The sequence below is a fragment of the Streptomyces sp. CNS606 genome (assembly GCF_000426325.1).
The window spans coordinates 1-57,671 of record NZ_AUFD01000025.1; the positions used below are offsets into that span (position 1 = coordinate 1).

The window sequence follows — 57,671 nt, forward strand, 5'->3', positions numbered from 1 at the left end:
GCCTCACACGCGGCCACCGACCCAGCGAACACCGGCGAAGACTCCAGCAGATCGGCACCCATACCGACCCACTGCGCACCCTGACCCGGGAACACGAACGCCGTCCGACCCACCGGACCCGACACACCCGCAACCACACCGTCCGCAGGCTCACCCTCCGCCAGAGCGGCAAGCCCCGCAGCGAAATCACCCGTCACCACCGCACGGTGCTCCAGCACCGCACGCGTCGACACCAACGACCACCCCACCGCGGCACCATCCACAGCACCACCCGCCACCGGCGCCAACGCCGCCGCCTGACCCCGCAGACCCGCCGCACTACGCGCCGACACCAGCCACGGCACCGTCTCCGGCCCGGACTCCGCCGCCTCCGCGGCGGGTTCCTCGTCGGCTTCCTCCAGGATCACGTGCACGTTCGTGCCGCTGACGCCGAAGGACGAGACCCCGGCGCGGCGCGGACGGTCGTCCTCACGCGTCCAGGCACGCTCCTTTGCCAGCAGCTCCACGGCGCCCGCCGACCAGTCGATGTGCGAGGAGGGCTCCTCGACGTGCAGCGACTTGGGCATCACGCCGTGCCGCATCGCGGCCACCATCTTGATCAGCGACGGCACGCCGGCCGCGACCTGGGTGTGGCCGATGTTGGACTTGATCGACCCGAGCCACAGCGGCCGCCCCTCCGGCCGGTCCTGGCCGTAGGTCGCCAGCAGGGCGTGCGCCTCGATCGGGTCGCCCAGGGACGTGCCGGTGCCGTGCGCCTCGACCACGTCCACGTCTGCACCGGTGAGGCCCGCGTCGGCCAGCGCCTGGCGGATGACGCGCTGCTGCGACGGACCGTTCGGCGCCGTCAGGCCGTTGGACGCGCCGTCCTGGTTGACGGCCGTGCCCCGGATGACGGCCAGGACCCGGTGGCCGTTCTTCTTGGCGTCGGAGAGGCGTTCCAGGAGCAGCATGCCCGCGCCCTCGGCGAAGCCCATGCCGTCGGCGTCGTCGGAGAACGCCTTGCAGCGGCCGTCCTCGGCCAGTCCGCGCTGGCGGCTGAAGCCGACGAAGCCGATGGGCGAGGCGATGACGGCGGCGGCGCCGGCCAGGGCCATCGAGCAGTCGCCGGACCGCAGCGCCTGGACGGCGAGGTGCAGCGAGACGAGGGCGGAGGAGCAGCCGGTGTCGAGGCTGACGGCCGGGCCCTCCAGTCCGAGGGTGTAGGAGATGCGGCCGGAGGCGATGCTGGTCACGGTGCCGGTGAGCAGGTGGCCCTCGACGCCTTCGGGGACGTGGCGCAGGTTGCTGCCGTAGCCGCTGTGGGCGGAGCCGACGAAGACACCGCAGTCGCTGCCGCGCAGCGACGCGGGTGAGATGCGGCCGTGCTCGATGGCCTCCCACGCGGTCTCCAGGAGGAGGCGCTGCTGCGGGTCCATCGCCAGGGCCTCGCGCGGGGAGATCCCGAAGAAGGCGGCGTCGAAGTGCCCGGCGTCGGAGACGAATCCGCCGGTGCGGACGTAGGTGGTGCCCTCCTCGTCGGGGTCCGGGTGGTAGAGGTCGTCGAGGTGCCAGCCGCGGTCCGCCGGGAACGCGCCGACTGCTTCCCCTCCTTGGCTGACGAGTCGCCAGAGCTCGTCCGGGCCGTTGACGCCGCCGGGCAGCCGGCAGCCCATGCCCACGATGGCGATGGGGTCGTCGGCGGCGGCCTCGCGCACCTGCACCGGTGCCGTCGTCGCGGCTCCGGCGGGGGCGAGGTCGCCGAACAGGGTGGTGTGCAGGTGCTGGGCCAGCTTGCTGACGCTGGGGTAGTCGAAGACCAGCGTGGCGGTGAGGCGCAGTCCGGTGGCCGCGTTGAGGGAGTTGCGCAGGGTGACGGCGAGCAGCGAGTCGAAGCCGAGGTCGCGGAAGGGGCGTTCGTTGTCGACGGCGTCCGCGCTGTGGTGGCCGAGGACGGCGGCGACCTGGCCGCGGACCAGTTCGCGGAGCGCTTCCCTGCGGTCGTCGGACGGCAGTGGGGTGAGGCGCTCGCGGAGGGCGTCGGCGTCGTTCTCGGGCCCGTCGTCCGCGGGCTTCGCACCGACGTCGAGCGCGGAGCGGACCTCGGGGATGTCGTCGAGCAGGGGGCGCTGACGTGCTGCGGCGAAGACGGGGGCGAAGTGCTCCCAGTCGACGTCGATCACGGCGAGGAAGGTCGCGTCCTCGTCGAGCGCCTGCTGCAGCCCGGTGACGGCCGTCTCCGGGTCCATGAACGGCATGCTGCGCCACTTGAGGGCCGTGCTGTCGACGCCGCCGGCCATGCCGCGGCCGTCGGCGTCCGCGTGCCAGATGCCCCAGGCGATGGTGGTGGCGGCGAGTCCGCGGGCACGGCGGTTGCGGGCGACGGCTTCGAGGTAGGCGTTGCCGGCGGCGTAGGAGGCGTGGTCCCCGGCGCCCCAGACCGCCGCCGCCGACGAGTGGAGCACGAAGGCGTCCAGGTCGTCGCGGTCGAACAGGCGGTCCAGGTTGTCGGTGGCGGCGAGCTTGAGTCGTGCGCCGTCGAGGAACTCCGGGAGGTTCCACTCCGTGAGCGGGTTCAGCAGTCCGACGCCCGCGCTGTGCACGACGGTGCGGATGGGCGGCCCGGCGGCCTGGAGGTCCGCGACGAGTCCGGCCAGCGCCTCGTAGTCGTTCACGTCGCAGGCCGCGACGGTGACGCGGGGGCCCAGCGCGGTGAGTTCCTCGACCAGTTCCCGGGCTGCCGGCGAGTCGGCTCCGCGACGGCTCAGCAGGACCAGGTGCTCGGCTCCGGACCGGGCCAGGAACCGGGCGGTCTGTGCGCCGAGCCCGCCGGTGCCGCCGGTGATGAGCGCAGTGCCGCTGGTGCGCCAGGGCCGGTCGCCGTCCCCCGCCGGAGGGGCGGGGGCGCGCCGCAGGCGGCGCAGCAGTACGGCACCCTGGCGGATCGCCGCCTGGTCCTCGCCGCCTCGCGCGGCGAGCAGCGAGCACAGTGCGGCACGGTCGTCCTCGTCGACCACGAGGGGCAGGTCGATCAGGCCGCCCCAGAGCTGCGGCGCCTCCAGACCGGCCACCAGGCCCATGCCCCAGGTGGTGGTCTGCTGGGGGTGGGTGACGCGGTCGCCGTCCCACGCCTCGACGGTGTCCTGGGTGCACAGCCAGAGCGGCGTGGCGTGCTCCCGGTCCGTGAGGGCCTGCGCGAGCTGGACGTTGAGTGCGAGGCCCGTGGTCATCCCGGCCACGTGCGGGTGGGGCGCCTCGTCGAGGGCGAGCAGGGAGGCGATGCCGGACGCCCGGGGGTGGTCCGCGAGGAGGCCGGCGATGCCCTCCCGCTCGGTGTCCGGGCCGAGCACGAGGTCCGTGACGTCCGCGCCGCCGTCGGAGAGCGCCTGCCGCACCGCGAGGGTGGTGTCGTCGTCCTCGCGGCCCGCGACCACCGCGAGCAGCCAGCTTCCGGCCAGCCGTCCGGGGGCGGCTCCCGGCCTGCGCGGCACCCAGTCGACGCGGTAGCGCCAGCTGTCGAGGACGGAGTGGGCGCGGTGGCGGGCGCGCCAGTCGCCGAGGGCGGGGAGGACCGCGCTGAGCGGCGCGTCCTCGGCGATGCGCAGCGACTCGGCGAACGCGGCGGGATCGCCGTCGGCGACGGCGGACCAGAACGCGGCGTCCACCGGGTCGGCCTCGGCCGGGCCGTCGGGGGAGGCGTCGAGCATCCAGTAGTGGCGGCGCTGGAAGGCGTAGGTGGGCAGGTCGGTGACACGCGCGCCGGTGGGGGCGAGGAACGCGCCCCAGTCGACGTCCACGCCCGAGGTGAACGCCTCGGCGAGCGAGGTCAGGAAGCGGCGCAGCCCGCCCTCGTCACGGCGCAGCGAGCCGCCGACGAAGACCGGTCCGGCCTCCGCCCCGGCGTCCTCCAGCGTTTCCTGCACGGGCACGGTGAGGACGGGGTGCGGGCTCATCTCCAGGAACGTGCGGTGGCCGTTCCGGGCGAGTTCCCGGACTGCGGGGTCGAGGAGCACCGGTTGGCGCAGGTTGCGGAACCAGTAGTCCGCGTCCGTCTCCGCGTCGCCGATCCAGGTGCCGGTGACGGTGGAGAACATCGGCGTCTCGGGGCGGCGGGCCTCGGTGGGGGTCAGCGCGGCCCGCAGTTCCTCGCGGATCGGGTCGACGTCGGCGGAGTGCGAGGCGTAGTCGACGGGGATGCGCCGTGCCCGGATCTCGCGCTGCTCGCAGACCTCCAGCAGTGCGTCGAGGGCGCGGGCCTCGCCCGAGACGACGACGGAGGCCGGGCCGTTGACGGCGGCGATGCCGAGACGTCCGTCGTACGGCGACAGCAACTCGCGGACCGCGTCCTCGGGGATCATCAGCGACGCCATGCCGCCGCCACCGGTCAGCGCGGTGAGGGCCCGGCTGCGCAGGCAGACGACGCGTGCGGCGTCGCGCAGCGACAGCGCACCGGCGACGCAGGCGGCGGCGATCTCGCCCTGCGAGTGGCCGACCACCGCGTCGGGCTTCGCGCCGAGGGAGGTCCACAGTTCCGCCAGGGAGACCATGACCGCGAACAGGGCGGGCTGGACGACGTCCACCCGCTCCAGCGTCGGGGCGCCCTCGGCGCCGCGCAGGACGTCGGACAGCGACCAGTCGGTGAACTCCGCCAGCGCCGCCTCGCACTCCGCGAGGCGGGCGGCGAACACCGGGGAGGCTTCGGCGAGTTCGGTGGCCATGCCGACCCACTGGGCGCCCTGGCCGGGGAAGACGAAGACGGTCCGGCCGACGTCGGCGGCGAGGCCGCTGACCAGGGTGCCCTGTGCGGCGCCCTCCGGGCCGGGGAGTGCACCGGGGGTGGCCCGGCCTTCGGCCAACGCCCCCAGACCGGCGCGCAGTTCGGCGGCGTCCGCGCCGAGCGCCACGGCCCGGTGCTCCAGCACGGTGCGGGTGGTGGCCAGGGAGAGGCCGACGTCGGCGGGCGCACGGTCGTCGCCCGTCGCCGTCAGCAGCCGTTCCGCCTGGGCAGGCAGGGCGGCGGCGGTGCGGGCGGACACCACCCACGGCACCACGGGGGGCGTGACCGCCGGGGCGGCCGGTTCCGCCGGGGCCGTCTCCTCGTCGGGGGCGGGCGGGGCGGGTGCCTCCTCGACGATGACGTGGGCGTTGGTGCCGCTGGCGCCGAAGGAGGAGACGCCCGCGCGCCGGGCGCGTTCGCCCTGGGGCCAGGGCCGGGCCTCGTCGAGGACCCTGACCTGGCCGGCGGTCCAGTCCACGTGGGTGGAGGGGGTGCCGGCGTGCAGCGACTCGGGCAGCGTGCCGTTCTGGAGAGCGAGGACCATCTTCATGACGCCGGCGACGCCGGAGGCGGCCTGCGTGTGGCCGATGTTGGTCTTCACCGACCCGAGCCAGAGCGGTGCGTCGCCCGCGCGGGCCTGGCCGTAGGTGGCCAGCAGGGCCTGCGCCTCGATCGGGTCCCCCAGTTTGGTGCCCGTGCCGTGTGCCTCCACCGCGTCCACGTCGGCGGCGGTGAGGCCCGCGTCGGCCAGCGCCTGCCGGATGACGCGCTGCTGGGAGGCGCCGTTGGGCGCCGTCAGGCCGTTGGACGCGCCGTCCTGGTTGATCGCGGAGCCGCGGATGACGGCGAGCACCGGGTGCCCGTTGCGCTGGGCGTCCGACAGGCGCTCCAGCAGGAGCACGCCGACGCCCTCGCCCCAGCCGGTTCCGTCCGCGTCGTCGGAGAACGCCTTGCACCGGCCGTCGACCGCGAGCCCGGACTGGCGGCTGAACTCGGTGAAGTTGAGGAAGGAGCTCATCACCGTCGCGCCGCACGCCAGGGCGAGGGAGCAGCCGTCGGAGCGCAGCGACTGGACCGCCTGGTGCAGCGCCACCAGCGACGAGGAGCAGTTGGTGTCGATGGTGAGCGCGGGACCCTCGAGGCCGAGGGTGTAGGCGACGCGGCCCGAGAGCACGGCCGTGGAGCCGCCGGTGAGCAGGTGTCCCTCGACGCCGTCCGGCGCGGTGTGCACGGCCGAGCCGTAGCCCTGGTTGCTGGACCCGACGAACACGCCGGCGCGGGCGCCGCGCACGGTCTCCACGTCGATGCCGGCCCGTTCGAAGACCTCCCAGGAGGTCTCCAGGAGGAGCCGCTGCTGCGGGTCCATGGCCAGGGCCTCGCGCGGCGAGATGCCGAAGAAGTCGGCGTCGAACTCGGCGGCGTCGGAGAGGAACGCGCCGCGCCGGGTGTAGCTGGTGCCGGGGTGGTCCGGGTCCGGGTGGTAGAGGCTCTCGACGTCCCAGCCGCGGTCGGTGGGCAGGTCGCCGACGAGGTCGACGCCGTCGGCGAGGTGCCGCCAGTACTCCTCGGGGGTGCCGATGCCGCCGGGGTAGCGGCAGCTCATCGCGACGATCGCGACGGGTTCGGACTGCCGGGCCTCGATGTCGCGGAGCCGCTTGCGGGTCGTCCGGAGATCCGCGGTGACCCTGTTCAGGTAGTCACGAAGCCGCTGCTCGTTCGTGGCGCCGCTCATCAGATGCCCAACTCCCGGTCGATCAGGTCGAAGATCTCGTCGTTGCTGGCGATCGCGAGGTCGTCGTCCGGCGCGTCCGCCGCGTCGCCTCCGGTCGTGCCCGCGTCCGCTTCGACGCGGCGCACCAGGGCCCGCAGCCGGTCGAGGACGTCGAGTTGTGCCCACTCCTCGGGGCCCGAGGACGCCAGGGACGCCTCGAGACGGTCGAGGTCGGCGGGCACGGTGGTGGTGCCGTCGGTGAGCTCCCGGCGCAGGTGCGCGGCGAGCTTCGACGGGCTGGGGTGGTCGAAGACGAGCGTCGCGGGCAGCTTCAGCCCGGTCGCCATGTTCATCCGGTTGCGGAACTCCAGGGCCGTCAGGGAGTCGAAGCCGAGTTCCTTGAAGGCGCGGCGGGGCGGGATCTCCTCGGGCCGGTCGGCCTTGAGCACGGCGGAGATCTCCCGCCGCACCAGGTCCACCAGGATGTCCTCCTGCTGCTGTTCGCCCTGTCCGGCCAGCTTCGCGGCCAGCGCGCCGCCGGGACGGTCGGCGTCCGGGCCGCCTTCCGGGCCGGACGGGCCGGACGGGGACGGCTGCTCGGCGGCGGACAGGGCCGCGACCAGGCGCCGGTCGCGGGACATGGTGTAGAGCGGCAGGAAGCGCGCCAGGTCGAAGGAGGCGAGGGCGAGCCGGGTGTCGCCGTTGCCGACGGCGGTGGCGAGGGCCCGTACGGCGGTCCCGGGCTTCATCAGGCGCATGCCGCGCCGGGTGAGGAGGTCGGCGACCTCGCCCTCGACCATGCCGCCGCCGCCCCAGGCGCCCCAGGCCACCGAGGTCGCGGTGACGCCGCGGGCGCGGCGCTGCTGGGCCAGGGCGTCCAGGTGGGCGTTGGCCGCGGCGTAGCCGCCCTTGCCGGCGTCGCCCCAGGTGGCGGCGCCGGAGGAGAACAGCACGAACGCGTCCAGGTCGCGGTCGGCGGTCAGCTCGTCCAGGTGACGGGCGCCTTCGACCTTGACCCGGGAGGTGCGGGCGAGTTCGGCGACGGTGAGGTCGGCGACGGGGATCTCGGGCTGGGTGAGGCCGGCGGCGTGCACCACGGCGCGCAGCGGGCGGTCCTCGGGGATGCCGTCGAGGACGGCGGCGAGCGCGTCGCGGTCGGCGACGTCGCAGGCGGTGATCGTGACCTCGGCGCCCAGCGCGGTGAGTTCGTCGTGCAGGTCTCCGGCGCCGGGGGCGTCCGTGCCGCGGCGGGAGGTGAGCACGAGGTGCGCGGCACCGTTCGCGGCGGCCCAGCGGGCGACGTGCGCGCCGAGGGCGCCGGTGCCGCCGGTGATCAGGACGGTGTCGCGGGGACGCCACGGCTCGGCGTCCCCGGCGGGCGCGGGCACGAGGCGCCGGGCGTAGGTGCCGGTGGCGCGGACGGCGAGTTCGTTCTCGCCGCCGAGGCCGGTGAGCGCCTCCGCGAGCCGTTCGACGGCGCGCGCGTCCAGGACGGGCGGCAGGTCGACGCGGCCGCACCAGCGGTGCGGTTCGTCCAGGCCGAGGACGGTGCCCAGGCCCCAGACCTGGGCCTGGAGCGGGTGGTCGACGCGGTCGCCGTCGACGGCGCCGACGGCACCGCGGGTGACGGTCCACAGCGGGGCGTCCGGAAGCATCGCGGCGAGGGCCCGTACGGCGGCGACGGTGTCGGCGAGGCCGGTGGGGACGGCCGGTTCGCCGGAGTGCGGGCGCTCGTCGAGGGCGGTGAGGCAGAGGACGCCGTCGACGTGGGCGGGCAGGGCGGAGCCCGCGTCGGCCAGTGCGGCGGCGGTGTGGCGGTGCACGGTGGCGCCGTGCTCGGTGAGTCCGGCGGCCACGGCGTCCACGGTGCCCGCGCCGTCCGGGTCCGGGACCTGCGGGACGACGAGGAGCCAGTCCCCGCCCAGTTCGGTGGCGCCGGTCTCCGGCACCTCGGTCCAGTCGATGCCGTACCGCCAGCCGTCGGCCGCGGCCTGTTCGGCGCGGGCGGCGGCCGCGGCGGGCGGCTCGATCCAGTGGCGGCGGCGCTGGAACGGGTAGGTCGGCAGCACCACGTCGCCGGATGCGGGGCGGGCGGGGAGCGCGGGCGTCCAGTCGACGGCGGCGCCGCGGGTCCACGCCTGGCCCACGGAGAGCAGGAAGCGGTGCAGGCCGCCGTCGTCGCGGCGCAGCGAGCCGACGGCGTACGCGTCGTCGCGGTCCTCGACGGCCTCCTCCAGGGCCGTGAGCAGCACCGGGTGCGGGCTGTTCTCCACGAAGAACCCGTAGCCCTGCTCGGTCAGCGCGTGCACGGCCTCGCCGAAGCGGACCGGCTGCCGCAGGTTGGTGCACCAGTAGGCGGCGTCGAAGGCGGCGTCGGTCACCCAGTCGCCGGTGACGGTGGAGAAGAAGGGCACCTCGGGGCGGCGGGGCTCGACTGGAGCGAGGATCTCCGCGAGTTCGCCGAGGATCGGCTCGACGTGCGCGGAGTGCGAGGCGTAGTCGACGGGGATGGCCTTGGCCCGCACGTGCCGGGTCTTGCATGCGGCGACGAGGTCCTCGATCGCGTCCCGGTCGCCCGCGACGACGGCAGAGCGGGGGCCGTTGACGGCGGCGAGCGAGAGCCGTCCCCCGTATTCGGCGAGCAACTTCTCCGCCTCGTCGGCGGGTACGGCGACGGTGGCCATGCCGCCGCTGCCGGCGACGGCGGTGATGAGGCGGCTGCGCAGGCACACCACGCGCGCGGCGTCGCGCAGCGACAGGGCACCGGCGACGCAGGCGGCGGCGATCTCGCCCTGCGAGTGGCCGACCACCGCTGCGGGCTCGACGCCGTAGGACCGCCACAGCGCCGCCAGGGACACCATCACGGCGAACGACGCGGGCTGCACGACGTCGACGCGGTCCAGCGACGGGGCTCCGTCGGCGCCGCGCAGCACCTCGGTCAGCGACCAGTCGGCGAACTCGCGGATCGCCGCCTCGCACTCGGCCATGCGCGCGGCGAACACCGGTGACTGCTCGGTCAGTTCGACGGCCATACCGGCCCACTGGGCGCCCTGTCCGGGGAAGACGAAAACGGTGCGTCCCAGCGGGCCGGCGCTCTCGGTGACGGTGTCGTGCCCGGGTTCGCCGTCGGCCAGGGCGGTCAGGGCGGCGGCGAGGCCGTCACCGGTGTGCGGGCCGACGACGACGGCGCGCTGCTCGAAGCGGGCCCGCGTGGTGGCCAGCGCGTGGCCGACGGCCGCGACGTCCCCGTCCCGGGCCGGGTCGGCGAGGGCGGTCGCCTGTGCCCGCAGCGCGGCCGGGGTGCGGGCGGAGAGCAGCCACGGCACGACCGCGGGTGCGGGCACGTCCGCCTCGGGTGCCGGTCCGGGCTGTTCGGGGGCGGATTCCAGGATGACGTGGGCGTTGGTGCCGCTGATGCCGAAGGCGGAGACGCCGGCGCGGCGCGGCCGTTCGCCCGCGGGCCACGGCTGCTCCTCGGCGAGCAGGCGGACGCCACCGGACTCCCAGTCGACCCGGGTGGTGGGCCGCTCGGCGTGCAGGGTGCGCGGCAGGGTGCCGTGGCGCAGGGAGAGCACCGTCTTGATGACACCGACGACGCCCGCCGCCGCCTGCGTGTGGCCGAGGTTGGACTTGGCGGAGCCCAGCCACAACGGCCGGTCGGCGTCCCGGTCCTGGCCGTAGGTGGCGAGCAGGGCCTGCGCCTCGATGGGGTCGCCCAGCTTCGTGCCGGTGCCGTGCGCCTCGACGGCGTCGACCTCGGAGGGCTGCAGCCCGGCGCGGTGCAGCGCCTGCCGGATGACGCGCTGCTGGGACGGGCCGTTCGGGGCGGTCAGACCGTTGGACGCACCGTCCTGGTTGATCGCCGAGCCGCGGACGACGGCCAGCACCCGGTGGCCGTTCCGCCGTGCCTCGGAGAGCCGTTCGACCAGCAGCACGCCCACGCCCTCGGCCATGCCGAAGCCGTCGGCGTCCTCGGCGAAGGAACGGCAGCGGCCGTCGCCGGACAGGGCGCGCTGGCGGCTGAAGCTGACCATGGGGGTGGGTGTGGACATCACGGAGGCACCGGCGACGACGGCGAGCGAGCACTCGCCGGAGTGCAGCGACTGCGCGGCCATGTGCAGGGCGACCAGCGAGGACGAGCAGGCGGTGTCGACGGTGATCGCGGGGCCGGTGAGACCGAAGGTGTAGGCGAGGCGGCCGGAGGCGACGCTCGGAGCGCTGCCCGTGACGTGGTAGCCCTCCAGCTCGCCGGGCATGCCGTGCGGCTGGCCGTAGTCGGGAGTGAGCGCGCCCGCGAACACGCCGGCCTCGCTGCCCCTGACGTCGGCGGGCACGATGCCGGCGTTCTCGAACGCCTCCCAGGTGGTCTCCATCAGCAGGCGCTGCTGCGGGTCCATCGCCAGCGCCTCGCGGCCCGAGACGCCGAAGAAGTCGTGGTCGAAGTCCCCGGCGCGCGGCAGGAATCCGCCGTTGCGGACGTAGCTGGTGCCGTGCCGGTCGGGGTCGGGGTCGTAGAGGGCGTCGACGTCCCAGCCGCGGTCGCCGGGCAGCCCGCCGACGCCTTCACGGCCGTCGCTGAGCAGCCGCCACAGGTCGTCCGGGCCGGTGATGCCGCCGGGCAGGCGGCAGGCCATGCCGACGATCGCGAGGGGTTCGCCGGAGACGGACGCCGGGGCGCCGCCGGCCTGCGGGTCCGCTGCGGGGGTGTTGCACGTCTGCCGCCACAGGTGGTCGGCGAGCAGCGCGGGGTTGGGGTGGTCGAAGACCAGGGTGGTGGGCAGGCGCAGTTCGGTGGCCTCGGCGAGCCGGTTGCGCAGTTCGACGGCGGTGAGCGAGTCGAAGCCGGCGTCCTTGAAGGCGCGGTTCACGTCGATCGCGGCGGCGTCGCGGTGACCGAGAACGGCGGCGGTGTGCTCGCCCACCAGGCGCAGTACGGTCGCGCGCTGCTCGTCCTCGTCGAGACCGTCGAGCCGGGTGCGCAGCGCGGTGGCGGTCTCGTCGGCCGTGGCCGGGTCCGGCTCCGGGGCGGTGACGAGTTCGCGCAGCAGCGGGCTGGGGCGGGAGGTGGTGAAGACCGGCCCGAAGCGGCCCCAGTCGACGTCGGCGACGGCCAGGGCCGTCTCGTCGTGGTCGAGGACGAGTTGCAGGGCGTCCAGGGCCGGTCCGGGGTCGAGGACGGGCAGGCCGGTGGCGGCGAGGCCGGAGAACAGGCTCTCGTCGATCATGCCGCCGCCGCCCCACGGGCCCCAGGCGATCGAGGTGGCGGCCTCGCCGCGGGCGCGGCGGCGTACGGCGAGGGCGTCCAGGCAGGCGTTGGCGGCGCCGTAGGTGCCGTGGTCGGCGACGCCCCAGGTGCCGGAGATGGAGGAGAACAGCACGAACGCGTCGAGCGGCGTGCCGGTGAGGAGTTCGTCGAGGAGCAGCGCGCCGTCCACCTTGGCGCTCAGGACGGTGGCCCGTTCGTCGGGCCCGGCCTCACGCAGCGGGCCGAGTGCGACGGCGCCGGCGGCGTGGAAGACGGCGGTCAGCGGCCGGTCGTCGCCGATGCCGTCCAGCAGGGCGGCCAGGGCGTCGCGGTCGGTGGTGTCGCAGGCGACGGCGGTGATCTCGGTGCCGGTACCGCGGAGTTCGTCGGCCAGTGCGGCGGACTCCTCCGTCGCGCCGCGGCGGCTGGTCAGCAGGACGCGTGCGGCGCCGCGTTCGGCCAGCCACCGGGCGAGGCGGAGGCCGAGCGAGCCGGTGCCGCCGGTGACCAGCACCGTGCCGCGTGCGGTCCAGGTGCCGTCGGCCGGGCGGCGCGCGGCGCGGACGAGGCGGCGGGCGACGACGCCGGCGGGGCGGATCGCGGCCTGGTCCTCGCCGCGGGCGCCGGACAGTACGGCGGTGAGCCGTTCGGCGGTGCGGCCGTCCCGCGCGGCGGGCAGGTCGATCAGGCCGCCCCACGTGCGGGGGTGTTCCAGTGCGGCGGCGCGTCCCGCGCCCCAGACGGCGGCCTGCGCGGTGTCGGGCGCGGGGTCGGACGGGCCGGTGGCGACGGCGCCGCGGGTGGCGCACCACAGCGGGGCGGTGACGCCCGCGTCGTCCAGGGCGCGCAGCAGTCCGGCGACGGCGGCGACCTGGGCGGACGGGCCGTCGGCGTCGAGGGCGAGCAGGGAGAGCACGCCGCCGGTGACCTCGCCTCCGGCCAGTGCGGTGCGCAGCCCTTCGCCGTCCGGGCCGGCCCCCGCCTCGGGGGCGTGCTGCACGAGGTCGGCGCCGGCATCGCGGAGGGCCGCGCACACGGCGTCGCGGGTGGCGGTGTCCGTCGTGCCGCCGACGACCAGCCAGGTGCCGGAGAGGACCTGCGGGCCGGCGTCGGGCACGGGCCGCCAGGCGACGTCGTAGCGCCAGGCGGCCACGCCGGACGGCTGCGCCTCCGGGGCGCGTTCGGCGGAGGGCGCGGGCGGCGCCCACCAGTAGCGGCGCCGCTCGAAGGGATAGGTGGGCAGGTCGACGCGGGCGGGCGTGAGTCCGGCGAAGACGGCGGACCAGTCGGGTGCGAGCCCGTGGCAGTGGGCCGCGGCCAGGGCGGTGAGGAAACGGTCGAGGCCGCCCTCGTCGCGGCGCAGCGAGCCGAAGGTGGCGCCGTCGGTGACGTCGGCGGCCTCCAGCGTCTGCTGCACGGCGATGCCCAGCGTCGGGTGCGGGCCGGTCTCGACGAAGACGCGGTGCCCGTGCTCCGCGAGCAGCCGGGTGGTCTCCTCGAAGCGGACGGTGCCGCGCAGGTTGCGGTACCAGTAGGCGCCGGTCAGCTCGGTGCCGTCCAGGACGCTCGCGGTGACGGTGGAGTAGAACGGCACGCGGGTCGTACGGGGTTCGACGGGGGCGAGCAGGCCGGCCAGTTCGTCGCGGATCGACGCGACGTGGGCGGAGTGCGAGGCGTAGTCGACGGGGATGCCGCGGGCGTGGATCTCCTGGCGTTCGCACGCGGCGAGCAGTTCGGCGACGGCGTCGGACTCGCCGGAGACCACGACGGTGGACGGGCCGTTGTGGGCGGCGACGGAGATGCTCTCGCCCCAGGGCGCGATCATCTCCTCGACGCGTGCGGCGGGCAGGGAGACCGACGCCATGGTGCCCCGTCCGGCCAGGCGGAGGATGGCGCGGCTGCGCAGACACACCACGCGCGCGGCGTCGCGCAGCGACAGGGCGCCCGCGACACAGGCGGCGGCGATCTCGCCCTGCGAGTGGCCGACCACGGCCGCCGGCTCGACGCCGTAGGACCGCCACAGCTCGGAGACGGACACCATGACCGCGAAGAGCGCGGGCTGCACGACGTCGACGCGGTCCAGCGACGGGGCTCCGTCGGCGCCGCGCAGCACCTCGGTCAGCGACCAGTCGGCGAACTCACGGATCGCCGCCTCGCACTCGGCCATGCGGGCGGCGAACACCGGCGAGGTGTCGAGGAGTTCGGTGGCCATGCCTTCCCACTGACCGCCCTGGCCGGGGAAGACGAACACCGGGCGGTCGTCGCCCGCGGGGACGCCGCGCACCGGGCCGGCGGCCTCGCCGGGGGCGGCGAGGGCGGCCAGGGCTTCGTCCAGAGCGGGACGGCCGTCGGCGACGACCGCCGCGCGGTGCGGGAGGTGGGCCCGGGTGGTGGCCAGCGCATGGGCGACGTCGGCCGGGCGGAGGTCCGCGTCGCGGTGGAGCGCGGCGCGCAGGCGGCGGGCCTGCTCGCGCAGCGCGGCGGGGGTGCGGGCGGAGAGCACGTACGGCAGCGGCGCGCCGTGCTCCTCGGGCGCGGCGGCGGGTGCGTCCTCGCGCGCCGGTGCGGGTGCGTCCTCGCGGGGCGCCTCGGTGACGACGACGTGCGCGTTGGTGCCGCTGACGCCGAACGCGGACACTCCGGCGCGGCGCGGCGCGCCGTTCCGGGCCCACGGCACGGCTTCGCCGAGCAGCCGCACGCCGCCGCCCGACCAGTCGACGTGGCCGGTCGGGGTGTCGGCGTGCAGGGTGCGCGGCAGCAGGCCGTGCTGGAGGGCCAGCACGGTCTTCATCACGCCGGCCAGCCCGGCGGCGGCCTGGGTGTGGCCGATGTTGGACTTCAACGAGCCGAGCCACAGCGGGCGTTCGGCGTCCCGGCCCTCTCCGTACACCTCGATCAGCGAGGTCGCCTCGATCGGGTCGCCGAGGGTGGTGCCGGTGCCGTGGGCCTCGACGGCGTCGACGTCGGCGGGCCGCACGCCGGCGTCGGCGAGCGCCTGCCGGATCACGAGCTGCTGGGACGGGCCGTTGGGCGCGGTCAGGCCGTTGGACGCGCCGTCGGAGTTGACGGCGGTGCCGGAGAGGACGGCCAGCACCCGGTGGCCGTTGCGGCGGGCGTCGGAGAGACGTTCCAGCACCAGGCTTCCGGCGCCCTCGGCCCAGCCGGTGCCGTCCGCGTCGTCGGAGAAGGCCTTGCAGCGGCCGTCGGGGGCGAGGCCGCGCTGCCTGCTGAACTCGACGAAGATGCCGGGCCGGGCCATCACGGTGGCCGCGCCGGCCAGCGCCAGCGAGCACTCGCCGCTGCGCAGCGACCGCACTGCGAGGTGCAGGGCGACCAGCGAGGCGGAGCAGGCCGTGTCGACGGTCAGGGCGGGCCCCTGGAGGCCGAGCACGTAGGCGATGCGGCCGGACAGCGCGCTGTTGGTGGTGCCGGTCAGGGCGTAGCCCTCGACGCCGTCGGACGCCTCGTGCAGCCGCGGGCCGTACTCCTGCGCCATGGCGCCGACGAACACGCCGGTGCGGGTGCCGACCAGGGCGGTCGGGTCGATGCCGGCGCGTTCCAGCGCCTCCCAGGAGGTCTCCAGCAGCAGGCGCTGCTGCGGGTCCATGGCCAGCGCCTCGCGGGGGCTGATGCCGAAGAACTCGGCGTCGAAGTCACCCGCGTCGTGGAGGAACCCGCCCTGGGCGACGGTGGAGCCGCCGGGCCGGTCCGGGTCGCCGAGCAGCCGCTCCAGGTCCCAGCCCCGGTCGGTGGGGAACGCCGAGACCGCGTCGGTGCCGGCCAGCAGCAGCTCCCACAGGTCCTCGGGGCTGCGCACGCCTCCGGGGAGGCGGCATCCCATGCCGACGACGGCGACCGGGTCGTCCTGCGGGGAGCCCCCGGCCACGGGAGCCGGGGCGGCCGGGGCGAGGCTGCGCGGCGCAGCGATGCGGTCCGGCAGCAGCGCGGTCAGCCGGTCGGCGAGCCGGACGGGCGTGGGGTGGTCGAACAGCACGGTGCTCGGGAGCGTGAGGCCGAGGGCGTCGCAGAGCCGGTTGCGCAGGCGCACGGAGGACTGCGAGTCGAACCCGGCGTCGCGGAAGGTCGTGCGCGGGGCGACGGCGGACGGATCGCCGTGGCCGAGGACGGCGGCGGCGTGCGCGCGCACCAGGTCCAGCAGCAGGCGCGGACGTTCGCCCGGCTCGGCCTCGGCGAGGGACGCCAGGGCGGCGCTCAGCGCCTGGTCGTCGCCCTCGGAGGCGACGGTGTCGAACCAGTGGCGGCGGCGCTGGAAGGCGTAGCCGGGCAGGTCCACGACCCGGGTGCGGGCGCCGGTGAACGCGGCGGTCCAGTCGGCCTCGACGCCCCGCACCCACAGCTCGGCGAGCCCTTCGGTGAAGCGGTCGGCGCCGCCGTCGTCGCGGCGCAGCGACCCGGTCACGACGTCCGGGGCGTCGCCGGACGCCTCCAGGGTGGCCTCCACGGCGGCGGCCAGCACCGGGTGCGGGGACGACTCGACGAACACGCCGTAGCCGTCCGCGGCGAGGCGGCGTACGGCGTCGGCGAACCGCACCCGCTCGCGCAGGTTGGTGAACCAGTAGCCGGCATCCATGGCCGCCGGGTCGGCCCAGTCACCGGTGACGGACGACATCAGCGGGATGTCGCCGGCCTGCGGGGTGATGCCGTGCAGGGCCTCGGCCAGCCGTTCGCGCAGCACGTCCATCGCCGGGGAGTGCGAGGCGTAGTCCACGGCGATGCGGCGGGCCCGCACCTCGCGCTCCTCACAGCGGGCGACGATCTGCTCCACGGCCTGCGGCTCGCCGGAGACGACCACCTGGGAGGGGCCGTTGACCACGGCGACCGACACGCGGCCGGACCAGGGCTCGATCAGCGTTTCGGCCTCGTCGGCGGGCAGCGCGAGGGAGGCCATCGCCCCGTGTCCGGCGGCGAGTTCGGCGATGGCCCTGCTGCGCAGGCACACCACGCGGGCCGCGTCCCCAAGGGACAGCACCCCGGCGACGCAGGCGGCGGCGATCTCGCCCTGCGAGTGGCCGACCACGGCCGCCGGCTCGACGCCGTGGGACCGCCACAGGGCGGCGAGGGACACCATCATCACGAACGAGGCGGGCTGGACGACGTCCACACGGTCCAGCGACGGGGCGCCGGGGTCGCCGCGCAGCACCTCGGTGACGGACCAGTCGACCAGGCCGGCCATCGCACGCTCGCAGTCGGCGACGCGGCGGGCGAACGCCGGGGAGGAGGCCAGCAGTTCGCGGCCCATGCCGGTCCACTGGGCGCCCTGCCCGGGGAAGACGAACGCCGTCCTGCGGACGGGGCCCGCGACGCCGGAGACGACGTTCGCGGCCGGGCCGCCGCCGGTCAGGGCGGCCAGTCCGGCGGCATGGTCGCCGGTCACCACGGCGCGGTGGCCGAACGCGGTGCGGGTGGTGGCCAGCGACCAGCCCGCCTCCACCGGGTCCGTGCCGCCCGCGGCGAGCGGGCGCAGCGCGGCGGCCTGGCCGCGCAACGCGGCGGCGCCGCGCCCGGACAGCACCCACGGCACCACGGCGGGCACGACGGCCGGTGCACCGCTCGGCGGGGCGTCGGGAACGGTCTCGGGGGCCTCGGACAGCACCAGGTGGCAGTTGGTGCCACCCATGCCGAAGGCGCTGACGCCCGCGATCCGGGGCCGGTCCGTCTCCGGCCAGGCGGTCCCGCGGTCCACGACCCGCAGGTGCAGCGCGTCCAGCGGCACGTCGGGGTGGGGGGCCTCGAAGTGGAGGCTGGCGGGAAGACGTCCGTGGCGCATGGCCAGCAGCACCTTGAGCAGGCCCGTGACGCCGGCGGCGCTCTCCAGGTGGCCGAGGTTGGTCTTCACGGAGCCGACCAGCAGGGGGTGCGCGGCGTCGCGGGCGTCGCCCAGCACCTCGCCGAGCGCGGCGGCCTCGATCGGGTCGCCGACGGGCGTGCCGGTGCCGTGCAGTTCGACGTACTGGGCGGCGGCGGGTGGCAGCCCGGCGGAGGCGTACGCCTCCCGCAGCACGTCCGCCTGCGCGTGCCGGCTGGGGACGGTGAGGCCGTCGGTGGCGCCGTCGTTGTTGACCGCGCCGCCGCGGATCACACCGTGGACACGGTCGCCTGCGGCGACCGCGTCGGACAGCGGCTTCAGCACCAGCGCGACGCCGCCCTCACCGCGGACGAAGCCGTTGGCGCGGGCGTCGAAGGTGTGGCAGCGGCCGTCCGGGGACAGTCCGCCGAACTCCTCGGCGACGGAGGCGGTCTCGGCGGCCAGGTTGAGGTTGACGCCGCCCGCGACGGCCAGCCGGCTTTCGCCGCGCTGGATGCTGCGCACCGCGCTGTGCACGGCGACCAGCGAGGACGCCTGCCCGGCGTCGACGACCATGCTGGGCCCGCGCAGGCCGAGGAAGTGGGAGACGCGGTTGGCGATCAGGCCGCGGCTGACACCCGTCATGGCGTGGTGGTTGGCCGCGCCCGCTCCGGCACGGCCGAGCAGCGTCGCGTAGTCGTCGCGCATGGCACCGACGAACACGCCGGTGGCGCTGTCGCGCAGGGTGGCGGGGAGGGTGCGGGCGTCCTCCAGCGCGGTCCAGGCGAGTTCCAGCATCAGCCGCTGCTGCGGGTCGAGCACGGCCGCTTCGCGCGGGGTGATGCCGAAGAACGCGGCGTCGAAGGTGTCGACGTCGTCGAGGAACGCGCCCCAGCGCCCACCGGCCCCTTCGCGTCCGGCGGGCACCTCGGTGACGGCGCACTCTCCGTCGCTCAGCAGCCGCCAGAAGGCGTCGGCGTCAGGCGCTCCGGGGAGCCGGCAGGACAGTCCGACGATCGCGACGGGCTCGTCCCGGCTGCCGTTCGCCGACGGGGACGGGGTGTGGGAGTGCGCGACTCTCGTTTCGTCCATGGATCGTACTGCTCCCGCCTACTGAAGCGATCTTGTGTGTCCGAACCGCTCGGAAAGGGGCGCCCGCGGCGAGGGCCGCTCGGAACGCCCCTCGCCGCCCGTCCGGGGGCCGGGTCAGCCGGCGACGGCCCGCAGGCACGCGACGAGGCTCCGGGCCTGCACGTTGAGGTAGTGCCGGTGCTGGAGCAGCCAGCTGAGCTGGGGAACGGTCACCCACCGGAATCCGGGCGGCTCCTGGTCGGGGTAGTCCGCACCGACCTCGACGATCGTGTACCGGCTGCGCGAGTGGTAGAACCGCCCGCCCTCCTCGGACATCTCGGCGTCGAACAGCACCGTGTCCTGCGCCAGGTGCCGCTCCACGTCCGCGAACGGCTGCCGCTCCTCGTCCGGGAGGCCGGCGTAGTTCTCCGGGGTGCCCTGCACCGTGGGGGCGAGTTCGATGGCGTCGATGTACCCGGGCTCGATGCGGGCCCGCAGCAGCGCGTGCAGGACCCCGTCGAAACGCTTGACGACCAGCGAGACGACACCGAGGCCGTGCGGCTCGATCAGGGGCTGGCTCCAGCCGCTCACCTCGCGGCTGTTGGCCACCACGTCCACCGCGCGGACGCTGAAGAACGCGCCGCTCTCGTGCGACACGGCGTCCTCGGTGCGCCGCCAGCCGGGCAGCCCGGCCAGGCCCACGACCTCGGTCTCCACGTCCGGCATGGCCTGGTGCGTGGTGATCCAGTTCAGCAGCTCGGTGCCGGTGTGCACGCCACCGGCAGGCTCGGCGCCGGGCAGGCAGGACAGCACGGTGCGGGCGTCCATGTTGACCCGGTGGTCGATCCGCAACTGCTCCTGCACCTGCCCGAGGGTCAGCCAGCAGAAGTCCTCGCCGGCCTCCACCTCGGGGCCGACCTCGATCACCATGTTCCGGTTCCGCTTGCGGTAGAACCAGGCTCCGTGCTCGGACTGGAGGACGTCGGCGACGACCCGGTGCGGCTCGGCGTCCCGGAAGTGCTCGATGTACGGCACACCCCGGCCGCGGTGCACGCCGGTGTAGTTGCTCTTGGTCGCCTGCACGGTCGGCGACAGCTGCACGCCGTTGGGGTTGCCGGGCTCGGTCTTCGCCTGCATCAGCAGGTGCAGGACGCCGTCGATCTCGCGGACGGCGATGCCGAGCAGACCGATCTCCTGCTGGAGGATGATCGGCTGCGACCACTCGCGGACCGGCCCGCGGTCGACCCGCACGTCCAGGCCCGCGACGGTGAAGAACCGGCCACTGTCGTGCACCAGGTTCCCGGTGCCGGAGGCGAAGGTCCAGTTGCGCATGGACCGGAACGGGATCGGCGTGACGTCCTGCGACTGGCTCGCACACCGGTCGGCGAACCACTTCGCGAACTCCTCCGCGCCGGTGGCGACGCCGTCGACCGCGCGCGCCGACTGCGCGAGTCGCTCGGTCAGCCGGGGGTCTTCCTGACGGAGAACGCCGGGTCCGGTGGTTGGCGGCATGGGAGTCTCTCTCCGGTTCGTGAGGTCGACGGATCGCTCCGTTCCGGCCGGGGGACGTGGCCCGTGCGACCGGCTTTCAGTCCGTGGCGTCCGTCCCAGACGACCACGCCCCGCAGAAGGGTCCTAGGAGGGCAAGTGGCTCTCTAGGGGTTCACTCAGATCCCCGCCGACGGCCCGCCTCGTGGCACGTCAGAGCCGACATGCTGGTCCGTGCCCGCGACCAGAGAGGCAAGGATGAACGACACCGCCACGTGGATTCGGCGCTTCTTCCCGAGCGACGAGGCTGCCGTCCAGCTGATCTGTCTGCCGCACGCGGGCGGTTCGGCGCCCTTCTACCGACCGGTGGCGCAGGCGCTGAGCCCGCAGATCGAGGTGCTCGCGGTCCAGTATCCCGGCCGCCAGGACCGTCGGCGCGAACCGATGCTGGAGACCATCGAGGACCTCGCGGACGGCGTCGCCGCAGCCGTGCGGGAGGCCGTGGACCGGCCGTACGCCCTCTTCGGGCACAGCATGGGCGCCACCCTCGCCTTCGAGGTCGCGCGGCGGCTGGAAAGCAGCGGCAGCGACCCGCTGCGGATCTTCGCCTCCGGCCGCCGGGCCCCCTCCACGCACCGCGACGAGCAGGTGCATCAGCGGGACGACGACGGCGTCATCGCCGAGCTGCGCACGCTCAGCGGCACCGACCAGCGGGTCTTCGGCGACGAGGAACTGCTGCGCATGGTGCTGCCGGCCATCCGCAACGACTACCGCGCCGCCGAGACCTACACCTGCGCCCCGGACGTGCGGGTCAAGGCGCCGATCACGGCGCTGACGGGCGAGTCGGACCCGAAGGCCAGCCACGAGGAGGTCGAGGCCTGGGCGGGCCACACCGAGGGCGCCTTCGACCTGAGGACCTATCCCGGCGGCCACTTCTTCCTCATCGACCAGGCCCCTGACGTGCTGCGGGTCATCCGCCAGGGCCTCGGCGAGACCGTGACGGCGGCACGATGACGGGCCGGGAGGGCACGGCGAAGCATGTGGCGATCTTCGTCTTTCCCGGATTCGGTCACGTCAACCCGACGCTCGAGCTGACCCGGAACCTGATCGCGCTCGGCCACCGCGTCACGTACGTGCTGGACGAAGGGCTCGCGGGACCGCCCCGTGCCGCCGGAGCCCGCGTCATCGGCTACGCCTCGCAGCGCACGCGTCTCGGCACCGGCGCGGTGACGGGCGAGGACATCGGCGCCCTGGGACTGGGCTTCCTCCGCGAGGCCATGGACGTGCTCCTCCCGCACGCGCTGAAGTCCCTGGCCGACGACGTGCCGGACATCGTGCTGTACGACCTCGAAAGCTTCTTCGCCGCCCGCACGGCCGCCCTGCACTGGAACCGCCCCACCGTCCAGCTGTTCGCCTACCCGGCGAGCAACGAGACGTACTCGCTGGCGCTGGAGGTGTTCGACGGAGCCGCCGAGCACGTGAGCGAGTGCATCAGCCTCGTCGCCGACTACATGGAGGCGCGGGGCACCGACCCGCAGGACGTGCTGCCGTACCTGGCGAACTTCGACGACCGCAACATCGTGCTGATGCCCCGGTGGCTCCAGCCGCACCAGGAGACCTTCGACCACCGGTTCGCCTTCGTCGGCCACAGCCTCTCGCAGGAGCTGCCGGGCACCGGTTCCTGGAACAGGCCGCCCGGCGCGGAGCGCGCGGCCCTGATCACTCTCGGCACCGAGGTGAACGACCACCCCGAGTTCTTCCGCACCTGCGACGACGCCTTCGCCGACGGCGCCTGGCACACCGTCCTGGCGATGGGGCGGGGCAACGTGCCGGTGGACGCGCCCTCGGCCGACCACGTCGAGGTTCACGAGTGGATCCCCTTCCACCACGTCATCCCCCACGTCGACGCGGTCGTGTGCCACGCGGGGATGAGCACGATGCTCATGGCGCTGTACTTCGACAAGCCACTGGTGATCGTCCCGTACTCGCCCGAGGAGAGAGTCAACGGGCGGATGGTCGAGGAGCTCGGCATCGGCCGTACCCTGCTGCCCGAGACCGTCACGGCCGAGTCGCTGCGTGCCGCCGTGGACCAGGTGGCGGGCGACGCGGACATCCGGCGACGGGTCTCCCGCGTGCGACAGCAGCTCCTCGCCGACGGCGGCCCGTCTCGCGCCTCACTGCTGATCGACGGCTGGTTGAACGAGTCCCCGGCTGCCGAGCCCCCGTCCTGGGCGCCGCGCGCCCACCCACGAATGATGGAGATGTCATGACAAGTGCTCGGCGCGCAGCGTCCGCGGGAGACGGGGAGCGGCCATGACCTACGCGATCGAGACGCAGGGCCTGATCAAGCGGTTCGGCAAGGTCACCGCGCTGAACGGGCTCGACCTGCAGGCCCGCGAGGGCACCGTGCTCGGTGTGCTCGGCCCCAACGGCGCCGGCAAGACCACCGCGGTGCGCATCCTCGCCTCGCTGATGCGGCCGGACGGCGGCAGCGCCCGCGTCTGCGGATACGACGTGGCCGAGAAGCCCCACGAGGTGCGCCGCGTCATCGGCCTCACGGGTCAGTACGCGTCGGTCGACAAGGGGCTCACCGGAGTCCAGAACCTCACCCTGATCGCCCGGCTGCTCGGCCACTCGCGCAGCGCGGCCAGGAAACGGGCGGACGAACTCCTGGAGCGCTTCCGGCTGTCGGACGCCGGTGGCCGCAAGGCGTCCACGTACTCGGGCGGCATGCGCCGGCGGCTCGATCTCGCCGTGAGTCTCGTGGGCGACCCCTCGGTGCTGTACCTCGACGAGCCGACGACGGGGCTGGACCCCGAGAGCCGCCTGGAGATGTGGGACATCGTGCGCGACCTGGTCGCCCGCGGCTCCACCGTGCTGCTGACCACGCAGTACATGGAGGAGGTCGACCGGCTTGCCCAGGACATCGTGGTGATCGACGAGGGCGTCACCATCGCCCGCGGCACACCCGAACAGCTCAAGGCGAAGATCGACCGGCAGGCTCTGGAGATCGTGCCGGCGGACGAGACCCGGCTCGGGGAGACCTCGAAGATCGTCGAGGCTCTCAGCGGGGTGGAGCCCGTCACGGAAGGGCGCGGGCTCCTGGTACGGGTCAACGACTCGGCGCTCCCCGGCATGGTGATGCGCCGCATGGACGAGGCCGGCATCGAGGTCAGCGAACTGGCGCTGCGGCAGCCCAGCCTGGACGAGGTGTTCCTGTCGCTGACCGGAACACGCGGCAAGGCCGCCCGTGAGGCGGAGGCCGAGGCTGCCAGGATCGCCAACGAAGAGCCCACGGAACGAGGGGAAGCATGAGCGCGGTCGTCGAAGCCACCAAGAACCACCGGATCGGGCTCATGTCGACGATCCGGCACTGCCTCACGCTGTGCGGCCGCAACCTGCTGCACCTGAAGTCGAGCCCGGGCGAGATCCTCGGGTTCGCGCTGGTGCAGCCACTGATGATCATCGGCCTGCTGGTCTACGTGTTCGGCGGCGCCATCGCCGGCAGCTCCGAGGACTACCTGCAGTACGCTCTCCCCGGCCTGCTCATCCAGTCCTCCGTCTTCGCGGTCCTGGCCACCGGGTCCAACCTCCACCAGGACATCGCGAACGGCGTCTTCGACCGCCTGCGCAGCCTTCCGATCGCCCGCATCGCCCCACTGATCGGCCACCTGCTCGGCACGCTCGTCCGGGTCGCCAGCGGCGTGCTGGCGATGCTGGCCGTCGGTGCGATGCAGGGCTTCGAGGTCAAGACCGACCCGGTCCGGGCACTCGTCGCACTGCTCCTCGCGCTGGTCTTCTCCAGCAGCCTGGCCTGGATGTCCATGCTGGTCGGTCTGCTGTCCAAGACCGCCTCCACGGTCTACCTGTTCAGCGGCGTGATGCTGTTCCCGCTGACCTTCGGCAGCAACATCTTCGTGCAGACGGGGACGATGCCCGGCTGGCTCCAGGTCTGGGCCGAGGTCAATCCGATCACACACGCCGCGACCGCGATCCGCGGCCTGATGACCGGCACCCCGCTGGGAGACTCGATGTGGTGGACGCTGGCCTGGACCGTGGCGCTCACGCTCGTCTTCGCCCCGCTGGCGCTCAGAGCGTACCGGCGGCAGGTCTGACATGGAGACCATCGGGGCGGTAGCCCGGGGCAAGTGCGGCATCGGCGACCTGGCTCTGTTCGGCGGGCCCGCCGCGTTCACGTCGAACCACCGGGTGGGGCGGCCCAACCCCACGTCCAGGGAACGCTTCCTGGCACGCATCAACGCCGCGCTCGACACCGAGTGGCTGTCCAACATGGGCCCGCTGAGCATCGAGTTCGAGCAGCGGGTCGCGGCACTCGCCGGCACCCGGCACTGCATCGCGGTGTGCAACGCCACGGTGGGGCTGCAGATGCTGGTCGGCGACAGGGCGACGGGTGCGGAGCCCGGCGACGAGGTGATCGTCCCGGCCCTGAGCTTCGGGGCCACCGCGCACGCGGTGGCGTGGCGCGGCCTCCGCCCGGTGTTCTGCGACGTCGACCCCGTGACCGGCCTCATCGACCCCGACGGCATCCCGGCCCTGCTGTCCCCGCGGACGCGCGCGATCATGGGTGTGCACCTGTGGGGCCAGGCGTGCGACGTGCCCCGGCTGGAGGCCCTCGCCGCGACAGCGGGCGTGCGGCTGTTCTTCGACGCCGCCCCGGCGTTGGGCTGCGCCCACGAGGGCGTCCCCGTCGGGGGCTTCGGCGACGCGGAGGTCTTCAGCTTCCACGCCACCAAGGTGGTCCACTCCTTCGAGGGCGGCGCCGTCACGACCGACGACGACGCGCTGGCCGAACGCCTCCGCCTGGCACGGAACTTCGGCTTCGACCAGACCGGCCGGGTGGAACTGGTCGGCACCAACGCGAAGATGAGCGAAGCCGCGGCGGCCATGGGCCTGACCTCGTTGGAGTCGCTCGAAGAGACCGTCGTCCACAACCTGGCCAACCACCAGACGTACCTGCGGGCTCTCGCCGGCATACCCGGCGTGACCCCCCTCGTGTACCGCCCCGGGAACCGGAACACCCACCACTACCTGATGGTCACCGTCGATCCGGAGTACGCCGGGCTGGACCGTGACCTGCTGCTGGAGATCCTCATGGCGGAGAACGTCCTGGCCCGCCCGTACTTCTCCGAGCCCCTGCACCTGATGCAGCCCTACGCCGCTTCTCCCCCTCCCCGGCTGCCCGGCGCCGAGAACCTGTGCCGGCGCCTGCTCGCCCTCCCCACGGGCCCCGCCGTATCCGGTGACGACGTCGAGATCATCTGCGACGTCATCCGCGCCGCGGTCCGCAGCGGCGCCGACGTCACACGAAGACGGGCGGCGAGCACCCCCGACGCCGCCGTGGTGTGACCGAGGACCCCTACCGTCCCGCGAACACGCCGGCGCCGCCACCGAGACGAGCAGCAGCAAGGAAGGCACCCCCCATGGTGGAGAGCACCACCAGCAGCACAGTCGGCAAGGTCAAGCCCTGCCGGCTCATCGACCTGGAACGCCACGACGACGCACGCGGCAGCCTGTCGATCGTCGAGTCGGAGTGGACCGCCGGGTTCCCCATCCGCCGCGTCTACTACCTGCACAATCCGCGCGGCCGCAGGTCCCGGGGAGCCCACGCACACCGCGCGCTGGAGCAGCTCTTCATCGCCGCGCACGGCAGCTTCACCGTCCGGGTCGACGACGGGCACGAGCAGGCCGAGTACCACCTGGACGACCCCGGAACCGGCCTGTACGTGGGCCCGCTGGTGTGGCGCGACATCACCGACGTCTCCGACGACAGCGTGTGCCTCGTGCTGGCCTCGGAGCACTACGACGAGTCGGACTACTACCGCGAGTACGACGAGTTCCTCCGGGACGCCCTGAGGCAGACATGACCTGCGTTCCCTTCTTCGAGGTCCGCAGGCTGCACGAGCACGAGGGCGTTCAGGAGGAGATCGACGCGGCCGTGCTCCGCGCCATCCGCTCCGGCTGGTACACGCTCGGCCCCGAGCTCCAGGCGTTCGAGGAGGAGTTCGCCGCCTACTGCGAGAACACCCACTGCGTCGGCACCGGCAACGGCTTCACCGCCCTGGAACTGGCCCTGCGTGCGCACGCCATCGGCCCCGGCGACGAAGTACTCGTCCCCTCGCACACGTTCATCGCCACCTGGCTGGCCGTGTCGGCCACGGGGGCCCGCCCGGTGCCGGTGGAACCCGCGGAGAACGGCTTCCTGCTGGACCTCGACCAGCTCGACGCGGCGGTCACCCACCGGACCCGCGCGGTGATACCGGTGCATCTGTACGGTCACCCGGTCGATCTGGAGGCCGTCGGGCGGTTCGCCGACCGGCACGGACTCGCCGTCGTGGAAGACGCGGCGCAGGCGCACGGAGCACGCCACCGCGGGCGCCGCGTCGGCAGCGGCAACACCGTCGCGTTCAGCTTCTACCCGGGGAAGAACCTCGGCGGCCTGGGCGACGGAGGTGCCGTCGTCACGGACGACCCGGACCTGGCCCACCGTCTGCGGCTGCAGCGGAACTACGGCGCCCAGCGGGGCTACGACCACCAGGTGCAGGGCACCAACTCACGACTCGACGAGGTGCAGGCCGCGGCACTGCGGGTCAAACTGCGCCGCCTGGACGGCTGGAACACGCGGCGCGACCGGATCGCCCGTCGCTACACGGAGGCGCTGGCGGACATCCCCGGGATCGTCACCCCCGAGGTGGCGCCGTGGGCGGAGCACGTGTGGCACCAGTACGTGCTCCGCGTCCAGGACCGGGAAGCGGTGCAGGCACGTCTGTCGGCCGCGGGCGTGGAGACGCGGGTCCACTACCCCGTGGCGGTGCACCGCACCCCGGCCTACGCGGACGACGGCTACGGTGCGGGCGAGGCGCTGCCCCGTTCCGAGCAGCTCGCCTCCGAGGTGTTGAGCCTGCCCGTCGCGCCGTATCTGTCCGACGCGTCCGTCGACACCGTCACCACCGCACTGATCTCCGCCGTCGCGGCCACACACCCCTCCTGACGTGCAGCCCACTAAGTGTTCACTCAGACACCGGCCGCGCCACCCGGTGCGGTACCCGCCGGCCGACATGCTGGCCGCAGACGCGACCGGAGACGACGGCGCACGGAACGGCTCGGTCCCGGCCACGGGCCCCACCGGTACGACGCCGGTGTCGCCGTCGCCTCCACCCACACAGACCCACGTTGAACGGGTGATCTCCCCTTGACACGTCGAAGCGCCCACATCGCAGTGATCGGCAACCCGGACCCCGGCCACATCATGCCCATGCTGGAGGTCATCCACGAGCTGGTGTCCCGCGGGCACCGGGTGACCGTGGCCAACGAGCCCGCCGTCGCCCACCTGGCGACGGTCACCGGCGGCGAGTTCGTGCCGGTCGTGCGGGAACTGCCGGCCGCGGGGGGCGAGTGGGCCGAGGACGCGCTCTCCGCGATCAACGTGTTCCTCGACGGCAACATGCGGGCCCTGCCGCAGCTCAAGGCGTTCTACGACGACGATCCCGCCGACGTCTACCTCTACGACACCGGCTCCTACGTCGGACGTCTGCTGGCCGAGTCGCAGGGCAAGCCCTGCGCGCACCTCTCGCCCACCATCGTGAGCCGGAATCACGACGCGGACGGGGAGGAGCAGCACACCCCCTCGGCCCGGGAGGCCGAGTACGAGGCGCGGTTCGCCAAGTGGCTCGCGGAGAACGGCGCCACCACCACGGACGTGGGCGAGTTCACCGGCACGGCGCCGCGCCTGGTGAGCCTCTGCGCGAAGGTGCTGCAGCCGGGCGCCGACGACTTCGACCCCGCCCGAGCGGCCTTCGTCGGTCCCTGCCTCGGAGGGCGCGAGGCACAGGGCGACTGGGCTCGCCCGGACGGCGTCGAGAAGGTGCTGCTGGTCTCGTTCGGCTCCTCTTTCACCGACCAGCCGGAGTTCTACCGGCAGTGCCTCGCCGCCTTCGGCGACCTGCCGGGCTGGCACGTGGTGCTCGTGATCGGGCTGAAGGTCGACCAGGCGGACCTCGGCCCGCTCCCCGCGAACGTCGAGGTGCACCCCTGGGTGCCGCAACTGGCGGTTCTGGAGAAGGCCGACGCGTTCGTCACCCACGCCGGGACGGGCGGCTGTGCGGAGGCCCTGTACCACGCCGTGCCCATGGTCGCCGTGCCGCAGGGAGCCGACCACTTCAGCAACACCGAGCAGCTCGTCGAGCTGGGCGTGGCCCGCCACGTCGACGCGGCGGAGGCCACCGCCGACGCGCTGCGGGAAGCGGTGACCGCGCTTGTCGCCGACCCCGAGGTCCCGGCCCGGCTGGCGCGACTCCGCGAGGAGGTCCGGTCGGCAGGCGGGGCGGCGCAGGCGGCCGACCTCATCGAGGGCATGCTCGGCTGAGCAACCCGCCCACCGCCCCGTCCGCCCCTCGATGCGGGGCGAACGGGGCGGAGAACGGCCGGGCACGGGCCGTGTTTCCGCTGCCCGCCGCCCCCGTCGCCTCTATGACATTCACTAGCCGAACCGCTTCTATGATCCTGGCTCCAGTCTCCTCTGGGATGCCCCCGTTCCCCCGTGGGTGCATGCTCCGGAATTCGCACAGTGAGCCCGCAGGGAGTCGACGATGAGTCATGCCATTCCACCCGAGAAGGAGACGGGGCGGACGGCGCAGCACACCGTCGTCACGGGCGGTGCGGGATTCGTCGGCTCCCATCTGTGCCGCACCCTCATCGAATCCGGGGCCGCCGTCACCTGCGTGGACAACCTGAGCACCGGGCGCCGGGAGAACATCGCGGACCTGTGGGAGAACCCCCGCTTCACGTTCGTCGAGGCGGACATCGTCGAGCCGTTCCGGGTCGAGGGCGACGTCGACTTCGTGATGCACCTCGCCTGCCCCGCCTCGCCCGTCGACTACTTCGGCATGCCGGTGGCCACCCTCCGCGCCGGCGGGCACGGGACCTTCCACACGCTGGAGCTGGCGCGGGAGAAGCAGGCCCGGTTCGTGATCACCTCGACCTCCGAGGTCTACGGCAACCCGCTGGAGCACCCGCAGCGCGAGGAGTACTGGGGGAACGTCAACCCGGTCGGGCCGCGTGCCTGCTACGACGAGTCGAAGCGCTTCTCCGAGGCGCTGACCATGGCGTTCCGGCAGGAGTACCAGGTGGACGCCGCGATCGCGCGGCTGTTCAACTCCTACGGGCCGGACATGCGCGGCGACGACGGCCGCGTGGTTCCCACCTTCATCAAGCAGGCGCTCGCCGGCGAGCCGCTCCCCGTGATGGGCGACGGGTCTCAGACCCGGTCGCTGTGCTACGTCGAGGACACCGTGCAGGGCATCCTCGCCCTCGCCCGCAGCGGCGAGACCGGCCCCGTCAACATCGGCAACCCGCAGGAGATCACCGTGCGGGAACTGGCCGAACACGTGCTCGAGCTGACCGGCAGCACCTCGTCCGTCTCCTTCGTCGAGGCCCACCCGGACGACCCGCAGCGCCGCCGGCCGGACATCTCCAAGGCACGCCGGGTGCTGGGCTGGGAGCCCCGTGTTCCGCTCGCCGACGGGCTGAAGAGGACCATCGCGTCGTTCGCCGAGGAAGCATGACCTCCCTCCCCCGCGACCTCCCCCGGACCACTCTCGTCGTCGGGGCGAGTTCCTCGATCGGCGCCGCGGTGGTCGACGCCTTCACCCGGCGGGGCGACCACGTCCACGGCACCGGGCGCGGCGGCGAGGTGCCGGGGCTGGCCCCGGACCGGACCCTCGCCCTGGACCTGCGCGACCCGGCGTCGCTGGACGCCGCGGCCTCCGCCTGCGCCGCTCGCGTCGAGCGGCTGGACGTCGTGGTGTTCCTCGCCGGGATCCTCCCCGGCGACTCGCTGGACGCCTACTCGGACGAGCAGATCGCCGACGTGCTGACGGTGAACGTCGGCGCTCAGGCCGCGCTGCTCCGCCGTCTGCTGCCGCTCATGGGCGAGGGCGGCCAGGTCGTCATGACGGCCTCCGTGTCGGGCGAGCGCGGCAGCTTCGACCCGATCTATGCGGCGTCGAAGGCGGCCGTGATCGGCCTGGTCAAGTCGCTGGCCACCTGGCTGGCGCCGAAGATCCGGGTGAACGCCGTCTCCCCGGCGCTGATCGAGGACAGCACGATGTACCAGGACATGGCGCCGGAGCGCCGCTCGGTGCACCGCGAGCGCACCCCGACCGGCCGGCTGGTGACCGCGGAGGAGGTCGCCGGAGTGATCGCGGGCCTCTGCGACCCGGCCTGGGCCGGCCTGAACGGACAGATCATCGGGGTGAACGGAGGCGCTCATGTCTGATGCGGGTGAGGTCGCCGTCGTCGGCTGCGGCGTGTTCGGCGCCGTCGCCGCGCTCCGGCTGGCCGAGGAGGGCTACCGGGTCACGGTCTTCGAGCGGAACCGGCAGCCGCTCGCCCAGGCGTCGTTCAACAACCAGAACCGCCTCCACCTGGGCTTCCACTACCCGCGCGACCGGACCACGGCGGAGCAGTGCATCCGCGGCTACGAGAGGTTCCGCAAGGAGTTCTCCGAATGCGTCGTGACGGACTTCCCCAACGGCTACTTCGTCGCCGAGGAGGACTCCGCGGTGACGCCGCAGGAGTACCTGGACTTCTGTGACGGGGTGGGCCTGTCCTACGAACTGGTCGAACCGGCGCGCTACAGCCCGCCGGTGACCGGCGTCTCGCTGGGGATGCTGACGGAGGAGGCCGTCATCGACTGCGCGCACCTCCGCGACATGCTTCGCCGGCGGCTGGACGCGTCCGGTGCGACCGTGCGTTTCGGTACGGACGTGCAGGCCGTCGAAGCCCGTGGGGAGCGGTTCGCCGTGCGCACCGGCGAGGGCGTCACCGCAGTCTTCGACGCGGTGGTGAACTGCACCTTCTCGGACACCAACCGGCTCACCCGGCAGCTCGGCCTGCCGGCGCCGGACCGGCAGTACGAGTACACCGCGGTGTTCGTCGTCGACTGGGACCACCCGCCCGTGGGCGTCACCGTGATGGACGGGAAGTTCACCACCCTGCTGCCGTTCGGCCGTTCCGGGAAGTTCCTGCTCTACCACGTCGAGCACAGCGTGCTGGAGCGCGTCACCGCCGGGGTCGCCCCGTCCGAGTGGCGCGACCCCGACTTCGGCACGCTGGACCACGCCGGCCTGGAGGCCCGCTTCGACCGGGTACGGGAGGAGGCGACACGGTTCGTCCCGTCGCTGCGCACGGCGCGGCTGCACGACGTGCTGCACGGTCCCCGGGTGGTGCTGGCGCGTCGTGACGACACCGACGCCCGGCCGTCGATGGTCGAGTCCCCCGGTCCCGGCTACGTCACGGTCTTCTCGGGCAAGCTCGACCACTCGGTCTGGGCGGGCGACGAGGTCGTCCGGAGGGTGCGGGACCACACGGCGCCCCGGTAACGGCGGCCGGGAAGGACGCCGGCCGGGGAGCCTCGCGCGCGGGCGTTCGGCGTCACTCGGTGCGGGGCCGGTCGGTAGGGGCGGTGGACGTCGCCCGCACCCAGGCCGCGAACGCCTCGACGCCGTCCACCACGGCCTCGTTGCGGATCGAGTGGAACAGGTCGAACGCGTGGTGCGCCCCGGGCAGCTCCGCGTACACCACCGGTCCGCGGGAGACCTCCCGCAGCCGGCGCACGAACCGCCGCGCCCCGTCCACGTGCACCAGCGGGTCCTTGTCCCCGTGCACGACGAGGAACGGCGGCGCGTCCTCACGCAGCGCCCCGTGCGGCGACGACGGCACCCGCTCCCCCGTGTTCACGTTCCCGTACCAGCCGTAGAGCGAGACGACCGCGGTGACGGAGGTGTCGGCCGTCTCGAATCCGGGCTGGTACGCCGGATCGTTCGGCGTGAGACCGGCGAACGCCGCCAGGTGGCCGCCCGCCGAACTTCCCCCGGCGAACACCGTCGACGGGTCCGCGCCGAACTCCGCCCCGTGCTGCCGCACCCAGGCGAGGACCCGCTTGACGTCGACCAGGTGGTCCGGCCACGTGGCATAGGGGCTCAGCCGGTAGTCGGCACTGACGCACACCCAGCCCTGCCGGGCGAGCCGGTGCAGCAGCGGAAGTCCCTCCCAGTTCTTCCTCCCGCCGACGAAACGCCCGCCGTGCAGGTGAACGAAGACGGGCGCGTCCCGCGTCCCGCCCCGCCTCCGGTAGAGGTCGAGCGTGTTCCATCGGCCGGCCGGCCCGTACCGCAGGCCCGCTACCCGTTCCACGCTGCGCCCACGCTCCAGGAAGGCGAAGGGCCACAGCGCGATCCGCGCCCACGGCGTCCGGCGCCGCAGCGCCGCGGCGGCTTCGGGCGGCAGGGACCGGCGCCACTGCGCCCCCAGCCCCTCGGCCAGCGCCTCCAGGACGATGCCCCGGGCGGGCAGCGCCCGCATCGCGACCACCACGAAGCCCAGCGCGGCCAGCATCGCGACTCCGAAGGCGACCCACTCGGCAGGTGTGTTCAGGTCGCCGCCCACCGCTCTCGGCAGCGCCGACGCCGCGATCAGCCAGCAGGCGACGAAAGGCAGTTCGTTGAAGACGAGGCCGAAGTAGTAGGCGGCCCCGCTCAGCGGCCAGGGTCTGCGGACCGGAGCCAGGGCGAACAGCGCGAAGCACCCGTCGACGACCGCAGAAACCAGGTAACCGTGCCCCATGGTCAGCACTGTAGCCAGCGGCCGGGCAGGTGGCCGACGGCTCCCCCGGCCCGCACCGCCTACCCCGGAAGCGCTCTCACCGCTCTAGAAGAGTCACTCGAATCAGCCGCCTAGCATCAGGCCCGGCGTGCCCCCTTCTCCGCGAGCCCCTGCTCGTGCCCTTGCTCTGCCCCCTTCTTCGAGGTGACCCGTGGCTCTCGCGTCCATCTTCGGTACCAACCTGTTCCAGTACGAACCGGACGGGGTCATCGAGTTCTACGACGCACACGAGGAGGTCCGCGAGTCCTTCCGGCAGGCGGCGGAGTGGACCGGCCTCGACGTGGAGCCCCTGCTGAAGCAGAACGGCGAGTACGCCGACGAGGGGGAACGTATCCGCGCCGTCTCCGTCGGCCTGGCCGCGGCGCAGCTCGGCATCCAGGACGTGCTGAAGAACAAGGGCCTCCACCCGGAGATGACCGGCGGCCTCAGCCTGGGCGGGCTGGTGGGCAGCTGCGTGGCCGGCGCGATCTCGCGGCGCGACCTGATGGAGCTGCTGACCCAGGGCGAGCACCGGGCCGGCGGCGGACGCCGGGAGGGGATCGCCGCCGCCTACCTGGCCCCCGACCACGATCCGGATCACTACTACGGCGCGCGGCGGGAAGGCGTGTGGATGGGTGCCGACTTCGGCACCTATTCGGGCGGCACCATCCGCATCGTGCTGCTCAGCGGCTACCGCGACGCGTTGGAGGAACTGGCCGCGGGGGAGCCGGAGGGCGTGATCAACGTGACCGAGGGCGCGGACCACGCCGTGCACAGTCCGCTCCGTGCGGGGGCGCGCGAGGCCGGACGGGCGCGCATCGAGCAGGTGCCCTTCCGGGACCCCACCCTGACGCTCTGCTCGTGCCTGGAGCAGAAGACGGTGACCCGGGCGGAGGAGGTGCGGGAGATGTTCGTGAACAACGTCTCCGCACCGGTCAGCGTCGTCCACCTGACGGACGAGATGAAGCAGCACAAGGCGCAGCTGGGGCTGGTCATCGGGCCCTCCCCCGTGATGAACGCGCTGCAGTACCCCTTCCCGGCGGTGTTCGTGGACCGCCCGAAGGCGGTGTCGCAGGCGGTCGCCGCCGTCTTCGAGCACGGCGTCCGCCTCCGCCGGGGCTGAACGCCCGCAAGGACGAGGGGCGTCCGGCGACCGGAGCGGTCGCCGGGCGCCCCTCGCTTTCGTCTCCGCGCCCTCGCCGTCCGCTCGGGACCCGGCCGGTCCGCGGCACGGTCGGTCCGGCCGGGGTCAGTCCGCGAGCTCGTCCAGCCACCTCCGGATCGCGTCGGCCGTGGCGTCGGCGTGCGCTTCCATCAGGGTGAAGTGGTTTCCGGGCACGTCGAGCACCGTGTCGGCACCCGTCCAGGTGGTGCGCCAGGTGTCGTCCCCGGCGTCCGGCAGCAGCGGCTCCGAGGCGCGGACGAGCAGCTGCGGCACGGACAGGTCTTCGCGCTTCCAGTCCGCGAACAGGTCGAAGTAGCGGCTCATGGCGGTCAGCCGGGCGAAATCCATGCGCGCGACGCCGTCCTGGCGCTGGTACATGCCGTCGATCAGGGCGTCCAGGAAGGGGTTCAGCGGAGAGTCGACGGGCGTCGGCGGGTAGGTGTCCAGCAGGACGACGGCCTCCGGGGCCCTCCCCGCCTCGGCCAGCCGGACGGCGAGGTCGTGAGCGAGGACCCCGCCGGAGGATGAGCCGACGAGGACGAACCGGTCGTCCCCGGCGGCCCGTCGCGCGGCCTCGGCGTGCAGGCCGAGGACCGCTTCTACGGTCTCCGGCAGCGGGTCGGCGGAGTCGAAGCCGGGATTCGCCAGAGCCCGCACGGCCCGCTCACCGCGGAACTGCGCGGCGAGCCGGGCGTACTCGTGCACGCCGCCGAGCGCCACGTAGGAGCTCAGGCACACCAGAGTGGGCTTCGGGGAGTCGCCGCCGGGAGCGAGACGGGTGGCGGGGAATTCCCTGCCGAAGTCCTCCGGGGCGGCGAAGGCCGGACGCAGACCCGCCGCGCTGTGCAGCAGCGTGAACCCCGCCTGTGAGCGGCCGTCGAGGCAGGCCCGGTGGAAGAGGGTGCTCAGGGTCTTCTCGGCGCCGTCGCCCAGCAGGGTGTGGAGCGAGTCGGCCGGAACGGGGGCGTCGGACGCCTCCGGCGCCTCGGACACCGCCTCGGCGGGTGCGGCCCGCTCCCGGCCGTCGGCCAGCCGTTCGGACAGGTGGGCGGCGAGTGCGGCGGAGGTGGGGTGGTCGAAGACGATCGTGGTCGACAGGCGCAGTCCGGTAGCGGCACCCAGCCGGTTGCGCAGCTCTACGGCGGTGAGGGAGTCGAAGCCCGACTCGCCGAGACTCCGGTCCGCCGTGATCTCCTCCGGACCGGCGAAGCCGAGCACCGCGGCGACCTCGGCCCGGACCAGCTCCAGCAGCGCCGCGTCCCGCTCGCCGGGGGGCAGGGCCGTCAGGCGCCGCCCCACGCTCTCCGGGGCGGCGGAGGCCGCCGCAGCGGTACGGCGGGCCGGGCGGACCAGGCCGCGCAGCAGGGCGGGCACGGACGCCTTGCCGGTACGCAGTGCCGCGAGGTCGAGCCGTGCCGCGACGCACAGCGCTCCGCCGCGGGTCCGTGCCGCGTCGTACAGCGCCAGGCCGTCGCGCACGGGGAGCGGACGCATGCCGTCGCGGGACATCCGCTGACGGTCGGCTGCGGTGAGGGCCCCGGCCATGCCGGTTGCGCCGGAGCCGTCGTCCTGCGGCTCCCACAGACCCCAGGCGACGGAGGTTCCGGGGAGTCCCTGGGCGCGTCGGTGGTGCATCAGTGCGTCGAGAAACGCGTTGGCCGCGGCGTAGTTGGCCTGCCCCGGACCGCCGAGCACGCCCGCCACGGACGAGAAGACGGTGAACTCGGCCAGGTTCTGGTCCCGGGTCAACCGGTGCAGGTGCAGCGCGGCCTCGGCCTTCGGGCGCAGCACCCGGTCCAGCCGCCGCGGGTCGAGGGCCTCGACCACGCCGTCGTCCAGGACGCCCGCGGTGTGCACCACCGCGGTCAGCGGCCGGTCGAGTCCGGCCAGCAGTGCGGCCAGGGCGTCCGGGTCGCCGACGTCGCAGCCGACCACGCGTGCCTGGGCACCGAGCCCCCACAGTTCGGCGACGAGCGGGTCGGCACCGGGCGCCTGGCCCCCTCTCCGGCTGGCCAGGAGCAGGTGCCGGGCACCGCGCTCGACCACCAGATGCCGTGCGAACGCACGGCCCAGCGCTCCGGTGCCACCGGTCACCAGCACCACGCCCTCGGGGTCGAGGGGACGCGGCTCGGCCTCCGCGGCGGTCGCGGGCGTGCGCGCCAGCCGGGGCACCAGCACCGCGTCGCCGCGCAGGGCGAACTGCTCTTCGCCGGACTCCACCGCGGCCGCCAGCGCCCGCCAGTCGGCGGCGCCGGTGCGGTCCGGAGACGCCGGGTCGAGGTCGGCCAGCACGATGCGGCCCGGGTGTTCGGTCTGGGCGGAGCGGGCCAGACCCCACACGGCCGCGTGCACCAGGTCGGTGACGGAGCCCGGCACGCCGGACTCCGGGGAGCCGGAGGCGGCGGCCGCGCCGCGGGTGGCGATCACCAGCCGGCTGGACGCCAACCGGTCGTCGGCCAGCCACTCCTGAAGCCGTCGCAGCACGAGCGCGACGGTGTGCCGCACCGCTTCGGCAGGCGGCAGTTCGGGGGCGTCCTCCGGCTTGGCGCAGGGCAGCAGGACGAGGTCGGGCGGGGGCGTGCCGGCGCTCACCGCGGCGCCCAGCGCTCCGGCGTCGCGGTACGACGGCGCCAGGGCTCCTGCTGCTCCGGGAGCGGGTCCGGTGCCGTCGAGCACGGCCCAGCGTCGTCCGGGCACGGTGCTCGGCGCGGGCACGGGCGTCCATGCGATGCCGAACAGCGCCTCCCGTACGAGGGCTTCGGGGGCGGACGAGCCGGCCCGCGAGACCGGCCGGGTGCGCAGCGCGGCGATCTCCACCACGGGGGCGCCGGTGTCGTCGGCGGCGTGCACCGCGAATTCGCCGTCCGGGCCGGGGCGGAGCAGGACGCGCAGCCGTGTGGCGCCGGAGGCGAAGAGACGGACTTCGTGCCAGGAGAACGGCAGGCGCATCTCGTCCGTGTCGCGGGTGTCCGCACCGTGCACGACGTCGGCGTGCAGCGCGGCGTCCAGCAACGCCGGGTGGATGCCGAAGCCCTCGGCCTCGACGGGGAGTTCGACCTCGGCGAGGAGTTCGCCCCCGCGCCGCCACAACGCGCGGAGGCCCTGGAACGCGGGGCCGTATCCGTGACCGCCTTCGGTCAGCCGGTCGTAGACGCCGTCCAGCGGCACGGCGTGGGCGTCGGCCGGCGGCCAGACGCTCAGCTCGGGTCTCGGCATGGGGGTCGCGGTGGAGGGAGACGCGGCGAGGTGGCCGCCGGCGTGCCGGGTCCAGACGGTCTCGGCCTCGGGGGTTCCGTCGTCCAGGGCGGCGTGGACGTCGACCGGGCGGCGCCCCGCGTCGTCGGGCTCGCCGACCCGGACCTGGAGGCGGACGTCGCCGTGGCCCGGCGCCGGCAGCGGAAGCGGAGCCTCGATGACCAGTTCGTCCAGCACGGTGCAGCCGACCTCGTCGCCGGCGCGTACGGCCAGTTCGACGAAGCCGGTGCCGGGAAAGAGGGCCGTCCCGCCGATGACGTGATCGGCGAGCCACGGCTGTTCGCGTGCCGAGAGGCGTCCGGTGAGAAGCACCTCGTCGCTGTCCGCGAGACGTACCGTCGCGCCGAGAAGACCGTGGGCGGCGGCACGCTGCCCCACCGAGGCCGGGTCCTGGGCCGAGGAGGCGGGCTGCAGCCAGTAGGTCTGCCGCTGGAAGGGATACGTCGGCAGCTCGACCTGCCGTGCGCCGGTTCCGGCGAAGTACGCGGTCCAGTCCGGGCCGGCTCCCGCGACGTGCAGCCGCGCGAGGGCGTCCGCCGTGGCTTCGGTCTCGGGGAGGCTGCGGCGCTGGGCGGCGATGCAGGCGGTGGTCTCGGGGTCCGCGTGGCCGGCGAGGACCTCTTCGGCCATGGCGGTGAGCACGCCGTCCGGGCCGAGTTCCAGGAAGGTGCGCACCCCGCTGTCGTACAGGGCGCGGATGCCGTCGGCGAACCGGACTCCTTCCCGGACGTGCCGGACCCAGTAGTCGACGGTGCAGATCTCGCCGGGGTCGGCGAGCCGGCCGGTGAGGTTGGAGACGACGGGAATGCGGGGCCGGTGGTAGTGGAGGCCGTCCGCGACCTTGCTGAAGTCGGCCAGCATGGGTTCCATCAGCACCGAGTGGAAGGCGTGCGACACCTTCAGGCGTCTGACGGGGCGCCCGGTGACGGCGATGTGTCCGGCGACCCGCAGCACCTCGGACTCGTCCCCGGAGACCACCACGGCCTCGGGGCCGTTCACGGCCGCGATGTCGACGCCGTCGCCCAGCAGCGGCCACACCTCGTCCTCGGCGGCACGCAGGGAGACCATGGCACCGCCCTCGGGCAGCTCCTGCATGAGCCGGCCGCGTTCGGCGACCAGAGCGGCGGCGTCGTCCAGGGAGAACACTCCGGCGACGTGGGCCGCGGTCAGCTCGCCGACCGAGTGGCCGCACACGGCGTCCGGGCGGATGCCCCAGGAGGAGAACAGCCGGAACAGCGCCGTCTCCACGGCGAACAGCGCGGGCTGCGTGTAGCCGGTACGGTCGAGCAGGTCGGGATGTTCGAGGATCACCTGGCGGATCGGGCGGTCCAGTTGCGTGTCGAGCGCGGCGCAGACCTCGTCGAAGGCCTCGGCGAACACCGGATGTCTCTCGTACAGTTCCCGGCCCATGCCGGCCCGCTGGGCGCCCTGCCCGGTGAACAGCACGGCGAGGCCGCCCTCCAGGGCGCGACCGGTTCGCGGCCGGTCCAGGTCGCCGTCGACGATCGCCGCGCGGTACTCCAGACCGGCCCGGCCGGTCGCGAGGGTGTAGCCGACGTCGTAGGGGTCGAGGTCGCCGGTGGCGGTACGCAGCCGTTCGAGCTGGTCCCGCAGCCCTGCTTCGGTCCGGGCGGAGACCGGCCAGGGGACGGGGTGACGGGGGCTTCGGGGTGCGGTCGCGGCCTCGACGGCGGGTGCCTGCTCCAGTACCAGGTGCGCGTTGGTGCCGCTGACGCCGAACGAGGAGACGCCCGCCCGCCGCGGACGGCCCTCCTCGGGCCAGGGCAGGGCGTCGGCGAGTACCCGTACGGCGCCGGCGGACCAGTCGACGTGCGGGGTGGGTTCGTCGATGTGCAGGGTGCGGGGCAGCAGGCCGTGCCGCATCGCCATGATCATCTTGATCACGCCGCCGACGCCTGCGGCGGCCTGGGTGTGGCCGATGTTGGACTTCAGCGAGCCCATCCACAGCGGCTTGTCCGGGTCCCGTCCCTTGCCGTAGGTGGCGAGAACGGCCTGTGCTTCGATGGGGTCGCCGAGGGTGGTGCCCGTGCCGTGCGCCTCGACGGCGTCCACGTCGGCTGCGGCGAGGCCCGCGTCGGCCAGAGCCTGGCGGATGACCCGCTGCTGCGAGGGGCCGTTGGGAGCGGTCAAGCCGTTGGAGGCGCCGTCCTGGTTGACGGCCGACCCGCGGATCACCGCCAGCACCGGGTGACCGTGCCGGCGGGCGTCGGACAGTCGTTCGAGCAGCAGGAGGCCGGCGCCCTCGCCGAACGCGGTGCCGTCCGCCGTGGAGGAGAACGCCTTGCAGCGGCCGGCCACGGACAGCGCCCGCTGCCGGCTGAACTCCACGAAGGGCGAGGGCGTCGCCATCACGGTCACGCCGCCCGCCAGCGCCATGTCGGATTCGCCGGAGCGGAGGGAGCGGGCGGCGAGGTGCAGCGCCACCAGGGAGGAGGAGCACGCCGTGTCGACGGTGATGGCCGGGCCCTCGAGACCGAAGGTGTAGGCGACACGGCCGGACGCGACGCTGCCGGCGCTGCCGTTGCCGAGGTAGCCCTCGACGCCGTCCGGCAGCCGCTGGTGCATACGGGAGCCGTACTCGCCGAACATCACGCCGGCGAACACTCCGGTGCGGCTGCCCTTCCGCGACGTGGGGTCGATGCCGGCGCGTTCGAACGCCTCCCACGCGCACTCCAGCAGCAGCCGCTGCTGCGGGTCCATGGCGAGCGCCTCACGGGGACTGATGCCGAAGTGGGCGGCGTCGAACTCGGCGGCGTCGTACAGGAAGCCGCCCGCCGGCGCGTAGGAGTGACCCGCGCTGTCGGGGTCGGCGTCGTAGAGGTCCTCCAGGTCCCAGCCCCGGTCCTCGGGGAAGGCGCCCATGACGTCGGCCTCCTGGGCGACCAGGCGCCACAGACCCTCCGCGTCGGCGACGCCCCCGGGGTAGCGGCACCCGACGGCGACGATCGCCACGGGGTCGTCGGCGGCCGCGGACCGCGGGGCGGCGGGTGCGGTGTCGGGTGCGTCGCCCTCCTCGCCCGCGTACAGCTCGGCTCGCAGGAACACCGCCACCGCGGCGGGCGTAGGGTGGTCGAACGCCAGCGTCGCGGGGAGCCGGACCCCGGCTGCGGAGGAGAGCCGGTCCCGCAGGCGCACGGCGCTCAGCGAGTCGAAACCCAGGTCCTTGAAAGCGCTCTCCGTACGGACGTCCTCGACACCGAGCACCTCCGCCGCCACCGCCCTGACCAGGTCCAGCAGGACACGGTCGCGGTCCTCCGGGGCGGCGTCGGCGAGGCGGCGCGCCTGCGCGTCAGCCCGGGCGCCGTCGACCGCGTCGGTCTCGGCACGGCCGTGCAGCCGCCGGGCGGGCAGGTTCAGGAGGGCCTGCCGCTGGATCTTGCCGATGGCGGTGCGCGGGACCTCGTCGACCTCGTACACCTCCGCCGGGACCTTGAAGTACGACAACCGGTCCCGGCAGGTGGCGAGCAGTTCCTCGGTGTCGACACCGCCGGGTCCGGTCACGACGAAGGCGACCGGGACCTCGCCGAGCAGATCGTCGGGTGCACCGACGACGGCCGCCTCGGCGACGCCGGGAACCCGGGCGACGACGTCCTCGACCTCCCGGGGATGGATGTTCTCCCCGCCACGGATGATGAGTTCCTTGATCCGTCCGGTGATGGAGACGTAGCCGTTCTCGTCGGTGCGGGCGAGGTCGCCGGTGCGGTACCAGCGGTCGTCCATGACCTCCGCGGTGGCCTCGGGCCGGCCGTGGTAGCCCAGCATGGTGGCCGGGCTGTCGATCCAGATCTCGCCCTCTTCACCGGGCGGCACCTCGGTGCCGGTGCGCGGGTCGGTGAGACGGAGCGTCAGTCCCGGCACGGGCATCCCGCAGGAGCCCGGGACCCGTGGACCGTCGGGCAGGTTGGTGGTGATCGGGCCCCCGGTCTCGGTGCTGCCGTAGCTGTCCAGCAGCCGCATGCCGAAGGCCTCCTCGAACTCCCGGTTCAGGTCGGTCGGACATGCGGAGCCGGCCACCATGCACAGCCGCAGCCCGGGCGCGCCGAGTCCCTCCTCGCGGGCGACGTCCAGCATCTGCTGGTAGAGCGTCGGCACGCCGCACAGAAACGTGAGGCGCTCCTCGCGCAGCGCGGCCACCACGTCGTCGACGGCCAGGCCCTCCATGATGCGGGCGGTGGCACCGACCGCGACCACACCGAGCACGCCGAGGTTGTGGGCGACCATGTGGGTCAGCGGCAGCGGCCACAGCACCCGGTCGTCCCGGCCGAGTCCGAGCACGGGCGCGTAGCAGGCGGCGACGCCCCACATCGACTTGCGGTGGGTGGACAGCACGCCCTTCGGCTTGCCGGTGGTGCCGGAGGTGTAGAGCATCCAGGCCGGGTCGTCCAGGTCCGCGTCGTCGCGCGCGGGAAGAAGCGGTTCGGAGCCGACCAGCGCGTCGAACTCCTCCATGCCGTCGGGGAGTTCGCCTTCGCCGGTGACGACCACCCGCAGCCCCGGGTGGTGGGGCAGCATCCGGCTCACCTGTTCCAGGTGCGGCCGGTCGGTGACCAGCACGACCGCGCCGCTGTCGGTGAGCAGGTGGGCCAGCTCGTCGTCCGTGGCGTGCGGGTTGAACGGCACACCGACGCCACTCGCGCGCGCGGCGGCGAGATAGGTCTCGACGGTCTCCACCCGGTTGCCGAGGCAGACGGCGACGCGTTCGCCGCGGCCCAGGCCGAGCGCGGCGAGGTGTCCGGCGAGCCGGCCGGTGCGCCGTTCCAGCTCGGCGTAGGAGACGGCGCGGTACTCGTCCCGGAAGGCGGTCTTGGGCCCGAGGTGATCGGCGTGTGCCCGGAGCAGTTCGTGCAGCGGCCTGATCAACTCGGTGCGCAACATTCCGCCATGCCTCTCGAAGGAGTGTCGAGGTGATACGGGAACGGCCGCCGGCAGCACCGACGGCCGGTGGGTGCGGCCGGTGGGACCGCCGCCCCACCGGGCGGACGTCAGTACAGGCCCTCTGGCTTGTCCGCGGACACCACGAGCGGCTGCACGTTGGCCACGCCGTCGCAGGGCCACGCGTCCCCGGTGTCGAAGCGGATCGCCTGGTCGCGTTCCAGGACGTTGGGCAGGAAGAGGTCCTCGTGCAGCACCATCAGGCGGACGCGCCCGATCTCCCCGTAGTCCACGACGCGGGACTCGTCGGTGCGGTCGACGATGGTCATGGTGGTGTGCGGGAAGTTGGGCACGTACGGCAGCGTGGCGCCGCCGTCGGGCGACGGCATGCCGTTGGCGTTGCCGAAGGTGTTGCCGTAGGTGGTGCCGATCACGCCGTTCGGCATGGCCTCGGCGAACCTGCGGTACGCGTCGGGAGTGAACTGGGTGCCGCCCAGGTACACGCCCGAGAGCTTGGCCATCAGCTCCGGCCGCTGGTTGATCAGTGCCTGCACGGTGGCCGGTGTGGTGCGCAGGTAGTCGACGGGACGGGTGTCGAGGATGTCCACGATCTGCTCGACGACGTGGTCGACGTACTCCTGCATCTCGGCGAGCCGGCCACCGCGGATCAGGGTCTTGATCCAGCGCGGGTCGAGGTCGATGGAGTAGACCATGGAGCCGTACATGTCGGCGAGGTGGTCGGCTTCCTCACCGACCAGGTGCGGGCCGCTCGGGCAGGCGTCGATCCACACTCCGCCCGGTCGGAAGCCCGCCATGCGGCGGCCCAGGTGGCGCCAGGCGGCCCAGTGCTGCGCCATCGCCTCGGTGTAGAAGGCCCGGCAGGGCTTGCCCGTGGTGCCGCCCGACTCCCACACCCGGCCGGCGAGCGGGCGAGGCACGCTCTGCGGCACGAAGTCGGCGGGGTCGGAGTCACGGAGTACCGCGAGGTCGAAGTTGTCGAACGCCGACAGTTCGTCGTACCGCTCGATCTCCAGCGGGTCGAAGTCGAACTCGGCCCGCTTCTTGAGCCAGTGAGGGGAGCCGCCGTCGGGATCGAAGTGGCGTCTCAGCACGTGACGCGTCCAGGCGTCGAGATCCTCGGCGAGCCAACCGTCGGTCAGCCCCTGCAGCGTTTCCGTACTCACCCTTACCGACATGCGCCGAGTATCGGCGCGGAGGGGGTGGGGAGGTCCCTAGGGGTTGGTGTGCACGCGCCCCTTGCGACCAGGTTCTCACCTCGTCGTACGTGCGCCGCGCGGCGTCCTGCGCGCCGCCGCGCGGCCCCCGGTCGGGCGGGCCGCGCGGCGGCGCGGACGGATCGGGCTCAGCTGCCGAAGGGCCAGCGGATCTCGGGGGTCCGGTAGTAGTTGACGCCGGCCTGCCGGAGCCGAGGCCCTTGTGCGGCGACCCGTTCGGCGAAGCCGTCCCAGTCCTTGGCGGCTGCGGGCGACCAGCCGATCTCCGCCACCGCGAGCAGCCGGGGGAAGGCGAGCATCTCGGCCTGGTCGATACCGAAGACGACCTCCGTCCACAGCGCGGCCTCCACGCCCATGACGGACTTGGCCGGGAGGCCGGACAGCAGGTCTTCGGGCCGCCAGTGGTACGCCTTGTGCAGGTCGACGGTGCCGGCCCAGTCCGTGCCCACGGGGTACTCGGGCTTGCCGGGCGTGTAGCGCATGTCGAGGTAGGCGTGCTCGCAGGGCGAGACGATGACCTTCGCGCCGCCCTCGGCCGCGGCGATCACCTCTTCGTCGTTCCGGCCATGCACCCAGTACTCGGTGATGGTGTCCGCGGCCTCCAGGTAGGCGACGGACTCCTGCCAGCCGAGCAGTTGCTTGCCGTGCTTCCGCACGAGTGCCGCGATCCGCCCGAAGTAGTGGGCCAGGTCGTCGGGCGTGCGGTCGGCGGTCTCGTCGCCGCCGATGTGCAGGTAGGGCCCCGGGGTCATGGCGGCGACCTCGCGGAGGGCGTCGTCATAGAGGGCGTACGTCTCGTCCCGGTGGATGTCGACGCCCTGCTGGCTCGGGCCGTAGCCGGCGTGCGGCGGGGGCGCCACGCCGTTCGCGGTCAGTTCGCCGTAGGACGCCAGCGCCGCGTGCGTGTGGTTCGGGCCCTCGATCTCCGGAACGACCGTGATGCCGCGCGCCCACGCGTACGCGACCAGGTCCCGGTACTCGTCCTGGGTGTAGTGGCCCTTGCTGATGCCGCCGGCACCGCTGGCCGCGCCCGCCTTCGTCAGCTCCGGCCGGGAGGTGATCTCGATCCGCCAGCCCTGATCGTCGGTGAGGTGCAGATGCAGGTGGTTGATCTTGTACCGGGCGAGGGTGTCGACGTACCGCTTGACGTTGCCCGCCGGCATGAAGTTCCGCGCCACGTCGAGCATCGCGCCGCGGTAGGCGTAGCGCGGCCGGTCGATGATGCGGCCGCCGGGTATCCGCCACGGCACGTCGACCCGTTCCGGGCTGTCCACGCGCTCGGGCAGCAACTGCCGCAGCGTGGCGACGCCGTTGAACAGGCCCTCCCGTTCCCCCGCGCGGATCACCACGCCGCCCGGGGTGACGTCGGCCGTGTAGCTGCCCGGATCGGTGGCCGTGTCCGCCTCGTCGAGCACCAGCGCGACACCGCCGGACGCCTCCTCGCCCGGGGCCAGCTCCCGGACCGGAAGGGGGAACCCGGTCGGCACGCGGAGCAGCTCGGCCAGGAAGCCGGCGGCGTCCTGCGCGGCCCGGGAGCCCGCCGTGGCGTGCACGGCGTCGTCGGCGGTGAGCTCGTAGGCGACCCCGGGGTCGGGCTGTACGCCCACGGGCTGCGGCACCACGGCGAACTGCGGCATGTCGTCCGCGGCGGACGGGCCGCCCGCGCCCTGCGTCGTCACACTCATCTGGGACCGGCACTCCTCTGCGAAGGTTTCTGGGGGGCTCTCGACGATTCCCGGCCGCAGCCGTGCGATCAGCCTCGCCCGTGCTCTCTAGCGAGAGTCCTAGTGTTGACCGTGCTGTCCGGAACGTGCTCGTCCCCCGTCCCATACTCGCCGCGTGGACGGAATACCCGCAGCCAGCAGCGAGCCCGCACGTCGCGGCCACGTGGCCGTGTTCACGTTCCCGGCCTATGCCCACATCGCCCCGGCTCTGCCCACCCTCGCCGAACTGGTGCGGCGCGGACACCGGGTCACGTGCTTCGTCACGGAGCGGTTCGCCGACCAGGTCCGCGGCGCAGGGGTGGACGTGGTCCCGTACGAGTCCTCCTTTCCGTGGGCGGAGGGCCCACGGGGCTCCTCGGTGGAGAAACTCGTGGCCTTCTTCGAAGAGGCCATGGCGCCGTTGTCGACGGCCGTCGCCCACCTGGGAAACGATCGACCGGACGTGATCGCGCACGACCTGGCGGCCTCCGAGTCGGCCCGGTTGCTGGGCCGCAACTGGAAGGTGCCGACGGTTCAGCTCTGCCCCACCTTCGCCGACAGTCCCGGTTTCTCCATGACCGAACGCCAGGCGCAGGAGGCCACCGAGGAGGATCCCGGCGAACCGGTCGACCCCCAGGACCCGGCGATCACCGCGTTCCTCGAGCGGCAGCAGCGGCTGCTGGCCGACACGGGCATGAACGCCCCGGCCCTCCCGGACGAGCGCGGCCCGGAGCACGGCGACAACCTCGTGTTCCTGCCCAAGGCCTTCCAGGTCGCGTCCGAGACCTTCGACGACGCCCGCTGCGCGTTCGTCGGGCCGGAACCGCGCCCGTCCGACACCGCCTCGGGGGCCTCCGCACCGGAACCGAGCTGGACGCCACCGGCCGACGGCCGCAAGGTCGTGCTGCTCTCCCTGGGGACCTCGTACACCCCCGACCAGGCGGAGTTCCTGCGGTCCTGCGTCCGGGAACTCGCGAATTCCCCGTGGCACCTGGTGGTGACGCTGGGCCACCGCATCTCCGCCGACGAGCTGGGGCCTCCCGCCGACAACGTCGAGGTGCACCAGTGGCTGCACTACCCGGACGTGCTGCGGCACGCCTCCGCGTTCGTGACGCACTGCGGGATGGGCAGCGTGATGCTGTCCCTGGCCTGGAACGTGCCGATGGTGCTCGTGCCCTACCACGTGGACCAGCGGGTCATCGCCCGTCAGGCGGAGGACCTGGACCTCGGACGGGCGCTGTTCCGGGAGAGCAGGGGCGCCGGCGACCTGCTCGCCGCCGTCGACGAGGTGGCCGGCAGCAACCGCATCGGGGCCGCGGTGACCGCCATGCGCCACCACATCGAACAGGCCGGCGGCGCGGGGCAGGGGGCGGACTTCATCGAGTCGCGCCTGCCCTCCCCCGGCCCGACGGACGTTGCCGGAACGGCCGGTGACCGTTCCGTCCCGGCCTCTCGGCCCGATCCCACGCTCCCTACGGAAGTGACGCAACGATGAAGGGCATCATCCTCGCGGGAGGCGCCGGAACGCGTCTGCATCCCGTGACGCTGGCTGTGTCCAAACAGCTGCTCCCCGTTTACGACAAGCCGATGATCTACTACCCGCTGTCCGTGCTGATGCTCGCCGACATCCGGGACGTCCTCATCATCTCCACAGCCGAGGACCAGCCGCTGTTCCAGCGCCTCCTCGGCGACGGCTCCGAGCTGGGCATGCGACTGGAGTACGCCGTCCAGGACGAGCCCAACGGCCTCCCGGAGGCGTTCCTGATCGGCGCGGACTACGTCGGCGACGACTCCATGGCGCTGATCCTCGGCGACAACATCTTCCACGGGCCCGGCATGTCCGACTTCCTTCGGGAGAGCCGCCGCGACCTGGACGGCTGCGTGCTGTTCGGCTACCCCGTCTCCGACCCCGAGCGGTACGGCGTGGGCGAGGTGGACGAGAACGGCCTGCTCGTCGCCATCGAGGAGAAGCCGGAGCAGCCGAAGACCAACCGCGCCATCACCGGCCTGTACTTCTTCGACAACAGGGCTCTGGACATCGCGAAGAACCTGACGCCGTCGGCGCGCGGCGAGCTGGAGATCACCGACATGATCCGCCCCTACCAGCAGGAGGGCAGGGCGAAGGTGATCGACCTCGGCCGCGGCTTCGCCTGGCTGGACACCGGCACCCACGACTCGCTGCTCGACGCGGGCCAGTACGTGCAGGTGCTGGAGCGCCGGCAGGGGGTGCGCATCGCCTGCATCGAGGAGATCGCGCTGCGGCGGGGCTTCATCGACGCCGACGCCTGCTACCGGCGCGGCGCCGCCCTGACCAAGTCGGGATACGGCGAATACGTCATGGAAACGGCACGGAGGGAACGGGAAGCCCGATGACCGAGGGCCGGCACATCGCCTTCTTCAACTACGCGGCCCACGGGCACATCAATCCGACCCTGCCGGTGGCCGCCGAGCTGGTCCGGCGCGGGCACCGGGTGACCTACACCGTGGCCTCACACTTCGCCGACGTCGTCGCGGCGACCGGCGCCGAGGTGATCGCCTACGACTCCGTCGTCCCCAAGTCCTGGAACACCGTGGCCATCCCCGAGAAGATCACCGGGGACGACATCGCCGAGGCGTCGATCGCCCATCTCAGGGAGGCCTTCACGCCGCTGGCGGACGCGGAGCGGCGGCTCGACGGCGACCGGCCCGACCTGATGGTCTACGACTCCTTCGGCTTCGCCAGCGGGCGGCTGCTGGCCCGCAAGTGGAACGTGCCCGCCATGCTGACGGCGACCACCTTCGTGGTCGGCGAGCACGCCAACCCGTACGCCGACATGGCCATGGCCCCGGACTTCACGCCGCCCTCCCCCGACCACCCGTCGCTGGTGCAGGCGCAGGAGCTGATGCGCGAGACGCTGGATGCGCACGGGCTGCAGGACGTCTCCAACGAGGAGTTCTCCGCGGGCGGCGAGGAGAAGCAGACGCTGGTGTTCGTCCCGCCGGAGTTCCAGCCGGGTTCGGACACCTTCGGCGCCACGCACGCCTTCGCCGGGCCCTGCATCGGCGACCGGGCCCACCAGGGCGAGTGGCAGCCCCCGGGCGACGGCAGGCCGGTGGTCCTCGTCGCCCTCGGCAGCTTCGGCTACGAGAACCAGGCCGACTTCTACCGGCACGCCCTCACCGCGCTCGCCGACCTGCCCTGGCACGTGGTGCTGTCGTTGGGCGGCCTGGTCACCGCCGACGACCTGGGCCCGCTGCCGCCCAACGTCGAGACCCACGCCTGGGTCCCGCAGCTGGCCGTGCTGGAGCACGCCTCGGCCTTCGTCTCGCACGCCGGGATGGGCAGCACCATGGAGGCGCTGTACCACGGCATCCCGCCGGTGGTGGTGCCGCGCACCGCCGAACAGCACGTGGTGGCCGGCCGGCTCGTCGAACTCGGGCTGGGCCGCACCGTCGCACCGTCCGAGCTGACCGCCGAGGCGCTCCGCGAGGCCGTCGTCGGTCTGTACGAGGACGGCGCGACCCGGCAGCGGGTGAAGGACATGGCCGCGAGCATCGCCGGCCGCAAGGGCCCGCAGTTCGCCGCCGACGCCATCGAGGCGCAGCTGGCGGCGTCATGACGGGGACGTCACCCGTGGAACGGCCCCGCCGGCACCTCGCGTTCCTGCCGTATCCGTCCTACGGGCACACCATGCCGGTGATCGCCGTGCTGTCTGAGCTGGTGGCACGCGGGCACCGGGTGACCTGTTTCGCCAGCGAGGAGTTCGCGGAGCGGGTACGGGCGACGGGCGCCGAGGTGCGGCTCTACGAACCGCCGCTGTCCACCGCCTCCCCGCCGGAGGTCATCGACGCCGACGAGTCGGCCCGCTCCGCCCTGCGGCTGCTGGAGTCGAGCACCGCCGTGATGCCGGCGATCGAGGCGGCGTTCGCCGACGGACCGCCGGACGCCGTGGTCTACGACACGACGCTGTGGCTCACCGGGCGGCTGCTCGCGGCCGGCTGGGACCGCCCCCGGGTCCAGGTGTCCCCCACGTTCATCTCCAGCGAGCACTTCAACCTGTCGGACGAGTGCAACGAGTTCGCCGGGGAGATCGACCCGAAGCACCCGGCCCTCGCCGAGTTCGCGGCCCGGCTCACCGAGCTGGTGACCGGCAGCGGGCTGCCCGAGGAGGCTCAGGCGGAACTCTTCTACGGCCACGAGGAGTTCACGGTCGCGTTCCTGCCGAAGGAGTTCCAGTTCTCGGCCGGGACGTTCGACGCACGCCACGCCTTCGTCGGTCCGACGGTCGGGCAGCGCCGGGAGGACCACGCCTGGACTCCTCCGGCCGACGGCAGGCCGGTGCTGCTGGTGTCGCTGGGCACCACCATCCACGGCCGGCCGGACTTCTTCCGCGACTGCGCCCGTGCGTTCGCGGACTCGCCCTGGCACGTCGTGATGGCCCTCGGCAGCCGCGTCGACCCGGCGGACCTCGGCCCGCTGCCGCCCAACGTCGAGGCCCACTCCTGGGTCCCGCTGAGCGCCGTGCTCGCCCACACCTCGGTCTTCCTGTGCCAGTCCGGCATGGGGAGCATCATGGAGTCGCTGCACAAGGGCGTGCCCATGGTGGTCGTCCCGCACCACCCCGAGCAGAAGGTGAACGCCAAGCGTCTCGCCCAGCTGGGGCTCGGGGAGACGGTCCGGCCGGAGGACGCCTCGGTGGAGGCGCTGCAGGCGGCCGTCACCCGGGTCTGCGAGGACTCCGGGATGCGGGAGCGGGCGCAGGAGATGCGGCGCCACATCCACGCGGCCGGCGGTGCGGCGCGCGCCGCCGACGTCATCGAGGACCGGCTGTCCACCCGTTCGCTGGAGCACTCGTGACCGACACGACCGACGACCACCCCACCCCGGCGACGCTCCCGGTCGAACGGACCTGCCCGTTCGACCCGCCCCCGGCGTACGCGGAGCTGCGCGAGACGTGCCCGGTGTCGCCGCTGAAGCTCACCGTCGGGCCGGGCGACGGCGGCGGCTGGCTGGTCACGCGCCTCGCCGCGGCCCGCGCGGTGCTGAGCGACCGGCGTTTCAGCCACCGCAACGAACTGATCGGCCTGCCGATCCCGCCGCCGTTCCCCCTCACGGAGTACCAGCCACCGGCCGCGGGGCCCGGCGCGTTCATCAAGATGGATCAGCCCGACCACTCGCACTACCGGCGGCTGATCACGCGCCGGTTCACGATGCGCGGGGTCGCCGAACTGACCCCGATGATCACGCGGCTCACCACCGAGCACCTGGACGCGATGGCCCGCACCCCGCGCGACGAGCGGCCGGTCGACCTGGTCGCCGCCTTCGCGGAACCGCTTCCGGTCCGCGTCATGTGCGAGATGCTCGGCGTCCCGGACCACGTGCGCGAGCCGCTGAGCGAACACCTCGCCCTGCTCTCCCGGATGACGTACACCGTGGAGGAGCTGATCGAGTCGTGCACGGTCATCGGGGAGGCGCTGCAGAAGCTGGTCGCCGAGAAGCACGCCGACCCGGGCGACGACCTGCTCGGCGACCTGGCCGCCGGCGGGAAGGTCACCGACGAGGAACTGGTCAACATCGCCTGGGCGCTGCTCGGCGGCGGCTTCGACACCACCGCCAACATGCTGGCGCTGGGCACCTTCGCGCTGTTGGAGCACCCGGACCAGCTCGCGCTGCTGCGCGAGGGGCCGGAGCTGGCGGACAACGCGGTGGAGGAGCTGCTGCGGTACCTGACCATCTCCCACCTGGGCGCCAGCAGGGCCGCCCTCGAGGACGTCGACCTGGACGGCAGCGCGGTCCGCGCCGGCGACACCGTGGTGGTCTCCCTGCCGGCGGCCAACCGGGACCCGCAGCACTTCCCCGACGCGGACCGCCTCGACCTCACACGTTCCACCCAGGGGCACCTGGCCTTCGGCCACGGCGAGCACCAGTGCATCGGCCAGCACCTGGCCCGCAGCATCCTGCGCGTCGCCTACCCGGCGCTGTTCGCCCGTTTCCCCTCGCTCCGTCTCGCCGTCCCCGCGGACGAGGTCCCGCTGCGGACCGACATGCTCCACTACGGGGTGCACACACTCCCGGTCACCTGGGACGACGAGGCGTAGGCGGGACCGGCAGGGCCCGGCCCGCACCGACGCCGTCCGGAGACGGCACCGCCCGGTCGGCACGTGCCGACCGGGCGGTGAGGGGTGGGGTGCGGGGGTCAGGACACCGGTGACCCCGGTGCCCACCAGTCGGAGCGGTCGCGGTACCACTCGACCGTCGACTTGAGCCCGTCGGCGAAGTCGACCGCCGGGCTGAACCCGAGCTTGGTGATCTTGCCGAGGTCGAGGGAGTAGCGCAGGTCGTGGCCCTTGCGGTCCTCCACGAACCGCACGAGACCCCGGTCCGCACCGCACAGGTCGAGCAGGTGGTCGGTGATCTCGGCGTTGGTGACCTCGACGCCGCTGCCGATGTTGTAGACCTCGCCCGGCGCGCCGTCGGTCAGCACCAGCTGCAGCGCCGCGCAGTGGTCGGCGACGTGCAGCCACTCGCGGACGTTGCTCCCGTCGCCGTACAGCCCGACGGGCTTGCCGGCCAGCAGGTTGGTGATGAACAGCGGGATGAGCTTCTCGACGTTCTGGTACGGCCCGTAGTTGTTGGAGCAGCGGGTGATCCGCACGTCCAGGCCGTGGGTGCGCCAGAAGGCACGGGCGATGAGGTCGCTGCCCGCCTTGGACGCCGAGTAGGGCGAGTTGGGCAGCAGTGGTTCGTGCTCGTCCCAGGACCCGGACTCGATCGAGCCGTACACCTCGTCCGTGGAGACGCACAGCACGGTGCGGACCTCGGCCCGCAGGCTCGCGTCCAGCAGCTGCTGGGTGCCCAGCACGTTGGTGGAGACGAACGGCTCCGCACCGGCCACCGACCGGTCCACGTGGGACTCGGCGGCGAAGTGGACCACGACGTCGTGCCCGGGGAGTACCCGGTCCAGCGCGGCGCCGTCGCGGATGTCGCCCTGGATGAACGTCAGCCGCTCGTGGTCCATCGGCAGGTTCGCCGTGTTGCCCGCGTAGGTGAGCAGGTCGAAGACGGTGACCTCGGCGTCCTCGTAGCCGGCGTAGTCGCCGGCCAGCATGGCGCGGACGTACTGCGAGCCGATGAAGCCCGCGCCGCCCGTGACGAATACCTTCATCGCTCGCGCCACCCCTCAGCCGGCCGTCGGGAGGACCTTGAGGGACCGGCGCTTGCGGATGCCCTCGCCGGAGTCGACCGTGGACGACAGGTGCGAGACGACCTTCTCGTCGACCGGGTCGTGCGCCGGGTCGTCGTGCACGCGCAGGATCTCGTAGGTGGTGTTGCGCTGCGCGGGCACCCGGTCCGAGCCGCGGATGAGCTCGATCAGCTCGGGCAGGTTGGAGCGGTGCTTGGCGCCCGCGGAGGAGACGACGTTCTCCTCCAGCATCACCGAGCCGAGGTCGTCGGCGCCGTAGTGCAGGGTGAGCTGGCCCAGCTCCTTGCCCGTCGTGAGCCAGGAGCCCTGGATGTGGGCGACGTTGTCGAGGAAGATCCGCGAGATCGCGATCAGACGCAGGTACTCCAGGGAGGTGGCCTGCGTGCGGCCCTTCAGCGCGTTGTTCTCCGGCTGGTAGGTGTAGGGGATGAACGCGCGGAAGCCGCCGGTGCGGTCCTGCACGTCGCGGATCATCCGCAGGTGCTCGATCCGCTCCGCGTTCGTCTCGCCCGTGCCCATCAGCATGGTCGTGGTCGACTCGACGCCCAGGTTGTGGGCGATCTCCATGATCTCCAGCCAGCGTTCGCCGGACTCCTTCAGCGGCGCGATCGCCTTCCGCGGCCGCTCCGGCAGCAGCTCCGCACCGGCGCCCGCGAACGAGTCCAGACCCGCCTCGTGGATGCGGCGGACCGCCTCCTCGGGAGTGACCTCGGAGACCTTCGACATGTGCGCGACCTCGGAGGCACCCAGGGAGTGGATGACCAGCTCCGGGTAGGCCTTCTTGATCTCGCTGAACATGCGCTCGTAGTACTCGACGCCGTGGTCCGGGTGGTGGCCGCCCTGGAACATGATCTGCGTGCCGCCCAGCTCGACGGTCTCGCCGCAGCGGCGCAGGATCTCCTCCAGGTCCCGCTCCCAGCCCGCCTCCGACTTCGGCGGGGCGTAGAACGCGCAGAACTTGCACGCCGTCACGCAGACGTTGGTGTAGTTGATGTTCCGCTCGATGATGTACGTCGCCAGGTTCTCGCGGCCGGCGTACCGGCGGCGGCGCACGGCGTCGGCGGCCCGCCCGAGCGCGTGCAGCGGAGCGTCGCGGTAGAGCTCCAGCGCCTCTTCGGGCGTGATGCGGCCTCCCTCGGCGGCACGGTCCAGAGCAGCGGTGAGACGACTGGTCGGGTTGGCCACTTCGGGCCGCCTTTCTCTCTCGGGTGAGGTGCGCGAACCGGCGGCGTCAGGCCGAGGGTCCGGTCTCCAGCAGGTCGATCCGTACGTCCGGCGGGAAGCCCGCCCCGGCGCCGCCCACGCGGCGGGCGAACTCCTTGAGGCCGGCGAGCTGCCGCTCGCCGAGCTGGAAGTCGAGGGCGGACAGGTAGTACCGCTTCAGCGTCTCCGCGTCGAAGTCCTCCCAGCGCGCGGCCTTGGTGCACACCTCGTCGATCTCGTCGAGGAACAGCTCGCGGGAGGCGAGGAACCCGGCGTGCACCTCGCGGACCGTCTCCGGACGGGCCTCGAGGAACTCCCGTCGCGCCGCGAAGACGGCGAAGACGAAGGGGAGGCCGGTCCACTCCCGCCACATGTCGGCCAGGTCGTGGACCTCGAAGCCGAACGTGCCGGCGTCGAGCAGCGAGGCGCGCAGCGCCGCGTCACCGATGACCACGGCCGCCGGAGCGCCGGCCATCATGGTCGGCAGGTCGGGCGGGCAGCTGAAGTACTTCGGCTTCACCCCCACCGACTCGGCGAGCAGCAGTTCGGCGAGCCGCACCGAGGTGCGGCTGGTCGTCGTGCAGGCCAGCGGCACGTCGTCCAGTTCGTCCAGCGGCACCTTGCTGAGCAGCAGGCAGGACATCACCGGGCCGTCGGCGCCGACCGCGATGTCCGGCAGCAGGACCAGGTCCTCGGCGTTGCGCAGGTACTCCATGACGCTGATCGGGCCGACGTCCAGTTCCCCGGCCACGAGCGCGTCGCTCAGCCGCTCGGGCGACTCCTTGCGCAGGTCGAAGTCGAGCAGGTGGCCCGTGCGGGCCAGGCCCCAGAACAGCGGGAGGCAGTTCAGGAAGTCGATGTGTCCGACCCGGGGACGGCGCACCGTCTCCCGGGTCTCCCCTCCGGCGGACGGTCGGCCCGCGACGACCGGCATCAGTCGTCTTCTGCGTTCGGTCCGTACACCTCGACGCCGTCGCTCTGCCGGCGCACGTGGATGCAGTCGCCCGGGCAGTCCTTCGCGGAGTCGCGGACGTCGCGGACGGCGATGGTGGGAACGAGGACGGAGGAGCCCTCCTTCTGGAGGAGTTCGCCCTCCTCGTCCTTCACGTACGCCAGGCCGTCGATGTCGAGTTCGAAGATGTCGGGCGCGTACTGACAGCAGATGCCGTCACCCGTGCACAGGTCCTGGTCGATCCAGACCTCGAGCTTCTCGTCCTGGTCAGTCATCACGTGCCTACCGATCTGTGAGGTCGTCTTCGGGTCGCCGTCGCAAGCGGGCGGTTCACACCCGCATCGGCTGCGGGGTGTCGCGGCGCGCGGCGTCCGGGCCGTCGAACTCGCCGATGACCTCGTAGCGGGTGTTGCGCTCCACCGGCTGGAAACCGGCGTCCCGGATCAGGTCGAGCAGGCTCTCGCGGTTCATCTTGTCGGGGGTGCCGTAGGCGTCGGCGTCGTGCGTGATCTTGTACTCGACGACCGAGCCGTCGATGTCGTCCGCGCCGTGCGACAGGGCGAGCTCGGCGGTGCGCAGGCCGTGCATGACCCAGAAGACCTTGACGTGCGGCACGTTGTCGAAGAGCAGGCGGGAGACGGCGAAGGTCTTCAGCGCCTCGGCGGGCGAGGCCATCTTGGTCCGCTCCATGAGGCGGTTGCGGACCTTGCCGTCCATGGAGTCGTGGAAGTCGTGCTGGTAGCGGAGCGGGATGAAGACCTGGAAGCCGCCGGTCTCGTCCTGGAGTTCACGCAGCCGCAGCACGTGGTCGACGCGGTGGCGCGGCTCCTCGATGTGCCCGTACAGCATGGTGCACGGGGTCTTGATGCCCTTTTCGTGCGCCAGGCGGTGGATGCGCGACCAGTCCTCCCAGTGGGTGTCGTGGTCGACGATGTGCTGGCGGACGTCCCAGTCGAAGATCTCCGCGCCGCCGCCGGTCAGCGACTCCAGGCCGGCGTCGATCAGCTCGTCCAGGATCTCCGACGCGGGCATGCCGGAGATCCGCTCGAACCAGTGGATCTCGGTGGCGGTGAACGCCTTGACCGCGACGGTGTCCGGCAGCGCCTCCTTCAGCGCCCGGATGGAACGCGGGTAGTAGCGCCAGGGCAGCGTCGGGTGCAGGCCGTTGACCACGTGCAGCTCGGTGAGCTGCTCGTTCTCCATGGCCTTGGCGAGCTTGACGGCCTCCTCGATGCGCATGGTGTAGGCGTCCTTCTCCCCCGGCTTGCGCTGGAAGGAGCAGTACGCGCACGACGCCGTGCACACGTTGGTCATGTTCAGGTGCCGGTTGACGTTGAAGTGGACGACGTCGCCGTTCTTCCGCGTCCGCACCTCGTGGGCGAGACCGCCGAGCCAGGCCAGGTCGTCGCACTCGTACAGCGCGATGCCGTCCTCACGGCTGAGCCGCTCGCCGGCCGCCACCTTCTGCTCGACCTCGCGCTTGATCCCTGCGTCCACCCGTGCCATCTCCTCAGGTATGTGTTCGGCATGAGTACAGTCCGGTCGGCACCGCACGGGTCGTCCGCGCCGGTCCCCGCGAACGCCGCCGCGCCGACGCGGCTTTCCGCGCGTTGCCGCGAGTCGGTGCGTACGGGACGCCCGAGGTGCTCCGGGCATGCGGAGGGAACGGCTCGTCACGGGGAGCGGTCGGTTCGCGGTCGCCCTGGACCGGTCGGCCGAGCGAGCACAACACCCCAAGCCAGTGCGGCTCCAGCCTGGACGAGAGGCCCCTAAGGGAATCCCTACAGGCCAGCCCGGACGGTCCGAGCTCCACCCGGAGCGGGTGTCCGTGCCGTTACCGTCGGGCCGCGCCGAGAACCTCCGCGCACCCGGCCTGAAGGACCGGCCGCCCCCACCCCCCGCAGCAGGAGGCTGACCATGACCAGCACTAACGCCGCATCCGGCCCGACAGCGGCGAAGCAGAGCACCAACGGCCCGCGGATCGTCGCCATGGTCGTCGCCACCCTGGTGGGGGCCGCGGTGTGGTTCGTCGCCCGCGTCGCCTTCGACGTGAAGGTGGTCGCGAAGACCGGTGCGACCGAGACCACCGTCCAGCTGCCGTCGGTCATCGTCGCCGGCGTCCTCTCCGGCCTGCTCGGCTGGGGCCTGCTGGAGCTGCTGGAGCGCAAGGCGTCGAAGCCCGGAACCGTATGGAGCGTCATCGCCTCGGTGGTGCTGGTGCTGTCCCTGTTCACCGGCCCGCTGAACGGCGTCACCACGGGTGCGAAGGTCACCCTCGTGCTGCTGCACCTGGCCGTCGGCCTGGTGCTCATCGCCGGCCTCGCCCGCACCGCGCGCAAGCGCTGAGCGCCGCCGACGGCGCAGGGTTGGCCCGGCGGGGGAGGCTCTAGAACAACCACTACCGTCTGCCCGCGACCGTGGCCCGCCCCGACGGCGCGTCCCTACGCTTCCGGCCTGTTCCGACCGTTTCTCCCGGCAGGCCGCACCCGCGTGCAGCCTCCCGTGGAGACGGGTCACCTGCTCCACGGGAGGCACCATGCACAGCGGTGGTCCGCGCGTCGCCGACTACCTGGTGGAATCCCTGGCAGCGCTGGGGGTCCGCCACGTCTTCGGCGTCGGTGGCGCGAACATCGAGGACCTCTACGACGCCGCCCACCACTCGGGCCGCCTCACCCCCGTGGTGGCCAAGCACGAGTTCGCCGCGGCCTGCATGGCCGAGGGCAGCCACCGCACCGGCGGCGGCCTCGGCGTCGTGATGACCACCTCCGGCGCCGGAGCGATGAACCTGGTGCCGGGCGTCTCCGAGGCGTACGCCGCACGGGTTCCGCTGCTCGCGCTCGTCGGCCAGCCGCCCCGCCCGCTCGAGGGTCGCGGCGCCTTCCAGGACTCCAGCGGCCTCTCCGGCTCGCTGGACGCCGTGCAGCTCTTCGGCTCCATCAGCCGCTTCTGCGCCCGGATCGACGACCCCGCCGACGCCGGCGAACTGCTCGCGGCGGCGGTGGACGCCACCCGCGGCCCGCGCGGCGGCCCCGCGGTCCTGCTGCTGCCCAAGGACGTCCAGCAGGCGGCCGCCGAGGGGCTGCTCCCCGTGCGGGACCTGCTGCCGGTCCGCGAGGAACCGGCCGCCGCCCGGCGCGGCGCCGCCGCCGAACTGCTCACCGCGGAGGCGGCGCGCGGCGCGGACGTGGTGCTCGTCGCGGGCGACGGCGTGGCACACCAGGACGCCCGCGCCGAACTCGCACGGCTGGCCGCGCTGCTGGACGCCACGGTGGCCGTCACCCCGGAGGGCAAGGACGCCTTCGACAACCACGATCCGCGGTTCCTCGGCGTCACCGGCGCGATCGGCC

General features: G+C 73.3%; 31 protein-coding genes (1 of these 31 running past the window's edge). 19 read left to right on the forward strand and 12 right to left on the reverse strand.

Translation table 11 applies throughout. The annotated features are described in order from the left end of the window. The 3 genes from K304_RS0117600 to K304_RS0117610 form a co-directional block, all read right to left on the reverse strand. The coding region (locus K304_RS0117600) for a type I polyketide synthase (protein ID WP_486591712.1) at positions 1-6,488 on the reverse strand (6,488 nt) is incomplete at its 3' end. Next, positions 6,485-18,607: a type I polyketide synthase gene (locus K304_RS32980; RefSeq protein ID WP_051308567.1), complete on the reverse strand. Its 12,123-nt coding sequence runs from the start codon at positions 18,605-18,607 to the stop codon at positions 6,485-6,487. The genes K304_RS32980 and K304_RS0117600, both read right to left, overlap by 4 nt. A 114-nt stretch (positions 18,608-18,721) precedes the next feature. After that, complete coding sequence (locus tag K304_RS0117610) at positions 18,722-20,098, reverse strand: NDP-hexose 2,3-dehydratase family protein (RefSeq protein WP_027764837.1); 1,377 nt, start codon at positions 20,096-20,098, stop codon at positions 18,722-18,724. A gap of 234 nt (positions 20,099-20,332) precedes the next feature. On the opposite strand from K304_RS0117610, the gene K304_RS0117615 reads away from it, so the two are divergent. The 11 genes from K304_RS0117615 to K304_RS0117665 all read left to right on the forward strand — a co-directional run bounded on the left by K304_RS0117615 (position 20,333) and on the right by K304_RS0117665 (position 31,473). Next, positions 20,333-21,088: an alpha/beta fold hydrolase gene (locus tag K304_RS0117615; RefSeq protein WP_027764838.1), complete on the forward strand. Its 756-nt coding sequence runs from the start codon at positions 20,333-20,335 to the stop codon at positions 21,086-21,088. After that, positions 21,085-22,344 carry a macrolide family glycosyltransferase gene (locus K304_RS0117620; RefSeq protein ID WP_037790888.1) on the forward strand — a complete coding sequence of 420 codons (1,260 nt, stop codon included), beginning with the start codon at positions 21,085-21,087 and terminating at the stop codon, positions 22,342-22,344. The genes K304_RS0117615 and K304_RS0117620 overlap by 4 nt, the downstream gene beginning before the upstream one ends. Before the next feature lie 43 nt (positions 22,345-22,387). Further along, positions 22,388-23,389: a daunorubicin resistance protein DrrA family ABC transporter ATP-binding protein gene (locus K304_RS0117625; RefSeq protein ID WP_027764840.1), complete on the forward strand. Its 1,002-nt coding sequence runs from the start codon at positions 22,388-22,390 to the stop codon at positions 23,387-23,389. Beyond that, the gene (locus K304_RS0117630; protein ID WP_027764841.1) at positions 23,386-24,189 is read left to right on the forward strand and encodes an ABC transporter permease; all 804 of its coding nucleotides are present in this window, start codon (positions 23,386-23,388) and stop codon (positions 24,187-24,189) included. Before K304_RS0117625 ends, K304_RS0117630 begins: the two co-directional genes overlap by 4 nt. Position 24,190: 1 nt before the next feature. Further along, positions 24,191-25,441 carry a DegT/DnrJ/EryC1/StrS family aminotransferase gene (locus K304_RS0117635; protein WP_051308568.1) on the forward strand — a complete coding sequence of 417 codons (1,251 nt, stop codon included), beginning with the start codon at positions 24,191-24,193 and terminating at the stop codon, positions 25,439-25,441. A gap of 74 nt (positions 25,442-25,515) precedes the next feature. Continuing rightward, positions 25,516-25,959: a sugar 3,4-ketoisomerase gene (locus tag K304_RS0117640; protein ID WP_027764843.1), complete on the forward strand. Its 444-nt coding sequence runs from the start codon at positions 25,516-25,518 to the stop codon at positions 25,957-25,959. Beyond that, positions 25,956-27,083: a DegT/DnrJ/EryC1/StrS aminotransferase family protein gene (locus tag K304_RS0117645; protein WP_027764844.1), complete on the forward strand. Its 1,128-nt coding sequence runs from the start codon at positions 25,956-25,958 to the stop codon at positions 27,081-27,083. The genes K304_RS0117640 and K304_RS0117645 overlap by 4 nt, the downstream gene beginning before the upstream one ends. A 201-nt stretch (positions 27,084-27,284) precedes the next feature. Then, positions 27,285-28,457, forward strand: a complete 1,173-nt coding sequence (locus tag K304_RS0117650; protein ID WP_027764845.1) for a macrolide family glycosyltransferase — start codon at positions 27,285-27,287, stop codon at positions 28,455-28,457. A 223-nt stretch (positions 28,458-28,680) separates the two neighbouring features. Next, positions 28,681-29,655, forward strand: a complete 975-nt coding sequence (locus K304_RS0117655; RefSeq protein WP_037790893.1) for a UDP-glucuronic acid decarboxylase family protein — start codon at positions 28,681-28,683, stop codon at positions 29,653-29,655. Then, a complete protein-coding gene (locus K304_RS0117660) occupies positions 29,652-30,368 on the forward strand; it encodes an SDR family oxidoreductase (RefSeq protein WP_027764847.1) in 717 nt (238 codons plus the stop codon). The genes K304_RS0117655 and K304_RS0117660 overlap by 4 nt, the downstream gene beginning before the upstream one ends. After that, a complete protein-coding gene (locus tag K304_RS0117665; RefSeq protein ID WP_027764848.1) occupies positions 30,361-31,473 on the forward strand; it encodes an FAD-dependent oxidoreductase in 1,113 nt (370 codons plus the stop codon). The genes K304_RS0117660 and K304_RS0117665 overlap by 8 nt, the downstream gene beginning before the upstream one ends. 52 nt (positions 31,474-31,525) lie before the next feature. Here K304_RS0117665 and K304_RS0117670 read toward each other — a convergent pair whose 3' ends face one another. After that, a complete protein-coding gene (locus K304_RS0117670; RefSeq protein ID WP_027764849.1) occupies positions 31,526-32,716 on the reverse strand; it encodes an alpha/beta hydrolase in 1,191 nt (396 codons plus the stop codon). A gap of 190 nt (positions 32,717-32,906) precedes the next feature. On the opposite strand from K304_RS0117670, the gene K304_RS0117675 reads away from it, so the two are divergent. Further along, on the forward strand, positions 32,907-33,857 hold the full coding sequence (locus K304_RS0117675; RefSeq protein ID WP_027764850.1) for a hypothetical protein: 951 nt from the start codon (positions 32,907-32,909) through the stop codon (positions 33,855-33,857). 126 nt (positions 33,858-33,983) lie between these two features. Here K304_RS0117675 and K304_RS0117680 read toward each other — a convergent pair whose 3' ends face one another. The 3 genes from K304_RS0117680 to K304_RS29620 form a co-directional block, all read right to left on the reverse strand. After that, positions 33,984-42,050, reverse strand: coding sequence for a type I polyketide synthase (locus tag K304_RS0117680; protein ID WP_027764851.1), 8,067 nt, complete (start codon positions 42,048-42,050; stop codon positions 33,984-33,986). 107 nt (positions 42,051-42,157) lie between these two features. Continuing rightward, a complete protein-coding gene (locus tag K304_RS0117685; RefSeq protein WP_051308569.1) occupies positions 42,158-43,243 on the reverse strand; it encodes an arylcarboxylate reductase in 1,086 nt (361 codons plus the stop codon). Between the two features lie 167 nt (positions 43,244-43,410). Continuing rightward, a complete protein-coding gene (locus K304_RS29620; protein ID WP_037790895.1) occupies positions 43,411-44,967 on the reverse strand; it encodes a beta-N-acetylhexosaminidase in 1,557 nt (518 codons plus the stop codon). Between the two features lie 154 nt (positions 44,968-45,121). Between K304_RS29620 and K304_RS29625 the strand changes: the two genes are divergently transcribed. From K304_RS29625 to K304_RS0117715, 5 genes are read left to right on the forward strand one after another with little or no spacing between them, the layout of a single operon-like run. Further along, positions 45,122-46,480, forward strand: a complete 1,359-nt coding sequence (locus K304_RS29625; protein WP_078529296.1) for a macrolide family glycosyltransferase — start codon at positions 45,122-45,124, stop codon at positions 46,478-46,480. Continuing rightward, positions 46,477-47,358: a glucose-1-phosphate thymidylyltransferase RfbA gene (gene rfbA, locus K304_RS0117700; protein ID WP_027764853.1), complete on the forward strand. Its 882-nt coding sequence runs from the start codon at positions 46,477-46,479 to the stop codon at positions 47,356-47,358. Before K304_RS29625 ends, rfbA begins: the two co-directional genes overlap by 4 nt. Continuing rightward, entirely contained in the window at positions 47,355-48,584 is a 1,230-nt protein-coding gene (locus tag K304_RS0117705) for a macrolide family glycosyltransferase (protein WP_027764854.1), read from the forward strand. Before rfbA ends, K304_RS0117705 begins: the two co-directional genes overlap by 4 nt. Positions 48,585-48,598: 14 nt before the next feature. Further along, on the forward strand, positions 48,599-49,822 hold the full coding sequence (locus K304_RS0117710) for a macrolide family glycosyltransferase (protein WP_027764855.1): 1,224 nt from the start codon (positions 48,599-48,601) through the stop codon (positions 49,820-49,822). Next, positions 49,819-51,063 (forward strand): cytochrome P450, encoded by a 1,245-nt coding sequence (locus tag K304_RS0117715; protein WP_027764856.1) that lies wholly within the window; start codon positions 49,819-49,821, stop codon positions 51,061-51,063. The genes K304_RS0117710 and K304_RS0117715 overlap by 4 nt, the downstream gene beginning before the upstream one ends. A gap of 98 nt (positions 51,064-51,161) precedes the next feature. Here K304_RS0117715 and rfbB read toward each other — a convergent pair whose 3' ends face one another. The 5 genes from rfbB to mqnE are packed head-to-tail and all read right to left on the reverse strand — an operon-like array spanning position 51,162 to position 55,821. Further along, a complete protein-coding gene (gene rfbB / locus K304_RS0117720; RefSeq protein ID WP_027764857.1) occupies positions 51,162-52,130 on the reverse strand; it encodes a dTDP-glucose 4,6-dehydratase in 969 nt (322 codons plus the stop codon). Between the two features lie 15 nt (positions 52,131-52,145). Beyond that, the gene (gene mqnC / locus K304_RS0117725; RefSeq protein WP_027764858.1) at positions 52,146-53,354 is read right to left on the reverse strand and encodes a cyclic dehypoxanthinyl futalosine synthase; all 1,209 of its coding nucleotides are present in this window, start codon (positions 53,352-53,354) and stop codon (positions 52,146-52,148) included. Positions 53,355-53,400: 46 nt separating this feature from the next. Then, complete coding sequence (locus K304_RS0117730) at positions 53,401-54,306, reverse strand: menaquinone biosynthesis protein (RefSeq protein ID WP_051308571.1); 906 nt, start codon at positions 54,304-54,306, stop codon at positions 53,401-53,403. Further along, complete coding sequence (locus K304_RS0117735; protein WP_027764860.1) at positions 54,306-54,599, reverse strand: ferredoxin; 294 nt, start codon at positions 54,597-54,599, stop codon at positions 54,306-54,308. Before K304_RS0117735 ends, K304_RS0117730 begins: the two co-directional genes overlap by 1 nt. A gap of 55 nt (positions 54,600-54,654) precedes the next feature. Further along, the gene (gene mqnE, locus K304_RS0117740; RefSeq protein WP_027764861.1) at positions 54,655-55,821 is read right to left on the reverse strand and encodes an aminofutalosine synthase MqnE; all 1,167 of its coding nucleotides are present in this window, start codon (positions 55,819-55,821) and stop codon (positions 54,655-54,657) included. Positions 55,822-56,241: 420 nt separating this feature from the next. Between mqnE and K304_RS0117745 the strand changes: the two genes are divergently transcribed. Together K304_RS0117745 and K304_RS29630 are read left to right on the forward strand one after the other, a co-directional pair. Beyond that, positions 56,242-56,670, forward strand: coding sequence for a DUF6069 family protein (locus tag K304_RS0117745; protein WP_037790897.1), 429 nt, complete (start codon positions 56,242-56,244; stop codon positions 56,668-56,670). 190 nt (positions 56,671-56,860) lie between these two features. After that, positions 56,861-57,671: the 5' end (the start) of a thiamine pyrophosphate-binding protein gene (locus K304_RS29630; protein WP_078529298.1), read on the forward strand. It continues 932 nt past the right edge of the window; only the first 811 of its 1,743 coding nucleotides appear in the window; its start codon is at positions 56,861-56,863; the stop codon falls past the right edge of the window.

Excerpts from the sequence above, each read along its gene's own strand:
- K304_RS32980 (WP_051308567.1), bottom strand. The coding sequence starts at position 18,607 with ATGGACGAAACGAGAGTCGCGCACTCCCACACCCCGTCCCCGTCGGCG.
- K304_RS0117610 (WP_027764837.1), bottom strand. The coding sequence starts at position 20,098 with ATGCCGCCAACCACCGGACCCGGCGTTCTCCGTCAGGAAGACCCCCGG.
- K304_RS0117615 (WP_027764838.1), top strand. The coding sequence starts at position 20,333 with ATGAACGACACCGCCACGTGGATTCGGCGCTTCTTCCCGAGCGACGAG.
- K304_RS0117620 (WP_037790888.1), top strand. The coding sequence starts at position 21,085 with ATGACGGGCCGGGAGGGCACGGCGAAGCATGTGGCGATCTTCGTCTTT.
- K304_RS0117625 (WP_027764840.1), top strand. The coding sequence starts at position 22,388 with ATGACCTACGCGATCGAGACGCAGGGCCTGATCAAGCGGTTCGGCAAG.
- K304_RS0117630 (WP_027764841.1), top strand. The coding sequence starts at position 23,386 with ATGAGCGCGGTCGTCGAAGCCACCAAGAACCACCGGATCGGGCTCATG.
- K304_RS0117635 (WP_051308568.1), top strand. The coding sequence starts at position 24,191 with ATGGAGACCATCGGGGCGGTAGCCCGGGGCAAGTGCGGCATCGGCGAC.
- K304_RS0117640 (WP_027764843.1), top strand. The coding sequence starts at position 25,516 with ATGGTGGAGAGCACCACCAGCAGCACAGTCGGCAAGGTCAAGCCCTGC.
- K304_RS0117645 (WP_027764844.1), top strand. The coding sequence starts at position 25,956 with ATGACCTGCGTTCCCTTCTTCGAGGTCCGCAGGCTGCACGAGCACGAG.
- K304_RS0117655 (WP_037790893.1), top strand. The coding sequence starts at position 28,681 with ATGAGTCATGCCATTCCACCCGAGAAGGAGACGGGGCGGACGGCGCAG.
- K304_RS0117660 (WP_027764847.1), top strand. The coding sequence starts at position 29,652 with ATGACCTCCCTCCCCCGCGACCTCCCCCGGACCACTCTCGTCGTCGGG.
- K304_RS0117665 (WP_027764848.1), top strand. The coding sequence starts at position 30,361 with ATGTCTGATGCGGGTGAGGTCGCCGTCGTCGGCTGCGGCGTGTTCGGC.
- K304_RS0117670 (WP_027764849.1), bottom strand. The coding sequence starts at position 32,716 with ATGGGGCACGGTTACCTGGTTTCTGCGGTCGTCGACGGGTGCTTCGCG.
- K304_RS0117680 (WP_027764851.1), bottom strand. The coding sequence starts at position 42,050 with ATGTTGCGCACCGAGTTGATCAGGCCGCTGCACGAACTGCTCCGGGCA.
- K304_RS0117685 (WP_051308569.1), bottom strand. The coding sequence starts at position 43,243 with ATGTCGGTAAGGGTGAGTACGGAAACGCTGCAGGGGCTGACCGACGGT.
- K304_RS29620 (WP_037790895.1), bottom strand. The coding sequence starts at position 44,967 with ATGAGTGTGACGACGCAGGGCGCGGGCGGCCCGTCCGCCGCGGACGAC.
- rfbA (WP_027764853.1), top strand. The coding sequence starts at position 46,477 with ATGAAGGGCATCATCCTCGCGGGAGGCGCCGGAACGCGTCTGCATCCC.
- K304_RS0117705 (WP_027764854.1), top strand. The coding sequence starts at position 47,355 with ATGACCGAGGGCCGGCACATCGCCTTCTTCAACTACGCGGCCCACGGG.
- rfbB (WP_027764857.1), bottom strand. The coding sequence starts at position 52,130 with ATGAAGGTATTCGTCACGGGCGGCGCGGGCTTCATCGGCTCGCAGTAC.
- K304_RS0117730 (WP_051308571.1), bottom strand. The coding sequence starts at position 54,306 with ATGCCGGTCGTCGCGGGCCGACCGTCCGCCGGAGGGGAGACCCGGGAG.
- K304_RS0117735 (WP_027764860.1), bottom strand. The coding sequence starts at position 54,599 with ATGACTGACCAGGACGAGAAGCTCGAGGTCTGGATCGACCAGGACCTG.
- K304_RS0117745 (WP_037790897.1), top strand. The coding sequence starts at position 56,242 with ATGACCAGCACTAACGCCGCATCCGGCCCGACAGCGGCGAAGCAGAGC.